This window comes from Burkholderia sp. 572, assembly GCF_040545135.1.
GTDB classification, from domain to species: Bacteria; Pseudomonadota; Gammaproteobacteria; order Burkholderiales; family Burkholderiaceae; genus Burkholderia; species Burkholderia cepacia.
Genome location: NZ_JBEPLH010000002.1, coordinates 169221 through 225573, shown reverse-complemented (window position 1 = coordinate 225573; position 56353 = coordinate 169221). Strand labels below are relative to the sequence as shown.

General features: G+C 67.0%; 48 protein-coding genes and 5 tRNA genes (2 of these 53 only partly in view). 18 read left to right on the top strand and 35 right to left on the bottom strand.

From position 1 onward, the window contains the following. The 13 genes from lpxA to rpsB all read right to left on the bottom strand — a co-directional run. A protein-coding gene (gene lpxA, locus ABIC51_RS04675) for an acyl-ACP--UDP-N-acetylglucosamine O-acyltransferase (RefSeq protein ID WP_021159113.1) crosses the window boundary here: on the bottom strand, positions 1 to 463 show its 5' portion. Its footprint begins 326 nt before the window's first position; 463 of the gene's 789 nt are visible here — the first part of the coding sequence; the start codon lies at positions 461 to 463; the stop codon falls past the left edge of the window. Between the two features lie 58 nt (positions 464 to 521). Next, the gene (fabZ, locus tag ABIC51_RS04670; RefSeq protein WP_021159112.1) at positions 522 to 989 is read right to left on the bottom strand and encodes a 3-hydroxyacyl-ACP dehydratase FabZ; all 468 of its coding nucleotides are present in this window, start codon (positions 987 to 989) and stop codon (positions 522 to 524) included. A 129-nt stretch (positions 990 to 1118) separates the two neighbouring features. Continuing rightward, positions 1119 to 2198, bottom strand: a complete 1080-nt coding sequence (gene lpxD / locus ABIC51_RS04665; RefSeq protein WP_146252830.1) for a UDP-3-O-(3-hydroxymyristoyl)glucosamine N-acyltransferase — start codon at positions 2196 to 2198, stop codon at positions 1119 to 1121. Positions 2199 to 2214: 16 nt separating this feature from the next. After that, the gene (locus ABIC51_RS04660; RefSeq protein WP_011549544.1) at positions 2215 to 2712 is read right to left on the bottom strand and encodes an OmpH/Skp family outer membrane protein; all 498 of its coding nucleotides are present in this window, start codon (positions 2710 to 2712) and stop codon (positions 2215 to 2217) included. Between the two features lie 64 nt (positions 2713 to 2776). Continuing rightward, positions 2777 to 5086, bottom strand: coding sequence for an outer membrane protein assembly factor BamA (gene bamA, locus ABIC51_RS04655; RefSeq protein ID WP_057056463.1), 2310 nt, complete (start codon positions 5084 to 5086; stop codon positions 2777 to 2779). A gap of 61 nt (positions 5087 to 5147) precedes the next feature. Next, a complete protein-coding gene (gene rseP / locus ABIC51_RS04650) occupies positions 5148 to 6533 on the bottom strand; it encodes an RIP metalloprotease RseP (RefSeq protein WP_175899040.1) in 1386 nt (461 codons plus the stop codon). Positions 6534 to 6544: 11 nt separating this feature from the next. Next, on the bottom strand, positions 6545 to 7741 hold the full coding sequence (locus ABIC51_RS04645) for a 1-deoxy-D-xylulose-5-phosphate reductoisomerase (protein WP_027787091.1): 1197 nt from the start codon (positions 7739 to 7741) through the stop codon (positions 6545 to 6547). A 15-nt stretch (positions 7742 to 7756) separates the two neighbouring features. Further along, complete coding sequence (locus tag ABIC51_RS04640) at positions 7757 to 8578, bottom strand: phosphatidate cytidylyltransferase (RefSeq protein ID WP_027787090.1); 822 nt, start codon at positions 8576 to 8578, stop codon at positions 7757 to 7759. Then, positions 8572 to 9354 (bottom strand): polyprenyl diphosphate synthase, encoded by a 783-nt coding sequence (gene uppS, locus ABIC51_RS04635; RefSeq protein ID WP_006478494.1) that lies wholly within the window; start codon positions 9352 to 9354, stop codon positions 8572 to 8574. The genes ABIC51_RS04640 and uppS overlap by 7 nt, the downstream gene beginning before the upstream one ends. 47 nt (positions 9355 to 9401) lie before the next feature. After that, the gene (frr, locus tag ABIC51_RS04630) at positions 9402 to 9962 is read right to left on the bottom strand and encodes a ribosome recycling factor (RefSeq protein ID WP_027787089.1); all 561 of its coding nucleotides are present in this window, start codon (positions 9960 to 9962) and stop codon (positions 9402 to 9404) included. Positions 9963 to 10053: 91 nt separating this feature from the next. Next, positions 10054 to 10767: a UMP kinase gene (gene pyrH, locus ABIC51_RS04625; protein ID WP_011352459.1), complete on the bottom strand. Its 714-nt coding sequence runs from the start codon at positions 10765 to 10767 to the stop codon at positions 10054 to 10056. Positions 10768 to 10930: 163 nt separating this feature from the next. After that, complete coding sequence (gene tsf, locus ABIC51_RS04620; RefSeq protein ID WP_021159104.1) at positions 10931 to 11812, bottom strand: translation elongation factor Ts; 882 nt, start codon at positions 11810 to 11812, stop codon at positions 10931 to 10933. A 162-nt stretch (positions 11813 to 11974) separates the two neighbouring features. Further along, positions 11975 to 12715, bottom strand: a complete 741-nt coding sequence (rpsB, locus tag ABIC51_RS04615) for a 30S ribosomal protein S2 (protein ID WP_006483818.1) — start codon at positions 12713 to 12715, stop codon at positions 11975 to 11977. 377 nt (positions 12716 to 13092) lie between these two features. On the opposite strand from rpsB, the gene map reads away from it, so the two are divergent. The 3 genes from map to ABIC51_RS04600 are packed head-to-tail and all read left to right on the top strand — an operon-like array spanning position 13093 to position 18553. Next, positions 13093 to 13908: a type I methionyl aminopeptidase gene (map, locus tag ABIC51_RS04610; protein ID WP_021159103.1), complete on the top strand. Its 816-nt coding sequence runs from the start codon at positions 13093 to 13095 to the stop codon at positions 13906 to 13908. Positions 13909 to 13962: 54 nt separating this feature from the next. After that, a complete protein-coding gene (locus ABIC51_RS04605; protein ID WP_027787088.1) occupies positions 13963 to 16539 on the top strand; it encodes a [protein-PII] uridylyltransferase in 2577 nt (858 codons plus the stop codon). Between the two features lie 16 nt (positions 16540 to 16555). After that, a complete protein-coding gene (locus ABIC51_RS04600) occupies positions 16556 to 18553 on the top strand; it encodes a pseudouridine synthase (RefSeq protein ID WP_354006378.1) in 1998 nt (665 codons plus the stop codon). Between the two features lie 90 nt (positions 18554 to 18643). Here ABIC51_RS04600 and def read toward each other — a convergent pair whose 3' ends face one another. The 5 genes from def to ABIC51_RS04575 all read right to left on the bottom strand — a co-directional run bounded on the left by def (position 18644) and on the right by ABIC51_RS04575 (position 27369). Next, entirely contained in the window at positions 18644 to 19177 is a 534-nt protein-coding gene (gene def / locus ABIC51_RS04595; protein WP_059532269.1) for a peptide deformylase, read from the bottom strand. Continuing rightward, positions 19174 to 21249 carry an NAD-dependent DNA ligase LigA gene (gene ligA, locus ABIC51_RS04590; protein WP_027787085.1) on the bottom strand — a complete coding sequence of 692 codons (2076 nt, stop codon included), beginning with the start codon at positions 21247 to 21249 and terminating at the stop codon, positions 19174 to 19176. The genes def and ligA overlap by 4 nt, the downstream gene beginning before the upstream one ends. Positions 21250 to 21415: 166 nt before the next feature. After that, complete coding sequence (locus tag ABIC51_RS04585; protein ID WP_027787084.1) at positions 21416 to 22690, bottom strand: cell division protein ZipA C-terminal FtsZ-binding domain-containing protein; 1275 nt, start codon at positions 22688 to 22690, stop codon at positions 21416 to 21418. Between the two features lie 85 nt (positions 22691 to 22775). Next, on the bottom strand, positions 22776 to 26288 hold the full coding sequence (smc, locus tag ABIC51_RS04580) for a chromosome segregation protein SMC (protein WP_027787083.1): 3513 nt from the start codon (positions 26286 to 26288) through the stop codon (positions 22776 to 22778). Between the two features lie 139 nt (positions 26289 to 26427). Continuing rightward, positions 26428 to 27369 carry a DMT family transporter gene (locus ABIC51_RS04575; protein WP_027787082.1) on the bottom strand — a complete coding sequence of 314 codons (942 nt, stop codon included), beginning with the start codon at positions 27367 to 27369 and terminating at the stop codon, positions 26428 to 26430. A gap of 159 nt (positions 27370 to 27528) precedes the next feature. Between ABIC51_RS04575 and dapC the strand changes: the two genes are divergently transcribed. From dapC to cls, 6 genes are all read left to right on the top strand, one after another. After that, the gene (dapC, locus tag ABIC51_RS04570) at positions 27529 to 28761 is read left to right on the top strand and encodes a succinyldiaminopimelate transaminase (RefSeq protein ID WP_175899035.1); all 1233 of its coding nucleotides are present in this window, start codon (positions 27529 to 27531) and stop codon (positions 28759 to 28761) included. A 44-nt stretch (positions 28762 to 28805) separates the two neighbouring features. Continuing rightward, positions 28806 to 29633 (top strand): 2,3,4,5-tetrahydropyridine-2,6-dicarboxylate N-succinyltransferase, encoded by an 828-nt coding sequence (gene dapD, locus ABIC51_RS04565; RefSeq protein ID WP_014896723.1) that lies wholly within the window; start codon positions 28806 to 28808, stop codon positions 29631 to 29633. Next, positions 29633 to 30001 carry an ArsC family reductase gene (locus ABIC51_RS04560; protein WP_006478478.1) on the top strand — a complete coding sequence of 123 codons (369 nt, stop codon included), beginning with the start codon at positions 29633 to 29635 and terminating at the stop codon, positions 29999 to 30001. Before dapD ends, ABIC51_RS04560 begins: the two co-directional genes overlap by 1 nt. Before the next feature lie 90 nt (positions 30002 to 30091). Next, positions 30092 to 31231: a succinyl-diaminopimelate desuccinylase gene (dapE, locus tag ABIC51_RS04555; RefSeq protein ID WP_060084331.1), complete on the top strand. Its 1140-nt coding sequence runs from the start codon at positions 30092 to 30094 to the stop codon at positions 31229 to 31231. Positions 31232 to 31242: 11 nt separating this feature from the next. Next, a complete protein-coding gene (gene prmB / locus ABIC51_RS04550; protein ID WP_175861550.1) occupies positions 31243 to 32151 on the top strand; it encodes a 50S ribosomal protein L3 N(5)-glutamine methyltransferase in 909 nt (302 codons plus the stop codon). Between the two features lie 108 nt (positions 32152 to 32259). Continuing rightward, positions 32260 to 33699: a cardiolipin synthase gene (gene cls / locus ABIC51_RS04545; protein WP_059694711.1), complete on the top strand. Its 1440-nt coding sequence runs from the start codon at positions 32260 to 32262 to the stop codon at positions 33697 to 33699. 63 nt (positions 33700 to 33762) lie between these two features. Here the strand turns inward: cls and ABIC51_RS04540 are convergent, their stop codons facing one another. Continuing rightward, positions 33763 to 34242, bottom strand: coding sequence for a glutathione peroxidase (locus ABIC51_RS04540; RefSeq protein WP_027787077.1), 480 nt, complete (start codon positions 34240 to 34242; stop codon positions 33763 to 33765). Positions 34243 to 34378: 136 nt separating this feature from the next. Between ABIC51_RS04540 and ABIC51_RS04535 the strand changes: the two genes are divergently transcribed. Further along, positions 34379 to 36310, top strand: a complete 1932-nt coding sequence (locus ABIC51_RS04535; protein ID WP_042974800.1) for an ATP-binding cassette domain-containing protein — start codon at positions 34379 to 34381, stop codon at positions 36308 to 36310. 202 nt (positions 36311 to 36512) lie between these two features. Here the strand turns inward: ABIC51_RS04535 and ABIC51_RS04530 are convergent, their stop codons facing one another. The 3 genes from ABIC51_RS04530 to alr form a co-directional block, all read right to left on the bottom strand. Then, positions 36513 to 36779, bottom strand: a complete 267-nt coding sequence (locus ABIC51_RS04530) for a DUF2866 domain-containing protein (RefSeq protein ID WP_021159088.1) — start codon at positions 36777 to 36779, stop codon at positions 36513 to 36515. Between the two features lie 146 nt (positions 36780 to 36925). After that, on the bottom strand, positions 36926 to 38302 hold the full coding sequence (gene radA / locus ABIC51_RS04525; protein WP_027787075.1) for a DNA repair protein RadA: 1377 nt from the start codon (positions 38300 to 38302) through the stop codon (positions 36926 to 36928). An 11-nt stretch (positions 38303 to 38313) separates the two neighbouring features. Then, the gene (gene alr, locus ABIC51_RS04520; protein WP_021159086.1) at positions 38314 to 39384 is read right to left on the bottom strand and encodes an alanine racemase; all 1071 of its coding nucleotides are present in this window, start codon (positions 39382 to 39384) and stop codon (positions 38314 to 38316) included. A 218-nt stretch (positions 39385 to 39602) separates the two neighbouring features. Here alr and lplT point away from each other — a divergent pair, with 218 nt between their 5' ends. Both lplT and thiD read left to right on the top strand, forming a co-directional pair. Further along, positions 39603 to 40910 carry a lysophospholipid transporter LplT gene (lplT, locus tag ABIC51_RS04515; RefSeq protein ID WP_059687314.1) on the top strand — a complete coding sequence of 436 codons (1308 nt, stop codon included), beginning with the start codon at positions 39603 to 39605 and terminating at the stop codon, positions 40908 to 40910. A 58-nt stretch (positions 40911 to 40968) separates the two neighbouring features. After that, entirely contained in the window at positions 40969 to 41778 is an 810-nt protein-coding gene (gene thiD / locus ABIC51_RS04510; protein ID WP_027787073.1) for a bifunctional hydroxymethylpyrimidine kinase/phosphomethylpyrimidine kinase, read from the top strand. Positions 41779 to 41796: 18 nt separating this feature from the next. Here thiD and ABIC51_RS04505 read toward each other — a convergent pair whose 3' ends face one another. The 4 genes from ABIC51_RS04505 to tsaB are packed head-to-tail and all read right to left on the bottom strand — an operon-like array spanning position 41797 to position 45047. Then, on the bottom strand, positions 41797 to 42762 hold the full coding sequence (locus ABIC51_RS04505; protein WP_027787072.1) for a DUF1853 family protein: 966 nt from the start codon (positions 42760 to 42762) through the stop codon (positions 41797 to 41799). Next, complete coding sequence (locus tag ABIC51_RS04500; RefSeq protein ID WP_175899033.1) at positions 42759 to 43796, bottom strand: uracil-DNA glycosylase; 1038 nt, start codon at positions 43794 to 43796, stop codon at positions 42759 to 42761. The genes ABIC51_RS04505 and ABIC51_RS04500 overlap by 4 nt, the downstream gene beginning before the upstream one ends. Further along, a complete protein-coding gene (rimI, locus tag ABIC51_RS04495) occupies positions 43783 to 44283 on the bottom strand; it encodes a ribosomal protein S18-alanine N-acetyltransferase (protein WP_021159081.1) in 501 nt (166 codons plus the stop codon). Before rimI ends, ABIC51_RS04500 begins: the two co-directional genes overlap by 14 nt. Further along, positions 44280 to 45047 carry a tRNA (adenosine(37)-N6)-threonylcarbamoyltransferase complex dimerization subunit type 1 TsaB gene (gene tsaB, locus ABIC51_RS04490; RefSeq protein ID WP_027787070.1) on the bottom strand — a complete coding sequence of 256 codons (768 nt, stop codon included), beginning with the start codon at positions 45045 to 45047 and terminating at the stop codon, positions 44280 to 44282. The genes rimI and tsaB overlap by 4 nt, the downstream gene beginning before the upstream one ends. 147 nt (positions 45048 to 45194) lie before the next feature. On the opposite strand from tsaB, the gene ABIC51_RS04485 reads away from it, so the two are divergent. From ABIC51_RS04485 to aceA, 3 genes are all read left to right on the top strand, one after another. Continuing rightward, positions 45195 to 45464: an acyl-CoA-binding protein gene (locus ABIC51_RS04485; RefSeq protein ID WP_011352486.1), complete on the top strand. Its 270-nt coding sequence runs from the start codon at positions 45195 to 45197 to the stop codon at positions 45462 to 45464. 370 nt (positions 45465 to 45834) lie between these two features. After that, positions 45835 to 47376 carry a DEAD/DEAH box helicase gene (locus tag ABIC51_RS04480; protein ID WP_021159078.1) on the top strand — a complete coding sequence of 514 codons (1542 nt, stop codon included), beginning with the start codon at positions 45835 to 45837 and terminating at the stop codon, positions 47374 to 47376. Between the two features lie 395 nt (positions 47377 to 47771). Beyond that, a complete protein-coding gene (gene aceA / locus ABIC51_RS04475; RefSeq protein WP_027787068.1) occupies positions 47772 to 49079 on the top strand; it encodes an isocitrate lyase in 1308 nt (435 codons plus the stop codon). A gap of 189 nt (positions 49080 to 49268) precedes the next feature. On the opposite strand, the gene ABIC51_RS04470 is transcribed toward aceA, so the two are convergent. Then, on the bottom strand, positions 49269 to 49703 hold the full coding sequence (locus ABIC51_RS04470; RefSeq protein WP_175899031.1) for a universal stress protein: 435 nt from the start codon (positions 49701 to 49703) through the stop codon (positions 49269 to 49271). Positions 49704 to 49874: 171 nt separating this feature from the next. Continuing rightward, positions 49875 to 50780: a LysR family transcriptional regulator gene (locus ABIC51_RS04465; protein ID WP_021159074.1), complete on the bottom strand. Its 906-nt coding sequence runs from the start codon at positions 50778 to 50780 to the stop codon at positions 49875 to 49877. A 154-nt stretch (positions 50781 to 50934) separates the two neighbouring features. Here ABIC51_RS04465 and ABIC51_RS04460 point away from each other — a divergent pair, with 154 nt between their 5' ends. Both ABIC51_RS04460 and aceB read left to right on the top strand, forming a co-directional pair. Further along, entirely contained in the window at positions 50935 to 51696 is a 762-nt protein-coding gene (locus tag ABIC51_RS04460) for a haloacid dehalogenase type II (protein WP_021159073.1), read from the top strand. 65 nt (positions 51697 to 51761) lie between these two features. After that, a complete protein-coding gene (aceB, locus tag ABIC51_RS04455) occupies positions 51762 to 53354 on the top strand; it encodes a malate synthase A (RefSeq protein WP_027787067.1) in 1593 nt (530 codons plus the stop codon). 127 nt (positions 53355 to 53481) lie between these two features. Here the strand turns inward: aceB and ABIC51_RS04450 are convergent, their stop codons facing one another. Next, entirely contained in the window at positions 53482 to 53895 is a 414-nt protein-coding gene (locus ABIC51_RS04450) for a gamma-glutamylcyclotransferase family protein (protein WP_175899028.1), read from the bottom strand. 268 nt (positions 53896 to 54163) lie between these two features. On the opposite strand from ABIC51_RS04450, the gene ABIC51_RS04445 reads away from it, so the two are divergent. After that, entirely contained in the window at positions 54164 to 55039 is an 876-nt protein-coding gene (locus ABIC51_RS04445; RefSeq protein ID WP_059585839.1) for an AraC family transcriptional regulator, read from the top strand. 26 nt (positions 55040 to 55065) lie between these two features. Here the strand turns inward: ABIC51_RS04445 and ABIC51_RS04440 are convergent, their stop codons facing one another. The 6 genes from ABIC51_RS04440 to ABIC51_RS04415 all read right to left on the bottom strand — a co-directional run. Continuing rightward, positions 55066 to 55530 (bottom strand): GNAT family N-acetyltransferase, encoded by a 465-nt coding sequence (locus ABIC51_RS04440; RefSeq protein ID WP_027787064.1) that lies wholly within the window; start codon positions 55528 to 55530, stop codon positions 55066 to 55068. Between the two features lie 169 nt (positions 55531 to 55699). Beyond that, a tRNA-Asp gene (locus ABIC51_RS04435) sits at positions 55700 to 55776 on the bottom strand. A 73-nt stretch (positions 55777 to 55849) separates the two neighbouring features. Next, positions 55850 to 55925, bottom strand: a tRNA-Glu gene (locus tag ABIC51_RS04430). Between the two features lie 66 nt (positions 55926 to 55991). Further along, positions 55992 to 56068 (bottom strand) — tRNA-Asp (locus ABIC51_RS04425). Between the two features lie 80 nt (positions 56069 to 56148). Continuing rightward, positions 56149 to 56224 (bottom strand) — tRNA-Glu (locus ABIC51_RS04420). 63 nt (positions 56225 to 56287) lie between these two features. Next, positions 56288 to 56353 (bottom strand) — tRNA-Asp (locus ABIC51_RS04415) (it continues 11 nt past the right edge of the window).

The window sequence follows — 56353 nt, the reverse complement described above, 5'->3', positions numbered from 1 at the left end:
CGCCCGACATCCCGCCGACGATCGCCCAGTCGCCGATCTCGACGTGGCCGGCCATCTGCGCGTTGCTCGACAGGATCACGTGGCTGCCGACGGTGCAGTCGTGACCGATGTGCACATAGGCCATGATCCAGTTGTCGTCGCCGAGCGTCGTCACGCCGCCGTCCTGCACGGTGCCCGTGTGGATCGTCGTGAATTCGCGGATCGTGTTGCGGCTGCCGATCACGAGCTTCGTCGGCTCGTCCTTGTACTTCATGTCCTGCGGACGGCCGCCGACCGACGCGTAATGGCCGATGCGGTTGTCTTCGCCGAGCGTCGTATGGCCTTCGATCACGCTGTGCGAGCCGATCGTCGTGCGCGCGCCGATCGTGACGTGCGGGCCGACGATCGCGTACGGGCCGATCTCTACCGATTCGTCGATCTGCGCGCCCGGTTCGACAATCGCGGTGGGATGAATCCTGGTCATGCGCCGTTGCCTCTCGATGTGATGTGTCGCGTTGCGTTGCCTGTGCGTGCCGCGTCGCTCAGGGCGCCACGTCGGTCGTCTTGACCGTGCACATCAGTTCGGCTTCCGCCGCCACCTTGCCGTCCACTTCCGCCACCGCCTTGAACTTCCAGATGCCGCGGATGTAGCGTTCGAACGTCACGTTCAGAATCAGTTGGTCGCCCGGTTCGACCGGACGCTTGAAGCGCGCGCCGTCGATCCCGACGAAGTAGTACAGCGTGTTCTCCGGATCCTTCGGCTGCTCTTCCGAGAAGGTCAGCAGCGCCGCGGCCTGCGCGAGCGCCTCGAGGATCAGCACGCCCGGCATCACCGGCCGCTTCGGGAAATGCCCCTGGAAGAACGGCTCGTTGATCGACACGTTCTTCAGCGCTTTGATTCCCTTGTGCGGTTCGAGTTCGAGCACGCGATCGACGAGCAGAATCGGGTAGCGATGCGGCAGCAGCGTGAGGATCTTGTGGATGTCGAGATTGATTTTTTCAGTGCTCATGATGGTTCGTCTCACGCAGAGGCTGCGCGGTGGTGATGCAAAGGCTGAAGCGGGCCGCCGTGCGGCCCAGTCTGGCAAACCGGGCCGGTTGCGCTGGCCGTGCCCGGTTCGAGGTCTCGCATGATGCGCTCAGGCGCCCGTGCCGCCCTGGGCGGCGAGCGCGGCCTCGAGCGCCTTGATGCGCTCGCGCAGCTTGTCGAGGTTGCGCACGAGCGCGGCGCTCTTGTTCCATTCGCCGTGGTCGACGGCCGGGAACGCGCTGGTATAGATGCCGGCCTTCGGCAGCGACTTCGATACGCCCGAATTCGCGGTGATGATGACATAGTCGCCGAGCGTCACGTGGCCGGCGATCCCGGCCGCGCCGCCGATCATGCAGTGGCGGCCGATCGTCGTGCTGCCCGCGATGCCCGCCTTGCCGGCGATCACCGTGTAGGCGCCGATCCGGCAGTTGTGGGCGATCTGCACCTGGTTGTCGATCTTCACGCATTCGTCGATGACGGTATCCGCCATCGCGCCGCGGTCGATCGTCGTGTTCGCGCCGATCTCGACGTCCGGGCCGATCGATACGCCGCCGACCTGCGGGATCTTGACCCAGCTGCCGGTGCGCGCGTCACCGTCGCCGACGAAATCCGGCGCGAAGCCGAAACCGTCGGAGCCGATCACGGCACCCGAATGGATGATCGCGCGCGGGCCGACCTTGCAGCCGTGGTACACCGACGCGTTCGGATAGATGTGCGAGCCCGCGCCGATCGTCGTGCCGCGGCCGATGAAGACGTTCGCGTCGAGCTGCACGCCGTCCTCGATCACCGCGCCGGCCTCGACCGTCACGTGCGGGCCGATCACCGCGCTCGCGGCGACCTGCGCGGCCGGATCGATCGTCGCGCTCGGATGCACGCCGGCGGCACGCTGCGGCGTGGCCAGATCGATGAACATCTGCGCGACGCGCGCGAAGTACGCGTACGGATTCGGCGTGACAATGAAATTGCGACCCGTCGCGGCCGCGCCCAGCTTTTCCAGATCCTTCGGCGCGATCAGCACCGCGCCGGCGCGGGTCGACTCGACCTGCGACAGGTACTTCGGATTCGCGAGGAACGCGAGTTGCTGCGGGCCTGCCTGGTCGAGCGGTGCGAGCCCGCTCACCTTGCACTGTGCGTCGCCGGCGATCTCGCCGCCGAACCGCTTTACGAGTTCCTCAAGCGTCAATGCCATTCGTCGTCTGCTCCGTTCAGTTCGTCGAGCCGGACGCGAGCGCCTTGAGCACCTTGTCGGTGATGTCGATGCGCGGGCTGACGTACACGGCTTCCTGCACGATCAGGTCGTAATTCTGCTGCTCGGCGATCTGCTTGATGACCTTGTTCGCCTTCTCGAGCACGGCCGCCAGCTCCTCGTTGCGGCGCTGGTTCAGGTCTTCGCGGAACTCGCGCTGCTTGCGCTGGAAGTCGGTATCGAGCTGGGCGAGATCGCGCTGCTTCTGCGCGCGATCGGCCGCCGACAGCGACGCACCGTTCTTGTCCAGCGAATCGGACATCGACTTCAGGCGTGCCGCCAGATCCTGCAGATCCTTGTCACGCTTCGCGAACTCGGCTTCGAGCTTCGTCTGCGCCGCCTTCGCGGGCGCCGACTCGCGCAGGATCCGATCCGAATTGACCGCCGCGATGCGGGCGACGTCCTGTGCGTGCACCGTCGCAGCGCCCAAGGCCAGCGCAACGGTCAGCGCGCACATCACTCGTTTCGAAAACTTACCGGTTAGCAAAATTACCCTCTCGTTGCTGTTGTCATGCGTTCGGTCAGAACGCCGTCCCGATCTGGAACTGGAATTTCTGGTACTGGTCGCCTTCGTGCTTCTGCAGCGGGAAGCCGAGGCTCAGCTTCAGCGGGCCGATCGGCGAGATCCACGCGAGACCCACGCCGTAGCCGTAACGCAGGCCGTTGGCGCCCGTACTCGTGCCGCCCGGCGCGTTGCCCCACACGTTACCGCCGTCGAGGAACGTGAACACGCGCAGCGTGCGGTCGTAGCCCGTGCCCGGCAGCGGGAACGTCAGCTCGATGTTGCCGACGAGCATCTTCGAACCGCCGATCGGGTCGTTCGTCTTCGTGTCGCGCGGGCCCAGCGAGCTCGGCTCGTAGCCACGCACGGAGCCGATACCGCCCGCGTAGTAGTTCTTGAAGATCGGGTACGGGTTGCCGATACCGTTACCGTAGCCGCCTTGCAGGTTCAGGCCCAGGATGAAGCCGCGCGAGAACGAATAGTAGTACTGGGCCTGCAGGTCGGCCTTGTAGTACTGGATCTTGCCGACCGGTACGCCGTACTCCATGTTCGCCTGCGTGAAGTAGCCGCGGCTCGGAATCAGCGCGCTGTCACGCGCGTCGCGCGACCACGCGACCGTCAGCGGCACCGTGTTCGACACGCGGCCGAACTCGTTCACGTAATCCTGGTAGCTCTGCGGCGTGTTCGAATCGACGTCGAGACGGTTCTGCTCGAAGCCGGCGCCGAAGTAGACGGTGTCGACTTCCGAGAACGGAATGCCGAACTTCAGGTTGCCGCCCGCGCTGATGATCCGGAAGCTGGAGCTCGTCGAATAGTAGAGCGGCTGGTACGTGCGGTAGTAGACGTCCGTGATCCGCTTGATGCCGTCGACCGTGAAATACGGGTCGACCTGCGTGACGGTCAGCGTGCGGTAGCTCTTCGCGGTGTTGACGTTCACCGACAGGCTGGTACCCGAGCCGAACACGTTGTCCTGCGACACGCCCGCCGACAGCACGACCTTGTCCGTCGACGAGAAGCCGGCGCCCAGCGTGATCGCGCCGGTCGGCTTTTCATCGACCTTCACGTTCACGTCGACCTGGTCGTTCGTGCCGTCGACCGGCACCGTCGTCACGTCGACGTTGGTGAAGTAGCCGAGACGGTTCACGCGATCCTTCGACAGCGCGAGGCGGTTCGAATCGAACCACGAGCTTTCGAGCTGGCGCATTTCGCGGCGCACGACTTCGTCGCGCGTGCGCGTGTTGCCGACGACGTTGATCCGGCGCACGTACACGCGGCGGCTCGGATCGACGACGAGGTTCAGGTTCACCTTGTGGTTCGCCTGGTCGATGTCCGGCTGCGCGTTGACGGTCGCGAATGCATAGCCGTATTCACCGAGCTTGTCGACGATCGACTTGGTGGTCTGCTGCAGCTTTTCGGCCGAGAAGCGGTCGCCCGGCTTGATCTTGATCAGCTTGCTGAGTTCGGCCTCGCGATCGAGCAGGTTGCCCGACAGCTTGATGCCCGACACCGTGTACGGCTCGCCTTCGTGCAGCGTGACCGTCAGGTACATGTCCTTCTTGTCGGGCGAGATCGACACCTGGGTCGAATCGATGTTGAACTCGAGATAGCCGCGGTTCAGGTAGTACGAGCGCACCGCTTCGAGGTCGCCCGTCAGCTTTTCCTTCGAGTACAGGTCGTTCTTCGTGTACCAGGAGAACCAGTTCGGCGTGGACAGCTGCATCTCGTCGCGCAGCGTGCTGGTGCTGAATGCCTTGTTGCCGATGAAGTTGATCTGGCGGATCTTCGCGCTCGGGCCTTCGGCCACCGCGAACAGGATCGACACACGGTTCGCGTCGACCGGCGTGACCGTCGTCTTGACCTCGGCCGCGTAAAAGCCGCGCGTGAGGTACTGGCGCTTGAGCTCCTGCTCCGCCTTGTCGACGAGCGCCTTGTCGTAATAACGGCCGTCGGCAAGGCCGACCGCGCGCAGCGCCTTCGTCAGGTTGTCCTTGTCGAATTCCTTCGTGCCGGTGAAGTCGATCGACGCGATGGCCGGACGCTCCTGCACCTGCACGATCACGACGTTGCCCTGCGTGGCGATGCGTACGTCGTTGAAAAAGCCCGTCGCGTACAGCGCGCGGATTGCTTCGGATGCCTTGTCGTCCGTGAAGGTATCGCCCTGCTTGATCGGCAGGTAGGCGAACACCGAACCCGCTTCGACGCGCTGCAGCCCCTCGATCTTGATGTCTTGCACCACGAACGGTGCCGCTGCATGCGCCGCGAGGCCGTGCGCGGCGAGCGCGGCCGCTGCAACTGTCTTAGGTACAAAACGATGAGGTTTGAACAACATGCATCCCCAATATTTAGCTGCATCAAATCAGGCGGCTGCCCAGCGGCCGCCGCCTGACGCTTCAGAAATGGATTAACCGAGCCAGATCGTTGAACAGCGCGATCGCCGACAACGCGACGATGCAGATCAACCCGGCTCTTTGCAGAATCAGCTGCCAGCGCTCCGAGACGGCTTTCCCGGTCGCGGCTTCAACCGCATAATATAACAGATGCCCCCCGTCCAAAACGGGAATCGGCAACAAGTTCAGGACGCCAAGGCTAATGCTGACAAGGGCGAGGAACGACAGGAACGCCGACGGACCGAGCCGCGCACTCTTGCCCGCGTAGTCGGCAATCGTCACGGGGCCGGACAGGTTCTTCAGCGACGCGTTGCCCGTGATCATGCGCCCGAACATCCGCAGCGAATACACGGAAATGTCCCACGTGCGATGCGCGCCGAGCCGCAGGCTCTCGATCGGCCCGTAACGCACGTCGACGGACGGCGCATGCATCGACAGCGCCGCACCGATACGGCCGACCTGCTGCCCCGATTCGTCGTCGCGCTGCATCTGCGGCACGATCGACACCGTCTGCGCGGCGCCGTCGCGCTCGATCTGCAGCTCGAGCGACTTGCCCGCATGGTGTTTCACGAAATCGATGAAGCGCGTCGCGCCGCCGATCGGCTTGCCGTCGAGCGCGACCAGCTTGTCGCCGGACTTCAGGCCCGCCTGCTCCGCCGCGCTGCCGGGCTGCACCGACGCGACCGACAGCGTGCCGCCGCCGGTCTCGAAGCCCAGATGGGCCATGAAATCGTCGTCGAGCTGACTTTCGGGAACGTTGCGCAGGTCGACGCGGAAATCGAACGTCGTGTTGCCGTCGCGCGCGCCGAGCACGATCTCGCGGTGATCGAACGCGGCCGCGAGCAGCTTCCAGCGCAGGTCCGACCACGACCTTACCGGCTCGGACTCGCCGCCTTGCGCGTCGCCCGTGCGCACGTTGCGGATCGACACGATCGCCTCACCACCGTCGAAGCCCGCGCGCGCCGCCGCCGTACCGGCGGCCGGCGGCGCGACGATCGCGGCCGGCTCGGTCACACCGGTGGCAAATACGACGGAAAACAGGATAATTGCCAACAGGAAGTTGGCAATCGGCCCGGCCGCGACGATCGCGATGCGCTTGTAGACCGATTGCCGGTTGAACGCCTGGCCGAGCTCCTCGGGCGGGATGCCGGAGCCGGGATCACGTTCGTCGAGCATCTTCACGTAGCCGCCGAGCGGCAACGCGGACAGCGTCCACTCGGTGCCCGTCCGGCGGCTGACCCAGCGCGCGACGGGCTGGCCGAAGCCGATCGAGAAACGCAGCACCTTCACGCCGCACCAGCGCGCGACGCGATAATGTCCGTACTCATGCACGACGACCAGCACCCCGATCGCCACCGCAAACGCGATCAGTTCGACCAGCACGTTCATGAGCACCCCATTCAGACAGTGCGCTCCACGCGTGGCGCAGGCGCTTTGGCAATGATCTCGGCGGCGAGGCGGCGTGCCTCTGCATCCGCCGCCAGGACGTCGTCGAGCCCGTCGGGCGCGCGGTTCGGCAGCGTGTTGAGCACGGCGTCGACCGTCGCCGCAATCGCCATGAAGCCGATGCGGCGCGCGAGAAACGCTTCGACCGCCACTTCGTTCGCCGCGTTCAATGCGGCGCTCGCGATACCGCCTTCCTCGAGTGCCTTCAGCGCGAGCGCGAGGCACGGGAAGCGCGCGTAATCGGGCTTCTCGAACGACAGCTGGGCGATCTGCGCGAGGTCGAGCTGATCGACGCCCGCATCGACGCGCTCGGGGAACGCGAGTGCGTGCGCGATCGGCGTGCGCATGTCGGGGTTGCCGAGCTGGGCGAGCACCGAGCCGTCGCGGTACGACACGAGCGAATGGATCACGCTCTGCGGATGGATCAGCACGTCGATCCGGTCGCCCGGCAGCCCGAAGATCCAGTGCGCCTCGATCACCTCGAGGCCCTTGTTCATCATCGTCGCGGAGTCGACCGAGATCTTGCGGCCCATCACCCAGTTCGGATGCTTGCACGCTTCGTCCGGCGTCACGTCGACGAGCGTGGCCGGTTCGCGCGTGCGGAACGGGCCGCCCGACGCGGTCAGGATGATCTTCGAGATCCCGCCGTGCTCGTTCTCGTCGCGCGGCATGCACTGGAAGATCGCGTTGTGTTCGCTGTCGACCGGCAGCAGGATCGCGCCATGGTCGCGCACGGCGTCCATGAAGATCGCGCCCGACATCACCAGCGATTCCTTGTTCGCGAGCAGGATGCGCTTGCCGGCGCGCGCGGCCGCGAGGCTCGGCGCGAGGCCGGCCGCACCGACGATCGCCGCGACCACCGTGTCGCAGCCGTCGCTCTTCGACACGTCGACGAGCGCCTGCGGCCCGTGCAGCACGGTCGTCTTGCTGCCCGCCGCACGCAGCTTCGCTTCGACGTGCGCGGCGGTCGCGGCATCGCCGACCACCGCCACTTCAGGTGCGAAGCGCAGGCATTGCTCGACCAGCTTGTCGCCGTTGCGGTGTGCGGTCAGCGCGTAGACCGAGAAGCGCTCGGGATGGCGCGCGACCACGTCGAGCGTGCTGTCTCCGATCGAGCCCGTGGAACCGAGCAATGTCAGACGTTTTTGCATAACAGAAATAGTGGTTTAACCAAGCAGCAGCATCGCGAGCGGCAGCACCGGAAGCAGCGCGTCGACACGGTCGAGCACGCCGCCATGGCCAGGCAGCAGTCCGCTCGAATCCTTCACGCCCGCCTGCCGCTTCAGCAGCGACTCGAACAGGTCGCCGATCACGCTGTACGCGACCAGCAGCGTCAGTGCGGCCCACGCGCCGGGCATTCCGTAACGCACGGCGAACGCGGAAAACAGGGTCGGCTCGAACGCGTGCACGACCATCGCGACACCGGCGACGACCATCACGGCGAGCCAGCCGCCGATCGCGCCTTCCCAGCTCTTGCCGGGGCTGATCGTGATGGCCAGTTTACGCTTTCCGAAGGCCTTGCCCGCGAAGTATGCGCCGATATCGGCCAGCCAGACGACCAGAAGCAGCGACAACACGAACGGCACGCCCAGCGCGCGCGCCGCGACGAGCGCATGCCAGCAGGCCGCAAAGACCACGAGGCCGGCCGCCAGCAGGAACGGCCGCCAGACGCCGCCCGCGAGTTCGGGCTTGCGCCGCAGCGCGAACGGGCCGACCAGCAGCCAGAACACGCCGGCTGCCATGAAAAGGGGACGGGACGAAGCCGCATCGACGCCGAGCGGCACCGTTGCCGCGAGCGCAAGCGCCGCGACGACTGCATAGACGACCGGGCCGGCGCCGCCGAGCTTGAGCAGGCGCGCCCATTCCCACGCGGCGAACACGAGCACGACGCCGATCAGCGCGCCGAACGCGGTGAGCGGCGCGAACAGCGTCACCGGCAGCAGCACCGCCAGCATCACGATCGCCGTGATCACACGGGTTTTCAGCATGAAAGGGAGTCGGCGTTCTGCGATTGCGGTTCGAGCTGTGCGCTCGTGCGGCCGAAACGACGTTCGCGCTCCGTATACGACGCCATGGCGTCGGCCAGTGCCGCGCCGTCGAAATCCGGCCAGTATTTGTCGGTGAAATAGAATTCGGCGTACGCGAGCTGCCACAGCAGGAAGTTGCTGACACGCTGCTCGCCACCGGTACGGATGAAGAGATCGGGCTCCGGCGCATAGGCCATCGCCAGGTGCGGCGCGAACGCGTCCTCGGTCACTTCGACCTCGCGCCCTTCGCGCACGGCCTGCTCGACGAGCTTCTTCGTCGCCTGCAGGATGTCCCACCGGCCGCCGTAATTGGCCGCGATGGTGAGCGTAAGACGGGTGTTGCGCGCCGTCTTGGTTTCGGCGCGGCGAATCAGTTCGCGGATGCGCGGCTCGAAACGGTCGAGATCGCCGACGACACGCAGGCGGATCCCGTTCGCATGGAGCTTGCCGACCTCGCGCTCGAGCGCGGTGATGAAGAGCCGCATCAGGAACGACACTTCGTCGTTCGGCCGGCGCCAGTTTTCCGAACTGAACGCGAACAGCGTCAGGTATTCGACGCCGGCGCGCGCGCAGCCTTCGACCACCGCCCGCACGGCATCGACGCCGCGGGTATGCCCCGCGACGCGCGGCAAGCGGCGTTCGGTCGCCCAACGGCCGTTGCCGTCCATGATGATCGCGATGTGACGCGGCACGACACCGACGTCAGGCACGCGAACGGTAGAGCTGGTATAGGTCATGGCCGTTGAGACAGTTGCGGGAAGAAGGCGGCGCGCGAGGACGGTCGTCAGACCGTCATGATCTCGGCTTCCTTGGTCTGCACGAGCTTGTCGATTTCGGCAACGTGCTTGTCGGTCAGCTTCTGCACGTCGTCGCTCGCACGGCGCTCGTCGTCTTCCGAGATTTCCTTGTCCTTCACGAGCTTCTTGAGCGCTTCGTTCGCGTCGCGGCGCAGGTTGCGGATCGCGACCTTGGCCGTTTCGCCTTCGCCCTTGACGACCTTGGTCAGTTCGCGGCGGCGCTCTTCCGTCAGCGCGGGCATCGGCACGCGGATCAGGTCACCGGCCGTAGCCGGGTTCAGGCCCAGGTCGGCTTCGCGAATGGCCTTCTCGACCTTCGCGACCATGTTCTTTTCCCACGGCTGCACGCCGATCGTGCGCGCATCGACGAGCGTCAGGTTAGCGACCTGCGAGATCGGCACCATCGACCCGTAGTAGTCGACCTGCACGTGATCGAGCAGACCGGTGTGTGCACGGCCCGTACGGATCTTTGCCAGATCGTTCTTGAACGCTTCGATCGAGCGCTGCATCTTTTGCTCGACGCCCTTCTTGGTATCAGCGACACTCATTTCAACCTCCGAACCTTCTAACCTTCAAAGAACGCGGGCCCTGCCCGGCGCGTCCGGCGCGCCGCGGCCGATGGCCCGCATCCGCGGGAGTTTACACGTGGACGAGCGTACCTTCGTCCTCGCCCAGCACGATGCGCTTGAGCGCGCCCGGCTTGTTGATCGAAAACACGCGAATCGGCAGCTTCTGGTCGCGGCACAGCGCGAAGGCCGTCGCGTCCATCACCTGCAGGTTGCGGCTGATCGCCTCGTCGAACGTGATCGTCGTGTAGCGCGTGGCCGACGGATCCTTCTTCGGATCGGCAGAATATACGCCATCGACCTTGGTCGCCTTCAGCACGACCTCGGCGCCCACTTCCGAACCGCGCAGCGCGGCGGCCGTGTCCGTCGTGAAGAACGGGTTGCCCGTACCGGCCGCGAAGATCACGACGCGGCCTTCCTCGAGCTGGCGAATCGCGCGGGGCCGGATGTACGGCTCGACAACCTGGTCCATGCGCAGCGCGGACTGCACGCGCGCCTCGATGCCGGCGTGGCGCATCGCGTCCTGCAGCGCCAGCGCGTTCATCATCGTCGCGAGCATCCCCATGTAGTCCGCCGTCGCGCGATCCATGCCGGCCGCGCCACCCGCGACACCGCGGAAAATATTACCGCCACCGATCACGACCGCGAGCTGCGTACCGAGACGCACGACTTCGGCGATATCGGCCACCATCCGTTCGATCGTCGCGCGATTGATGCCGAAGGCATCGTCGCCCATCAGCGCTTCGCCGGAGAGTTTGAGGAGGACGCGTTTATAGGCATTGGACATAGGGGCTTCCGAGCGACGAGAGGATGACAACCACGAACTGTAGGGGCGAAATACTGATTCGGGCAAGCGCCGACGGTCGAACCGGGTTTCCCGGCCGGCCGGCGGCGGCGCCGACCGCGGCGGAGCGGACGCCCGCCGCGGATACTGCCTGACTGCTTACGGCTTACTGCTGCTTTGCTGCTGCGACTTGCGCGGCCACTTCGGCGGCGAAGTCGTCCTGGCGCTTCTCGATGCCTTCGCCGACGACGAACAGCGCGAACTTCTGCACTGCCGCATTCGCTGCCTTCAGCATCTGCTCGATCGTCTGCTTGTCGTTCTTCACGAACGTCTGGTTCAGCAGCGACACTTCCTTCAGGTACTTCTGGACGCTACCGTCGACCATCTTCGCGACGATCTCGGCCGGCTTGCCCGATTCCGCAGCCTTCTGCTCGGCCACGCGGCGTTCCGTCTCGATCAGTTCCGCCGGCACGTCAGCCGACGACAGCGCGACCGGCTTCATTGCCGCGATGTGCATCGCGACGTCCTTGCCGACCTGCTCTTCCGCGCCCGTGTACTCGACGATCACGCCGATACGCGCGCCGTGCAGGTACGTTGCGATCTTGTTCGCGGTTTCGAATCGGACGAAACGGCGGATCGAGACGTTCTCGCCGATCTTGCCGATCAGGGCCAGACGCACTGCGTCGACCGTCGAGCCTTCGAGCGGCAGTGCCGACAGCGCTGCCACGTCGGCCGGGTTCTGCGTCGCGACGAGTTCTGCAACCGTCTTCGAGAATGCGAGGAAGTCGTCGTTCTTCGCGACGAAGTCGGTTTCGCAGTTCAGCTCGACCAGCGCGCCTGCGTTGCCGCCGACGAACGATGCGACGACGCCTTCTGCCGTCACGCGCGATGCCGCCTTGCTCGCCTTGTTGCCGAGCTTGACGCGCAGCAGCTCTTCAGCCTTGGCCAGATCGCCGTCGGCTTCCGTCAGCGCCTTCTTGCACTCCATCATCGGTGCGTCGGTCTTCGCGCGCAGTTCTGCCACCATGCTTGCGGTAATTGCCGCCATCATTCGCTCCTTGAGTCTGTATTCACAACGCCGCCCGCTTGGACGCGAACGGCCGAAAATCGTTTCCGGACCCGCGCCGATTCGGCGCGATCAGGTCCGGCGCACAAGCTTAAAAAAAGGGGGCCTGTTGAGAGCCCCCTTTTTGCGCCGGCTCGGGGCCAGTTACGCGTTTTCCTCGACGTACTCATCGTCGCCGCGTGCGGCCTGGACCACTTCGTTGACCGCGTTCGCACGGCCTTCGAGGATCGCGTCGGCCACGCCTTCGGCGTACAGCGCGACTGCCTTGCTCGAGTCGTCGTTACCCGGGATCACGTAATCCACACCTTCCGGCGAGTGGTTCGTATCGACCACGGCGATGACCGGCACGCCCAGCTTGTTCGCTTCCGTGACGGCAATCTTGTGGTAGCCGACGTCGACGACGAAGATTGCGTCCGGAATGCCGCCCATGTCCTTCACGCCGCCGATCGACTTCTGCAGCTTCGCGATTTCGCGTTCGAACAGCAGCGCTTCCTTCTTGCTCATCTTCTCGAGCTCGCCTGCCTCGACTGCCGCTTCCATGTCCTTCAGGCGCTTGATCGATACCTTCAGCGTCTTGAAGTTGGTCATCATGCCGCCGAGCCAGCGTGCGTTGACGTACGGCATGCCCGCGCGTTGCGCTTCCTGGGCGATCGTGTCACGCGATTGACGCTTCGTGCCGACGAACAGGATCGTGCCGCGGTTCGCTGCCAGCTGGCGCACGTACTTCTGTGCGTCCGTGAACATCGGCAGCGTCTTTTCGAGGTTGATGATGTGAATCTTGTTGCGGTGACCGAAAATGAACGGAGCCATCTTCGGGTTCCAGAAGCGCGTCTGGTGACCGAAGTGGACACCCGCTTCCAGCATTTGGCGCATCGTAACTGCCATGTAAATTCTCCACGAGGGTTGGGTCTTAAGCCGGCCGCCGTACCGCCGCACGAACCTGCCCCGAAAGGCACGATTTCCGCGCGGCCGGCACCCTGGTTGCGCCGGCTTGCGATTCGGCACGTGCAAAACGCCCGTGCCGTAAGCCTTTCACCGCGATGCCGCCCCGGAATGGGGCACTACGGCATTTGGATGTCGACTTAGCCAAAGAGTATAGCACGCCGATTTGTCCGCTCTCAAGTCGCTCACCACTTTCGCTTGCCGCGCGGCAGCCGGCCGGACAATCCGCGAAAACCCGCACCCGCACCGCCGGCAGGGGCTGCGACGCCTGCCAGAAGGTGCGATAATCCGTCAATTCACCGCATTCCAGGCATACCTCGATGGCTATTACGCTCAAAAACGAACACGATATCGCCGAGATGCGCGTCGCCTGCCGTCTCGCGAGCGAAGTGCTCGACTTCATCACGCCGCACGTCGTCGCGGGCATCACGACCGCCGAACTCGACCGCCTCTGCCACGAGTTCATGCTCAACGAACAGGGCACGATCCCGGCACCGCTGAACTACCAGCCGCCCGGCTACCCCCCGTACCCGAAGGCCACCTGCATTTCGGTCAACGACGTGATCTGCCACGGCATTCCCGGCGAGAAGGTGATCAAGAACGGCGACGCGCTGAACATCGACATCACCGTGATCAAGAACGGCTACTTCGGCGACACCAGCCGGATGTTCATCGTCGGCGAGGGCTCGATCCTCGCGAAGCGCCTCGTGCAGACCACCTACGAATGCATGTGGCTCGGCATCGACCAGGTCAAGCCCGGCGCGCACCTCGGCGACATCGGCTACGCGATCCAGAAGCATGCTGAAGCGCAAGGCTACAGCGTCGTGCGCGAATACTGCGGCCACGGCATCGGCACGGTGTTCCACGAGGATCCGCAGGTCGTCCACTACGGCCGTCCGGGCACCGGCATCGAACTGAAGGCCGGGATGATCTTCACGATCGAGCCGATGATCAACGCCGGCAAGCGCGACATCCGCACGATGCCCGACCAGTGGACGGTCAAGACGCGCGACCGCAGCCTGTCGGCGCAGTGGGAGCACACGGTGCTCGTCACCGAAACCGGCTACGAGGTGCTGACCGTGTCGGCCGGCACGCCGGCACGCCCCGTGTTCGCGCAACCGGCCGCCGCGGTCTGAGCGCCGTCGCGCCAGCCCGCCCTATCCGCACCACCTGCACCTGACCGGCCGCCCATGAGCGCTCACGCCGCCCCCTCGCCCGACGCGCTGTCGCGGCGCGCCGAATTCAAGGCCGCCAAGACGGAGATGCTCGAGCGCTTTCGCCGCGCGACGAACGTCGCGTCCCTGATGCACGCGCTGTCGAAACTCACCGACGATGCGCTCAAGCGCGTGTGGGACGACTGCGGGCTGCCCGCGACGCTGGCACTCGTCGCCGTCGGCGGCTACGGGCGCGGCGAGCTCGCACCCTATTCCGACGTCGACATCCTCGTGCTGCTGCCCGATGCGCACGACCCCGCGCTCGACGCACGCATCGAACGCTTCATCGGGATGGCGTGGGATCTCGGCCTCGAGATCGGCAGCAGCGTGCGCACGGTCGCGCAGTGCATCGAGGAGGCGTCGCAGGACGTCACGGTGCAAACGTCCCTGCTGGAAGCGCGCCGCATCGTCGGCAGCACCGCGCTGTTCGAGCGCTTCACGGTGCGCTACCACGAGGCGCTCGACGCCCGCGCGTTCTTCACCGCGAAGGTGCTCGAGATGCGCCAGCGCCACGCGAAGTTCCAGGACACGCCGTACAGCCTCGAGCCGAACGTGAAGGAAAGCCCCGGCGGGCTGCGCGACCTGCAGACGATCCTGTGGATCGCGCGCGCGGCGGGCTTCGGCAGCAGCTGGCGCGAACTCGACACGCGCGGCCTCATCACCGATCGCGAAGCGCGCGAGCTGCGCCGCAACGAAGGCTTCCTGAAGACGCTGCGCGCGCGGCTGCACGTGATCGCCGGCCGCCGCCAGGACATGCTCGTGTTCGACCTGCAAACGCAGGCGGCCGAGAGCTTCGGCTACCAGCCGACGCAGACCAAGCGCGCGAGCGAGCAGCTGATGCGCCGCTATTACTGGGCCGCGAAAGCCGTCACGCAGCTCGCGACGATCCTGATCCAGAACATCGAGGCGCAGCTCTTTCCCGCGACGAGCGGCATCACGCGCGTGCTGTCGCCCGACCGCTTCGTCGAGAAGCAGGGGATGCTCGAGATCGTCGACGACGGCGTGTTCGAGCGCCATCCCGACGCGATCCTCGAAGCGTTCCTGCTGTACGAGACGACCCGCGGCGTGAAGGGCCTGTCCGCCCGCACGCTGCGCGCGCTATACAACTCGCGCGAGATCATGAACAACGCGTGGCGCCGCGATCCGCAGAACCGCGACACGTTCATGCGGATCCTGCAGCAGCCCGAAGGCATCACGCACGCGTTCCGGCTGATGAACCAGACGAGCGTGCTCGGCCGCTATCTGCTGAACTTCCGCCGCATCGTCGGCCAGATGCAGCACGACCTGTACCACGTGTACACGGTCGACCAGCACATCCTGATGGTGTTGCGCAACATCCGCCGCTTCGCGGTGGCCGAGCACGCGCACGAATATCCGTTCTGCAGCCAGTTGATCGGCAACTTCGAGCGCCCGTGGGTGCTGTATGTCGCCGCGCTGTTCCACGACATCGCGAAGGGCCGCGGCGGCGATCACTCGACGCTCGGGATGGCCGATGCGCGGCGCTTCTGCCGCGAGCACGGCATCGCCGGCGACGACGCGTCGTTGATCGTGTGGCTCGTCCAGCATCACCTGACGATGAGCCAGGTCGCGCAGAAGCAGGACACGAGCGACCCCGAAGTCATCAAGCGCTTTGCCGAAGTCGTCGGCAACGAACGCTACCTCACCGCGCTGTACCTGCTGACCGTCGCCGATATCCGCGGCACGAGCCCGAAGGTGTGGAACACGTGGAAAGGCAAGCTGCTCGAGGACCTGTACCGCATCACGCTCGCGGTGCTCGGCGGCGCCAACCCCGACGCGCATTCGGAGCTGAAGTCGCGGCAGGAGCAGGCGCTCGCGCTGCTGCGCCTCGAGACCGTGCCCGAGGACGCCCATCGCGCGCTGTGGGACCAGCTCGACGTCGGCTTCTTCCTGCGTCACGACGCAGCCGACATCGCGTGGCAGACACGCGTGCTGTACCGGCACGTGAACGCCGAAACCGCGATCGTCCGCGCGCGGCCGTCGCCGATCGGCGACGCGCTGCAGGTGCTCGTGTACGTGAAGGATCGCCCGGACCTGTTCGCGGGCATCTGCGCGTATTTCGACCGCAACGGGCTGTCGGTGCTCGACGCGCGCGTCAGCACGACGCGGCACGGCTATGCGCTCGACAACTTCATCGTCACGCAGACCGAACGCGACGTGCGCTACCGCGACATCGCGAATCTCGTCGAACAACAGCTCGCGTCGCGGCTCACCGAAACCGCACCGCTGCCGGAGCCGTCCAAAGGCCGCCTGTCGAGGCTGTCCCGGACGTTTCCGATCACGCCGCGCGTCGACCTGCGGGCCGACGAGCGCGGCCAGTACTACATCCTGTCCGTGTCGGCCAACGACCGGCCGGGCCTTCTCTATTCGATCGCGCGCGTACTCGCCGAGCATCGGATCGGCGTCCACGCGGCGCGGATCAATACGCTCGGCGAACGCGTCGAGGACATCTTCCTGCTCGCGGGTGCCGGCCTGTCCGACAACCGCCTGCAGATCCAGCTTGAAACCGAGTTGCTGCGTGCGATCGCAGTCTGAATGAATTCCAGCGTTTATGCGCACCAAACTAACCGTCAAGAATCCGAAGCCGGCGTCGCCGACCCGCGCCCCTGTCCGCTCCGGCAGCCTCGTCGCCCGCAAGGCGGTGCGTCCCGCTGCGCCGCCCGCAGGGGACAAGCCGGCCCGCCCGAAGAAGGCCGCCCCGGCCGCCGCCGGCGAACGCTCGTTCAAGCCGCGCGGCGCGCCAGGCGCCGAGCGCCCGGGCGCGGATCGCGCACCGGCCAAGCGTGCGCCGCGTGACGGCGGTGCCGAACGCGGCACGCGCGCGCCGTATCGCGACAACGCGGCCGGCGAAGGGGCGAAGCGCAGCTTCGGCGATCGCCGCCCGTCGTCCGATCGTCCGCCGCGCCGTGATGACGATGCCCGCCCGCGTCGCGCAGGTGGCGACGACGACAAACGCTCGTCGTATCGCGACAAGGCAGCTGGTGAAGGTGCAAAGCGCAGCTTCGGCGATCGCCGCCCGTCGTCCGATCGTCCGCCCCGCCGTGATGACGACGCCCGTCCGCGTCGCGCGGGTGGCGACGACGACAAACGCTCGTCCTATCGCGACAAGGCAGCCGGTGAAGGTGCAAAGCGCAACTTCGGCGACCGCCGCCCGTCGTCCGATCGTCCGCCGCGCCGTGATGACGACGCCCGTCCGCGTCGCGCAGGTGGCGACGACGACAAACGCTCGTCCTATCGCGACAAGGCAGCCGGTGAAGGTGCAAAGCGCAACTTCGGCGACCGCCGCCCGTCGTCCGATCGTCCGCCGCGCCGTGATGACGACGCCCGTCCGCGTCGCGCAGGTGGCGACGACGACAAACGCTCGTCCTATCGCGACAAGGCAGCCGGTGAAGGTGCAAAGCGCAACTTCGGCGACCGCCGCCCGTCGTCCGATCGCCCGCCCCGCCGCGATGACGATGCCCGTCCGCGTCGCGCAGGCGCCGACGACGGCAAGCGCCCGTCCTATCGCGACAAGACGGCCGGCGAAGGCGCGAAGCGCAGCTTCGGCGACCGCCGCCCGTCGTCCGATCGTCCGCCGCGCCGCGATGACGATGCCCGTCCGCGCCGCGCTGGCGCCGACGACGGCAAGCGCCCGTCCTATCGCGACAAGACGGCCGGCGAAGGCGCGAAGCGCAGCTTCGGCGACCGCCCGGCTCGCCCCGCGCGCGACGGCGAACGCCGCTCGTTCGGTGCGGTCAAGACCGCGCAGCCGGTCAAGCGCGCGGCGGCCGACGTCGACTACGGCGACGAAACGGGCCTGATGCGCCTGTCGAAGCGGATGTCCGAGCTCGGCATGTGCTCGCGCCGCGAAGCCGACGAATGGATCGAAAAGGGTTGGGTGCTCGTCGACGGCGAACGCATCGACACGCTCGGCACCAAGGTCCGCGCCGACCAGAAGATCGAGATCGACGAGCGCGCGAGCGCCGCGCAGGCCGCGCAAGTGACGATCCTGCTGCACAAGCCCGTCGGTTATGTGTCGGGCCAGGCGGAAGACGGCTACGAGCCGGCAGCCGTGCTGATCACGCGCGCGAACCGCTGGAGCGGCGACCATTCGCCGGTACGCTTCTCGCCGCAGCACCTGCACGCGCTCGCACCGGCCGGCCGCCTGGACATCGATTCGACCGGCCTGCTCGTGCTGACGCAGAACGGCGTGATCGCGAAGCAGCTGATCGGCGAGCAGTCGGATATCGACAAGGAATACCTGGTGCGCGTGCGCTTCGGCGAACGGCTGATCGACATCGACCAGCACTTCCCGGCGGAATCGCTCGCGAAGCTGCGCCACGGCCTCGAGCTCGACGGCGTCGCGCTGAAGCCCGCGATGGTGAGCTGGCAGAACGGCGAGCAGTTGCGCTTCGTGCTGCGCGAAGGCAAGAAGCGCCAGATCCGTCGCATGTGCGAACTGGTGGGTCTCGACGTGATCGGCCTGAAGCGCGTCCGGATGGGCCGCGTGACGCTCGGCGCACTGCCGCAGGGGCAATGGCGCTATCTGTCGGCCGACGAGACGTTCTGACCGCCGGCGCGCCACACGTGCGCCATGCAATGAAAAAGCCCGCGCAAGCGGGCTTTTTCTTGTCTGCGAGAAACCGGGAAAGCAGAGGGATCAGTCGTCGGAAGCCGGATCGAGCCCCGGGAACAGCACTTCCGTGAAGCCGAAGCGCGTGAAATCGGTGATCCGCATCGGATACAGCTTGCCGATCAGGTGGTCGTATTCGTGCTGGACGACACGTGCGTGAAAACCGTCGGCGACACGATCGATCTTCTCGCCGAACTGGTCGAAGCCGCTGTAGCGCACCTTCGCGTAGCGGCTGACGACGCCGCGCATGCCCGGCACCGACAGGCAGCCTTCCCAGCCCTCCTCCATGTCCGGCGGCATGTATTCGACCTTCGGGTTGATCAGCACGGTCTCGGGCACCGGCGGCGCTTCCGGGTAGCGGTTGTTGTTGCCGAAGCCGAAGATGATGATCTGCAGCCCGACGCCGATCTGCGGCGCGGCCAGGCCGGCGCCGTTCGCATGGTGCATCGTCTCGAACATGTCCGCGACGATCTCGTGCAGCTCGGGTGTATCGAACCGCTCGACCGGCTTGGCGACTTCGAGCAGGCGCGGATCGCCCATCTTCAGGATCTCGCGAATCATGGCGTATTGCCCTCCAGGAGTTGGTGCAGGCCGTCTTCGTCCAGCACGGGGATGCCGAGTTCCTCGGCCTTCGCGAGCTTGCTGCCGGCTTCGGCGCCCGCGACCACGTAATCCGTCTTCTTCGATACCGAACCGGCCACTTTCGCGCCCGCCGCTTCGAGCATTTCCTTCGCGGCATCGCGCGTGAGCGTCGGGAGCGTGCCCGTCAGCACGACGGTCTTGCCGGCCAGCACGCCCTGCGGCGCCTTCGGCGCGGGCGGCCCTTCCGGCCACGTCACCTTGCCCGGTGCGCGCAACTGCTCGATCACGGTCCGGTTGTGCTCTTCCGCGAAGAACTGATGAATCGACTCGGCGACGATCGGCCCGACGTCGTTGACTTCGAGCAGCTCTTCGATCGACGCGTCCATGATCGGCGTGAGCGAGCCGAAATGCTTCGCGAGATCCTTCGCGGTCGATTCGCCCACGTGGCGGATACCGAGCCCGTAGATGAAGCGCGCGAGCGTCGTGTGCTTCGCCTTCTCAAGCGAGTCGAGCAGGTTCTGTGCGGACTTCTCGGCAAACCGGTCGAGCTCGGCGAGCGTCGCAAAGCCGAGATTGAACAGGTCGGCCGGCGTGCGCACGAGATTCAGTTCGACGAGCTGGTCGATGATCTTCTCGCCGAGACCGTCGATGTCGAGCGCGCGGCGCTGCGCGAAGTGCCACAGCGCCTGCTTGCGCTGCGCCGGGCAGAACAGGCCGCCCGTGCAGCGCGCGATCGCCTCGTCCGGCAGGCGCTCGATCTTCGAGCCGCACACCGGGCATTCGGTCGGCATCACGAATTCGGCCGCATCGGCCGGGCGCCGGTCGAGCAGCGCACCGACCACCTCGGGGATCACGTCGCCGGCGCGGCGCACGATCACGGTATCGCCAATCCGGATGTCCTTTCGGCGCACCTCGTCCTCGTTGTGCAGCGTCGCGTTGGTCACCGTCGCCCCGCCGACAAACACCGGCTCGAGGCGCGCGACCGGTGTGATCGCGCCGGTGCGCCCGACCTGCACGTCGATCGCGACGAGCTTCGTCAGCGCTTCCTGCGCGGGGAACTTGTGAGCAAGCGCGAAGCGCGGCGCACGCGACACGAAGCCGAGGCGCTCCTGCTCGTCACGCCGGTTGACCTTGTAGACGACACCGTCGATGTCGTAGGGCAGCGACTCGCGCTTCTCGCCGACCTTGCGGAAGAAGTCGAGCAAGCCCTCGGCGCCCTGCACGACCGCGCGCTCGCGGTTCACGGGCAGGCCGAGCGACTCGTACCAGTCGAGCAGCGCGCTGTGCGTATCGGGCATCGGCATCCCGTCGAGCACGCCGATCCCGTACGCGAAGAACGAAAGCGGACGCTGCGCGGTGATCTTCGAGTCGAGCTGGCGCAGGCTGCCGGCCGCGGCGTTGCGCGGGTTCGCGAATTCGCGCTGCTCGGCCGCGCGCTGGCGTTCGTTCAGGCGTGCGAAATCGCGCTTGAACATCAGCACCTCGCCGCGCACGTCGAGTACGGCCGGCACGTTCTTGCCCTTCAGCTTCAGCGGAATCGAGCGGATCGTGCGCACGTTCTCGGTCACGTCCTCGCCGGTCGTGCCGTCGCCGCGCGTCGACGCCTGCACGAATACGCCCTGCTCGTAACGCAGCGAGATCGCGAGACCGTCGAACTTCAGTTCGCACGCGTAGTCGACCGGCTCCGTCACCGAACCGGCGAGATCGGTCGCCTTGTCGAGCGCATCGGCGACGCGCTTGTCGAACGCGACGATGTCCTCGTCGGCAAAGCCGTTGTTCAGCGACAGCATCGGCGCATCGTGGACGACCGGCGTGAAGCCGCCGGCCGCCTCGCCGCCCACGCGCTGCGTCGGCGAATCGGGCGTCACGAGTTCGGGATGATCGGTTTCGAGCTGCTGCAACTCGCGAAACAGTCGGTCGTACTCGGCGTCGGGCAGATCCGGCTGATCGAGCACGTAGTAGGCGTAGTTCGCCCGCTCGAGTTGGTCGCGCAGCCACGCGGCGCGCGCGTCGGGCTGGCTGGCTGGCGGTTCGGCTTGGGTTCGGGCCATGCTGGCGGCAGATTCGTTCTGAGAAAATCGGATGCCCGATTATCTCAGTTTGCCGCCGTGGCGGGGCGCGCAAAACGCGCCCGATGCGCGTGCTGCAGCGCAAACAGCGAGGTGTGCGCCGCAGCGACGAACGGCGGCCCCGAGGCCCGCCGCCCGTGCGTTCGCGTTACTGGCTGAAGAGGCGGCGCGTGACCGGCGAACCGGCCGGGATGCCGGCTTCCTCGAGCTTCGCGTACAGCTTCATCAGTTGCTGGTCGATCGCGACGAGCGTCGATTCCGGCAGCGGCCGGCGCGAATCGTCGACGACCCGCGCACCGATCCGTTCGGACAGCGACTTCGCGTAGTCGCACATCAGCCGGAACGGCAGGATGTCCTCTTCGGCGACCGGCACGTCGAGCACCAGCGTGATCATGTTGCCGCCCTTGTACGTGAGGTCGTCACGCAGGAAGTTCGTGTCGCCGAACTGCAGCATGAACACCGGGTTCTGCTTCGCGTCGAGCTTCACGAAACGCGTGCCGTCGCGCGACAGCAGCAGCCCGTCCTGCGACGCGACCGCCTGCACGTAGTTCGCCGACCACGGCGCGCCGTCCGACATCACGTTGATCGACAACTGGGCGTCGCATTGCGCGGCAAACGCGTCGAGCTCGCGCGCCATCGCGACCGTTTCCATCATGTCCGGGAATTCCGGCGCGCCGTCGATCGCGTCGGCGAACTGCTGGACGCCCGTCACGAATTCGGAGAACTCGAGCTCGTTCAGCGCGCCGCTGCGGTTCGCGAGCTGCGCGGCCGCGCGCAGTTCCTCGTAGCGCACGCCGTTCTGCAGCAGCTCCCACTGGCCGCCTTCGGGCTTGCCTTCGATATGCACGGGCTTGCTGCCCGCGCGGCGCAGCCGCTGCGCGGCCGGCAGGATCTTGTCGCCCGGCAGCAAACCGGTGAGGCGGATCGGCACGATGCAGTCGATCCGGCGGTCGACGATCGCCGGCGGTGCCGACGAGATCGTCGTCGCGGCCGGCAGCACGGGTTCGACCGGCTCGGCCGCTTCAGCGTGCGTGTCGTGCGCGGTGGCCGGCACGGTGTCTTCGCCGGCAACCGCGTCGACCGGCTCGGCCGGCGACTCGACGCCGGTCGCCTCGGCCTGCAGATCGGCCGGCATGTCGGCAGGCGCCGCACCGCCGAAGGTCGGCTCGACGCGCGCGACTTCCGCCGACGCGGCAGCCGCAGCAGCCGGCGCCGCAGGCTCGCGCCGCACCGGCTGACGCACCGGCTCGATGAACGGCAACTCTTCGTCGCGCTCGGGGCGGTTCATCGCCTCGGCCGCTTCCTCCGGCATCGGGCGCGGCATCCTGCGCCGCACCTTCGCGCCCTGCCATGCGTTGTAGACCACGACGCCGCCCACCACGACGGCGCCCGCGCCGATCAAACCGAGTGTCAACTCGTCCATGCACGCTCCATCAGCAATTCTTGTTCGTCGGAACCGCGAACGGGCGCCCATGCGCCGCGCGAACGCGGTCCGGTTTCGTCAAACGTCAATTCTGGGCAAAACCCGCGGCGGTTTCCATGTCCACCGCGACGATCCGCGACACGCCCTGCTCCTGCATCGTCACGCCGATCAGCTGCTGCGCCATCTCCATCGCGATCTTGTTGTGCGAGATGAACAGGAACTGCGTCTTGTCGGACATCGCGCGCACGAGATTCGCGAAACGCTCGGTGTTCGCGTCGTCGAGCGGCGCGTCGACCTCGTCGAGCAGACAGAACGGCGCCGGATTGAGCTGGAACATCGCGAACACCAGTGCGGTCGCGGTCAGCGCCTTCTCGCCGCCCGACAGCAGGTGAATCGTCGCGTTCTTCTTGCCCGGCGGCTGCGCCATCACCTGCACGCCGGCATCGAGGATCTCGTCGCCCGTCATGATCAGCTTCGCCTGGCCGCCGCCGAACAGGCGCGGGAAAAGGTCGCTGAAGTGACGGTTGACCTCGTCGAAGGTGCCTTGCAGCAGCGTGCGGGTTTCCTGGTCGATCTTGTGGATCGCGTCCTCGAGCGTCGTGATCGCGTCGATCAGGTCGGCCGATTGCGCATCGAGAAACACCTTGCGCTCGCTCGCGGCCTTCAGCTCGTCGAGCGCGGCCATGTTCACCGGGCCGAGCGCGTTGATCGCGTTGTTCAGGCGCGTGACCTCGCCTTGCAGGTACGACGGCTTCAGATCCGGCGTGAGCTTCTCGCGCAGCGCTTCCTCGTCGACCTCGGCCGCCGTCAGTTGCTCGGCGAACTGCTCGACCGCCAGGCGCGCGGCCTGCTCCTTCAACTGCAATTCGGTGATGCGATCGCGCAGCGGCTGCAGCGAGCGCTCGGCGACGAGCCGCTGCTCGTCCGACGCGCGCAGCTTCGCGGTCAGGTCGTCGAGTTCGATCCGCGCGGCCTGCAGCGCCTCTTCCTTCACCGCACGAACTTCGAGCGCGTCCTGCAGGCCCGTGTGCGCGGTCTGCTCGTTGATCGTCTCGAGTTCGGCGCGTGCGTCTTCCAGCGATCCGGCAACACGTTCGCTCTGCTCGTGCGCGACCTGGATGCTGCGCTTGAGTTCGTCGATCCGCGTCACCGCGTTGCGCGCGGCGAAGCGCGCGTCGTTCGCGCCGCGCTCCAGGTCACGCGCTTCCTGACGCGCCTGCGTCAGCGATTCGTCGAGTGCTTCGAATGCGAGCTGGTTGTCCTCGAAGCGCGCCTGCAGCTCCGCGAGTTCGCCGTCGAAACGTTCGAAATTCGCTTCCGATTCGGCGCGCATCGCGCGCTGCTCTTCGATCTGCGCGCCGATTTCCTCGAGTTCCTCGCGGATCTGCGTGCTGCGCTGCGTGTAACGTTCGTGCGCCTGCGCGAGCTTCAGCACGTCCATCTGCAGCGCGTGCACGCGTTGCGTCGCACGCTCGGCCTGTGCGCGCACGTCGCCGAGCGCCTGCGTGGCCTGCGTGTGCGCGGCTTCCGCGCGCACGGCGGCCGTGCGCGCCTCGTCGGCGAGCAGCGCCTGCGCACGCACCTGGCGCGTCAGGTTTTCGATTTCCTGCTGGCGGGCCAGCATCCCGGCCTGCTCCGAATCAGCGGCGTAGAGCTGCACGCCGACGCGCGTGACGACATGGCCGGCCTTGACGACGAACGCGCCGCCTGCCGGCAGCTGCGTGCGCGTCGCGAGCGCCTGTGCGACGTCGTCGGCGACATACACGTTGCCGAGCCAGTCGTTCAGCACCGCACGGATGCCCGCATCGTCGATGCGCACGAGCGACAGCACCGGACGCAGGCCCGCCACGGCCGCGGGCGGTTCGCCGGCCGCGGGCGGCGCATAGAACGCGAGCTTTGCCGGCGGCGCATCGGTCGCGAATGCCTTCACCCAGTCGAGATTCGACACTTCGAGCGCGGCGAGGCGCTCGCGCAGCACGGCCTCGAGCGCCGCTTCCCAGCCGGCCTCGACGTGCAGCTTCTTCCACAGGCGCGGCAGCGCGCCGAGCTCGTGCTTGTCGAGCCACGGCTGCACCTTGCCTTCGGTCTGCACGTTTTCCTGCAGTTGCTTCAACGCGGCGAGACGCGCCTCGAGCTGGTGGATCTGCGCGGCCTCGGCCTGCACGCGCTCCTGCGCGGCACGGCGTTCGCCATCGAGGCGCGGCACCGTTTCCTGCGCGTCGGCGAGGCGCGCCTGCGCTTCGGCAAGGATCTCTTCCTGCTCGGCCAGTTGCATGCGCAGCTCTTCGAGCTGGGCCTCGTCCGGCGCGTCGAGCCCGCCCGCTTCGCTCTTCAGGCGCTCATGGCGCTGCTGAAGCTGCTGAAGCTGCTGGTCGGCGTTGCGCTGGTGCGCGGCCTCGAGTTTCAGCGACTGTTCGGTCTGCGCGATCCGCGCGCGCTCGTCGTTGAGCTGCGCCTGCGCATCGCGCCATTTCGCTTCGAGCGCCGGCAGCGCGTCGTGCTTCGCGGCGGCGTTGTCTTCGGCGAGCGCGGCCTTCTCGTCGGCCATCGCGCGCGCTTCCTCGGCTTCCTCGAGCTCGTCCTGCGCCTTCTCGGCCTGCGCGCGCCATTGCTCGCGCTGCGCGTTCAGCGCGGCGATCTGCGCCTGCACGCGATTGCGCGATTCGACGATGAACTTGATCTCGGCTTCGAGGCGGCTCACCTCGGCATTCGCCTCGTAGAGCGAACCCTGCGCGCCCTGCATCGCGTCGCTCGCCGAGTAATGCGCGACACGCAGTGTCTCGAGCTGCGCCTCGACCTCGCGCAGCTTCGCCGTCTGCGCCTCGAGGTCGATCTGCGCCTGTTCGATCGCGCGCTGCTGCTTCTGCTGCTCGCCCGCGGCCTCGTTCTTGCGCAGCAGCCACAGCAGGCGCTGCTTCTCCTCGCCGTCGGCGACGAGTTCCTTGTACTTGGTCGCGACGACGGCCTGCGCCTCGAGCTTCTCGAGGTTCGCACCGAGTTCGCGGACGATGTCCTCGACGCGCGTCAGGTTCTCGCGCGTGTCGTGCAGGCGGTTCTCGGTTTCGCGGCGGCGCTCCTTGTACTTCGAGACGCCCGCGGCTTCCTCGAGGAACACGCGCAGCTCTTCCGGCTTCGCCTCGATGATCCGCGCGATCATGCCCTGCCCGATGATCGCGTACGCACGCGGCCCGAGGCCCGTGCCGAGGAAGATGTCCTGGATGTCGCGGCGACGCGCCGGCAGGTTGTTGATGTAGTAACTCGACGTGCCGTCGCGCGTGAGCACGCGCTTCACGGCGATCTCGCCGTACTGGCCCCACTGGCCGGCCGCGCGGCCGTCGGAGTTGTCGAAGATCAGTTCGACGCTGGCCCGGCTGCCGGGCTTGCGGGCGGTCGAGCCGTTGAAGATCACGTCCTGCATCGACTCGCCGCGCAGCTCGGAAGCGCGCGACTCGCCGAGCACCCAGCGCACGGCGTCGATGATGTTGGACTTGCCGCACCCGTTCGGGCCCACCACGCCGACAAGCTGGCCCGGAACCTGGAAATGCGTGGGATCGACAAAGGATTTGAAGCCAGCGAGTTTGATCGAGCTCAGACGCACGGCGGTATCGGATGTGAAGAAGGTGTGAAACGGACGGAGCCGCACTGCGCGAGGCCGGACGGCCCATGCGCGCGACGCGCCCCGGAATTCAAAAGCGGGGCCGCGCGCATCCAGCGTTGGGCCCCGCAAACGGCTTCCATCATACCATCGCGCGTGCACCGTCCCGACCGTCGCCGGGTTTGTCCGGTGCCGGCGCGGCACGATGGACCCGGCTCGACAGCAGCGTGGCCAGCACGATGCACGCGCCGCCCGCCCACTCGCGCGCGGTCGGCAGCTCGTTCGCGAACACCCACGCCGACAGCGCGGTGATCACGATCTCGAACAGCATGATGATCGACGCACGGTTCGCCGGCACACGCGCGAGCCCGTACTGCACGAGCAGGTTGTTCGACGCCATCGTCACGCCGATCGCGACGATGATCAGCGCGGCGACACCGAGCTGGCCGCCCGCCGGCGCAGCCGGCAGCCCCTCGAACAGCGACGCGATCGCGCCGAACACGGCCGCGCCGCCGAACAGCGTCGCAGTGCGCATCTCCGCGCGCATCTCCGGCAGCTCGCGGCTCGCCTTGATCACGAGCACGTTGCTCATCGCGAAACTCAGCCCGGCAGCGAGGCCGGCCCATTCGGCCGGGCTGGCCGGCAGCGGCAGGCCGAGCGCCGGCGACCACAGCATCAGCATCGCGCCGCCGATCGACAGCGCCGCGAGCCCCGCGCCGGCCCAGGTCAGCCGCTCGCGCAGCAGGAAGTGCGCGTAGATCGCGGTCCACGCGGGGGTCAGGTAGAACAGCAGCATCACGCGCAGCACTTCGCCGTGGATCGTGCCCCACACGAACCCGAGGTTCGTCACGCCGGCCGTCACCGCGATGCCGGCCAGCACCCAGTGCCAGCGCAGCGTCGCGATCGTGCGGTGCCGCGCGACGATCACGAACAGGAACGCGACGAGGCTCGTCAGCGCGCTCGCGAGCGTGCCCGTCACGCCGAGCGACGCAAGGATCCGCAGCGGATACCAGATCAGGCCCCATACCGATGCGCCGATCAGGATGGCCAGCGTCGGCAGGCTGCCGCGTACCGCGTTATTCATTTGGTTCGATACCCTTTATTCGACCGGTCCGGCCGCCGTTCCGGCAGGCCGTGACCGCGTTCCGTCACGCTATAATCGTCCGTTGCGACCCGTGCGCCCGCGGCGCCCGTTCGCAGCCGCGCGGCGCGCCCGCCGCTTCTTTCGCTCCAACCGGCCGCGATGGCCGCTTCGCCCGTGAACCCTCGACTCGACTCGCTCCAGCCCTATCCCTTCGAAAAGCTGCGCGCCCTGTTCAAGGACGTGACGCCTTCCGGCGCCCTCAAACCGATCAGCTTCGGCATCGGCGAGCCCAAACATGCGACCCCGGCGCTGATCCGCGACGCCGTGGTGGCCGCGCTCGACGGTCTCGCGTCGTACCCGGCCACCGCCGGCTCGGACGCGCTGCGTACGTCGATCGCGCACTGGCTCGAGCGCCGCTACGGGCTGCCGGCCATCGATCCGGCCACGCAGGTGCTGCCCGTGTCGGGCTCGCGCGAGGCGCTGTTCTCGCTTGCCCAGACGGTGATCGACGCACGCCCGTCCGAAACGGGCGAGAAGGCGATCGTACTCTGTCCGAATCCTTTCTATCAAATTTACGAAGGCGCGGCGCTGCTGGCCGGTGCCGAACCCTATTTCGCGAACAGCGACCCGGCCCGCAACTTCGCTTGCGACTACGCGTCGGTGCCCGACGCGGTCTGGGCGCGCACGCAGCTGCTGTACGTCTGCTCGCCGGGCAACCCGACGGGCGCCGTGCTGACGCTCGACGACTGGCGCGAGCTGTTCGCGCTGTCCGACCGCCACGGTTTCGTGATCGCGTCCGACGAGTGCTATTCGGAGATCTATTTCGACGAAGCGGCACCGCCGCTCGGCGGCCTCGAGGCCGCGCACCGCCTCGGCCGCGGCTTCGAGCGGCTCGTGATGCTGTCGAGCCTGTCGAAACGCTCGAACGTGCCGGGCATGCGCTCGGGTTTCATCGCCGGCGACGCGGCGCTGCTGAAGAAATTCCTGCTGTACCGCACGTACCACGGCGCGGCGCTGTCGCCGGTCTGGCAGCACGCGAGCATCGCCGCGTGGAACGACGAGGCGCACGTGCGCGAGAACCGCGCGCTGTACCTGCAGAAGTTCAACACGGTCACGCCGATGCTCGCCGACGTGATCGACGTGAAACTGCCCGACGCGGCGTTCTACCTGTGGGCCAACGTGTCGCGCACCGGCCTGTCGGACACCGAGTTCGCCCGTCGCCTGTACGCCGACTATAATGTGACGGTTCTGCCCGGCTCGTACCTGGCGCGCGATGCGCACGGCACGAATCCGGGCCGCGATTTCATCCGGATCGCGCTCGTCGCGGGCACCCCCGAATGCGTCGAGGGCGCGCAACGCATCGTCGATTTCTGCCGGTCTCTCGCGCGGTAATCGTCCATCCGATCAATTCCATCCAATCTCCTGCGAAAACGAACATGTCGCAACAACTTCAGCAAATCATCGATACCGCCTGGGACAACCGCGCCGAGCTGTCGCCGAAGGCCGCACCGGCCGACGTCCGCGAAGCCGTCGCGCACGCGATCGAGCAGCTCGACAAAGGCGCGCTGCGCGTTGCCGAGAAGATCGACGGCAACTGGACCGTGCACCAGTGGCTGAAGAAGGCCGTGCTGCTGTCGTTCCGCCTGGAGGACAACGCGCCGATGCCCGCCGGCGGCTACTCGCAGTTCTACGACAAGGTGCCGTCGAAGTTCGCGAACTACACGGCAGAGGATTTCGCAGCAGGCGGCTTCCGCGTCGTCCCGCCGGCCATCGCGCGCCGCGGCTCGTTCATCGCGAAGAACGTCGTGCTGATGCCGTCGTACACCAACATCGGCGCATACGTCGACGAAGGCACGATGGTCGACACGTGGGCAACGGTCGGTTCGTGCGCGCAGATCGGCAAGAACGTGCACCTGTCGGGCGGCGTCGGCATCGGCGGCGTGCTCGAGCCGCTGCAGGCGAACCCGGTCATCATCGAAGACAACTGCTTCATCGGCGCCCGCTCGGAAGTCGTCGAAGGCGTGATCGTCGAGGAAAACTCGGTGATCTCGATGGGCGTGTACCTCGGCCAGAGCACGAAGATCTACGATCGCGAGACGGGCGAAGTCAGCTACGGCCGCATCCCGGCCGGTTCGGTCGTCGTCGCCGGCAACCTGCCGTCGAAGGACGGCTCGCACAGCCTGTATTGCGCGGTGATCGTCAAGAAGGTCGACGCGAAGACGCGCGCGAAGGTCGGCCTGAACGAGCTGCTGCGAGGCGACTGATGGCGAAGCCGCACACCGTGGTCGTCTACGGCATTCCGAACTGCGACACCGTGAAGAAGGCCCGCGTGTGGCTCGACGATCACGGCGTCGAATTCGAGTTCCACGACTTCAAGAAGCTCGGCGTCAGCGCGCCGCTGATCGAAGACTGGCTGAAGGACGTGTCGCTCGACGCACTCGTCAACAAGCGCGGCACCACGTGGCGCGGCCTCGACGACGCAATGAAGGCGGCCGCCGAAACGAAGACCGGCGCGGTCGCGCTGATGATCCACAAGCCGTCGGTCATCAAGCGTCCCGTGCTGGTGGTCAACGGCCGCGTGAAATCGCTCGGCTTCGTGGCCGATCAATACGCGGCGCTGTTTGCCGCATAGGGCTGCCCGCGCTGCGCCTGTCGGCGCAGCCCGACGTCTTGTCGCTGCCGGCCACCGCGCCGGCATTTTTTATCGAAAGTGGTCCGAACCATGTCCGCCACCCTAGCCCTTACCGAACAGCTGATCGCCCGCGCGTCCGTCACGCCCGACGACCAGCATTGCCAGCAGATCCTGACCGAGCGCCTCGCCGCGCTCGGCTTCGAATGCGAGACCATCGCGTCGCACGGCGTGACCAACCTGTGGGCCGTCAAGCGCGGCGCCGACGGCCGCGACGGCAAGCTGCTCGCCTTCGCGGGCCACACCGACGTCGTACCGACCGGCCCGCTCGAGCAATGGAGCTCGCCGCCGTTCATCCCCGCCCATCGGGACGGCAAGCTGTACGGCCGCGGCGCGGCCGACATGAAGACGTCGCTCGCGGCGTTCGTCGTCGCATCCGAGGAATTCGTCGCGGCACACCCCGGCCACCGCGGCGCGATCGCGTTCCTGATCACGAGCGACGAGGAAGGCCCCGCCACCGATGGCACCGTGAAGGTCGTCGAGCTGCTCGAAGCGCGCGGCGAACGCATGGACTACTGCATCGTCGGCGAACCGACGTCGACCAACGAACTCGGCGACGTCGTCAAGAACGGCCGCCGCGGCTCGATGTCGGGCGAACTGGTCGTCAAGGGCGTACAGGGCCACATCGCCTATCCGCACCTCGCGAAGAACCCGATCCACCTGCTCGCGCCGGCGCTCGCCGAGCTCGCCGCCGAGCAGTGGGACGAAGGCAACGAATACTTCCCGCCGACGACCTGGCAGGTATCGAACCTGCACGCCGGCACCGGCGCGACCAACGTGATCCCCGGCCACGCCGACCTGCTGTTCAACTTCCGCTTCTCGACCGCGAGCACGGTCGAGGGCCTGCAGGCGCGCGTGCACGCGATTCTCGACAAGCACGGCCTCGAATACACGCTGAAGTGGTCGGTGAGCGGCCTGCCGTTCCTCACGCCGCGCGGCGAGCTGTCGGGCGCACTGGAAAACGCGATCCGCACCGAAACGGGCATCACGACCGAGCTGTCGACCACGGGCGGCACGTCGGACGGCCGTTTCATCGCGCGCATCTGCCCGCAGGTGATCGAGTTCGGCCCGCCGAACGGCAGCATCCACAAGATCGACGAGCACATCGAAGTGCGCTTCATCGATCCGCTGAAGAACGTGTACCGCCGCGTGCTCGAACAACTGATCGCCTGATGGAGCCTCGCATGACGACACCTTTTGCCACTGTTCGCGACCTGCTGCGCTACGCGGTCACGCGCTTCTCGAAGGCGAAGCTCGCGTTCGGCCACGGCTCCGACAATGCGTACGACGAAGCGGCCTACCTCGTGCTGCGCACGCTCGAACTGCCGCTCGACACGCTCGAGCCGTTCCTCGACGCACGGCTCCTGCCCGAAGAAATCGCGGCCGTGCTCGCGGTGATCGAACGGCGCGCGACCGACCGCGTGCCGGCCGCGTACCTCACGCATGAAGCCTGGATGCATGGCCACCGCTTCTACGTCGACGAACGCGTGATCGTGCCGCGCTCGTTCATCGGCGAACTGCTCGACGACGGGCTGCAGCCGTACGTCGCCGATCCCGAACAGGTCGGCGCCGTGCTCGAGCTGTGCACGGGCTCGGGCTGCCTCGCGATCCTCGCGGCGAGCGCGTTCCCGAATGCCGAGATCGACGCGGTCGACCTGTCCGACAAGGCCCTCGAAGTCGCCGAGATCAACGTGCGCGACTACGGCCTCGAAGACCGCGTCGCACTGCACCGCGGCGACCTCTACGCGCCGCTGCCCGCGTTCCGCACCGACCCGGGCACGCGTTACGACGTGATCCTGACGAACCCGCCGTACGTGAATGCGTCGTCGATGGCCGCACTGCCGCCCGAGTACCGTCACGAGCCGGAGATGGCGCTCGCGGGCGGCGATGACGGGATGGACATCGTGCGACGCATCGTCGCCGAAGCCCATCGCTGGCTGCACGACGACGGCGTGCTCGTCGTCGAGATCGGCAACGAGCGCGAGAACGTCGAAGCCGCGTTCGGCGGCCTCGAACTCACGTGGCTGCCCACCAGCGCGGGCGACGACGCCGTCTTCCTGATCCAGGCGTCCGACCTGCCGCGCAAGGCCTGAGCCTTTCCGGCTCGCCCGCCGTGCGGCGCACCATTGCGCCGCACGGTTGGGTAAGATGCGCGTAGGCGGCCGCCCGGCCGCGCGACCTCAGGAGTCCGTCACGCGCCCATGACCCTCGACTGGCTACATCTCGGCACCCTGATCCTGACCATCCATGTGCTCGGGATCGTCGCGGCGTGCCACGCGATCATGAACACGCGCACGTCGCAAGGCGCGATCGCATGGGCCGTCTCGCTTGCGGCCATGCCGTACCTGACGCTCGTTCCGTACCTGTTCCTCGGTCGCAGCAAGTTCTCCGGCTACGTCGACGCCAGGCGCCACGAGCTGGAAATGTTGCGCATGCACACACCCCGCTCGCCCTGGCTCAGCACCGATGCGACCGACGGGCCGGCCGCCGACGCGATCGGCCAGGCCGCGGTGCTCGCGCTCACGCGGCTCGGCGGCATGCCGTTCCTCGGCGGCAATTCGGTGCGCACGCTCGTGAACGGCGATGCGACGTTCTCGGCGATCCTGGCCGCAATCGACGCCGCACGCGATTACGTGGTGGTGCAGTTCTTCATCGTGCGCGACGATGCGCTCGGCCGGATGCTGCGCGACTCGCTGCTCGCGCGTGCGGCAGCCGGCGTGCGCTGCTGCCTCCTGTATGACAGCATCGGCAGCTTCGACTTGCCGCACAGCTACGTCGACACATTGCGCCGGGGCGGCGTCGAGGTGCATCCGTTCGCGACCAACCGGAAGTTCGTCAACCGTTTCCAGCTCAATTTCCGCAACCACCGCAAGATCGTCGTCGTCGACGGCAATCGCGCGTTCGTCGGCGGCCACAACGTCGGCGTCGAATATCTCGGTGCGAAGCCGCGCCTGTCGCCGTGGCGCGACACGCACATCGAGATACGCGGCCCCGTGGTCGCGAGCATCCAGTACGTGTTCGCCGAAGACTGGCACTGGGCGACGCAGAAGCTGCCGCCGCTCGCGATGCCGCCGCCCGCGCAGCCGGGCGACAACATGCATTGCCTCGCCGTGCCGATGGGGCCGGCCGACAAGCAGGAGACGGGCTCGCTGTTCTTCGTCGAGGCGATCAACGCCGCGCGCGAACGGGTCTGGATCACCACGCCGTACCTCGTTCCCGACGAAGCCGTGATCTCCGCGCTGAAGCTCGCCGTCATGCGCGGCGTCGACGTGCGCATCCTGATTCCGAGCCGGCGCGATCACTACGTGGTATTCGAGGCGTCGAAGCTGTACGCGCGCGATCTGATCGATGCAGGCGTGAAGGTATTCCGCTACCGGCCCGGCTTCCTGCACCAGAAGGTCGTGCTGATCGACCGCATCGCAGCGGCGATCGGCAGCGCGAATCTCGACAACCGCTCGTTCCGCCTCAATTTCGAGATCATGGTGCTGACCGTCGACCGCGCATTCGCCGACGAGGTCGAGACGATGCTCGTTGCCGACTTCGCACAGGCGTACGAGGTCGATGCGAACGAATACCGCCGCTCGCCTGCCTGGCGACGCATCGCGATGCACGTCGCGCGGCTGTTCGCACCGATCCTCTGACGGCCGGGACCGCGGCGGCGGGCGGGCGACCCGCACCGGCGCCGCGAACGCCGCCGGCAGCCGTCACAGCAGCTTGTCGATATCCGCGGCGATTTCGTCCGGCTTGGTGGACGGCGCATAGCGCTTGACGATGCGCCCTTCGCGATCGATCAGGAATTTCGTGAAATTCCACTTGATCGCCTTGAGGCCGAGAATGCCGGGCGCCTCATCGGTCAGGTAGCGGTACAGCGGATGCGCATGGTCGCCCTTCACGTCGATCTTCGCGAACATCGGGAACGTGACGCCGTAATTGCGCTCGCAGAACGCGCCGATCTGCGCGGCGTCGCCGGGCTCCTGCTTGCCGAACTGGTTGCACGGAAAGCCGAGCACATAGAAGCCGCGCGCCGCGTACTGGTCGTACAGCTTCTGCAGGCCCGCGTACTGCGGCGTGAAACCACACTCGCTCGCGGTGTTGACGATCAGCAGCACCTTGCCGCGATACGCGTCGAGCGAGGCCGGCGCGCCGGCAAGCGTCTCTGCGCTGAACGAATACAGGGTGGACATCGGGCACTCCTTTTACGAAACCGGATCGACGTGGAGTCTAGGCGAAATTGCGCCATTGCGGCATCCGCCGAACGGCCAATGCCCGGCGCAGGCGGCGCGCAGTCTAGAATAGCGGTTTTGGCCAGTCATTTCCGCCGTGATCCGTTTCAATCAGTTCAGCCTTGCGCGCGGCACCAAGCCGCTGTTCGAGTCGACCTCCTTCGTACTCAATCCCGGCGAGAAAGCCGGCCTGATCGGCGCGAACGGCGCCGGCAAGTCGACGCTGTTCTCGGTCCTGCGCGGCGAGCTGCACTCCGACGGCGGCGATTTCTCGATGCCGCCGTCGTGGCGGATCGCCCACGTGTCGCAGGAAACGCCCGCCGTCGACCGCTCGGCGCTCGACTACACGCTCGACGGCGACGCCGCGCTGCGCGAGATCGAGGCGCGCATCGCCGCCGCGTCCGCCGCGCATGACGGCGCCGCCGAAGCCGACGCGCACGCGGCGTTCGCCGACGCCGACGGCTACACCGCGCCGGCCCGTGCCGAGGCGCTGCTGCTCGGTCTCGGCTTCACGCTCGCGCAGACGCGCGAATCCGTCGCCAGCTTCTCCGGCGGCTGGCGCATGCGCCTGAATCTCGCGCAGGCGCTGATGTGTCGCTCCGACCTGCTGCTGCTCGACGAACCGACGAACCACCTCGACCTCGACGCGATCGTCTGGCTCGAAGACTGGCTGCACCGCTACCCCGGCACGCTCGTCGTGATCTCGCACGACCGCGAATTCCTCGATTCGATCTGCAATGTCACGCTGCACCTGGAAAACCGCCAGGTGAAGCGCTACGGCGGCAACTACTCGCAGTTCGAAGTGCTGCGCGCGCAGCAACTGGCGCTGCAGCAAAGCGCCTACGAAAAGCAGCAGAAGACGATCGAGCACCTGCAGAGCTTCGTCGACCGCTTCAAGGCCAAGGCGACCAAGGCCAAGCAGGCGCAGAGCCGGATGAAGGCGCTCGAGAAGATGGAGCTGATCGCGCCCGCACACATCGCGTCGCCGTTCACGTTCGAATTCCGCACACCCGATGCCGCGCCGAACCCGATGATGGTGATGGAAGACGTCCGCTGCGGCTACCACGCCGACGGCGGAGCGGAGATCCCGATCGTCGAGCGCGTCGCGCTGTCGATCCAGAACGGCCAGCGCATCGGCCTGCTCGGCGCGAACGGCCAGGGCAAGTCGACGCTGATCAAGACGCTGGCCGGCACGCTCGCGCCGCTGTCGGGGCACGTCCGCGACGGCAAGGGGCTGACGATCGGCTATTTCGCGCAGCACCAGCTCGAAACGCTGCGTGAGGACGATTCGCCGCTGGCGCATCTGGCGCGGCTCGCGCCCGACACGCGCGAGCAGGAACTGCGCGACTTCCTCGGCGGCTTCAACTTCTCGGGCGACATGGCCACCAGCCCCGTCGGGCCGTTTTCGGGCGGCGAAAAGGCACGCCTCGCGCTCGCGCTGATCATCTGGCAGAAACCGAACCTGCTGCTGCTCGACGAACCGACCAACCACCTCGACCTCGAAACGCGCCATGCGCTGACGATGGCGCTCGCGCAGTTCGAGGGCACGCTGATCCTCGTCTCGCACGACCGCCACCTGCTGCGCGCGACGACCGACCAGTTCATGCTGGTCGCGAAGCACCGGCTGCAGCCGTTCGACGGCGACCTCGACGACTACCGCGACTGGCTGCTGCAGCACGCGGCCGAGCAACGCGCCGCCGCGAAGGCGGACAGCGCGGCTTCGTCGGGCGCGGGTGCCGCGGCCAACCGCAAGGACCAGAAGCGTCAGGCCGCCGAGGAACGCCAGCGCCTGTCGGTGCTGAAGAAGCCGCTGCAAACGCGTATCACGAAGCTCGAAAAGGAAATGGAGACGCTGCACGCGGAGAAGGCACGCCTCGACGCATTCGTCGCCGATCCGGCGAGCTACGAAGCCGAGCGCAAGACGGAGCTGACCGATGCGATCCGCAAGCTCGGGGACGTCAACACGCGTCTCGAGACGGTCGAGGCCGACTGGCTTGCCGCGCAGGAAGAGCTCGAGCAGATCGGCTGACCGCTGTCGCGGTACAACCGGCCGGTACGCCAGCCCGGCGTGCCGGCTGCCTCGGCACCGCAGCACCTTGATATCGCGACACCTCGACAGGCCCATCCGTCCTTCTTCGGGCCCGGATGCGACAAGGCCGGGCGCACGGTCCCGGCCTGTTCATTCACTACCGTCGTCACCCGGTTCGCCGGCCATCCGCCAGGCTGCCGGCTCAGCGGCGCGGCAGCGTATCGCGCGGCATCTGCTCGTCGTCGCCCATCAGGTACCGGCGCCCTTCGGTCGGCCGCCGGATCGCGGCAGCGACTTCCGCTTCCGTCACGTCCTCGGACACGACCTTGCGCGCGAGACGCCCCTCTTCGTCGATCCATTCGACGATCCGGCATCCACCGCCCCAGGGTTGCCGAATCGGCTCCGACACGCGGCAGCCGCGCAGGTTGTAAAGGCGTCCGCCCGGCGCTTCCCCATAGGATTTCAACATAGGTTCCCTTCGCATTGCGCGGTTCGACAATCCGGCAAAGGATAGGGAAAAGCGATGTCCGGCGGGTTACAGAAGCCTACATATTCTTTACAACGAATTACGCGCCAGATCGCCGGCAGGCCCGGCCCGCGTGCCCGTGCAGCCGGTCACTCGAGATCGCGCACGCGGTCGATCGCCTGCTCGAGCCGATCGACGGCCATCACGTTCAGCCCTTCGATCGGCTGCTTCGGCGCGTTCGCCTTCGGGATCAACGCGGACGTGAAACCGAGCTTCGCGGCCTCGCGCAGCCGCTCCTGCCCGCGCGGCGACGGCCGGATCTCGCCCGCCAGCCCCACTTCGCCGAACACGATCAGCCCCTTCGGCAGCGCCTTGTTGCGCATCGACGAATGGATCGCGAGCAGCACCGCGAGGTCGGCGGCCGGCTCTGTGATCTTCACGCCGCCCACCGCATTGAGGAACACGTCCTGGTCGAAGCACGCGATGCCCGCATGACGGTGCAGCACCGCGAGCAGCATCGCGAGCCGGTTCTGTTCGAGGCCGACCGCGAGCCGGCGCGGGTTCGGCACGTGCGCGGTGTCGACGAGCGCCTGGACTTCGACGAGCAGCGGGCGCGTGCCCTCCTGTGTAACGAGCACGCACGAGCCGGGCACGACCTGCTCGTGCTGCGACAGGAACAGTGCGGACGGATTCGCGACGCCGCGCAGCCCGCGCTCCGTCATCGCGAACACACCGAGTTCGTTGACCGCGCCGAAGCGGTTCTTGAACGCGCGCACGAGCCGGAACGACGAGTGCGTGTCGCCTTCGAAGTACAGGACCGTGTCGACGATGTGCTCGAGCACGCGCGGGCCGGCCAGATTGCCTTCCTTCGTCACGTGCCCGACCATGATGATCGCGGTGCCCGACTGCTTCGCGATGCGCGTGAGCTGCGCCGCGCATTCGCGCACCTGCGCGACGGAGCCGGGGGCCGACGTGAGCGCTTCCGAATAGACGGTCTGGATCGAGTCGATCACGGCCACATCCGGCCGTTCCGTGTCGATCGCGGCCTGGATCTTCTCGAGCTGGATCTCGGCGAGCAGCTTCAGTTCGTCTGCCGGCGCACCGCCGTCAAGCAGCGCAAGCCGTTGCGCGCGCAACGCGATCTGCGCGGCCGATTCCTCGCCGCTGATATAGAGCGCGCGCCGCTCGCTCGCGATGTCCGCGAGCGACTGCAGCAGCAGCGTCGATTTGCCGATACCCGGATCGCCGCCGATCAGTACGACGCCGCCCGGCACGAGCCCGCCGCCGAGCACGCGGTCGAATTCGCCGATGCCGGTGGAGAAGCGCGGCACGTCGGCTGCTTCGATGTCGACGAGACGCTGCACGGGCGCACGCTTCGCGAGCGACTGGAAACGATGGGCCGACGGCGTTTCAGGAACCGATTCGACGAGCGTATTCCAGGCCTGGCATGACGGGCATTGCCCTTGCCACTTCGGGGTCTGTCCACCGCACTCGCTGCAGACGTATACAGTTTTCTGTTTGGCCACGCGCGATGCCCTTATTCCGCGCGCACGGGCACACGGCCGGCGACTGCACACATCAGCTCGTAACCGATCGTGCCGCAATGGCGGGCGACGTCGTCGATCGGCAATGCATTGCCCCACAGCTCGACACGCGCGCCGACGCCGGCTTGCGGGCACGGGGTCAGGTCGACGGTAATCATGTCCATCGACACGCGACCGACGATCCGCGTGCGGATGCCGTCGACGATCACGGGCGTGCCTTCGGGCGCGACCCGCGGATAACCGTCCGCATAACCGCATGCGACCACGCCGATCCGCATCGGCGCCTGCGCGGAAAACGTCGAGCCGTAGCCGATCGCCTGGCCCTTCGCGATCGTCTGCACCGCGATCAGTTCGGACGCGAGCGTCATCGCCGGCTTCAGCCCCGTGTCGGCGATGTCGGACGACAGCCCCGACGGCGACGCGCCGTACAGCACGATCCCCGGGCGCACCCAGTCGAAATGCGTGTCCGGATGCCACAGCACGGCGGCCGAGTTCGCGAGACTGCGCGCGCCGGCGATGTTTTCCGCGCCGCGCTCGAACGTCGCGAGCTGCTCGGCGACGCCGCGCTCGTTGTCCGCATCCGAAAAATGGGTCATCAACGTGATCTGGCCGATGCCGGGGCACGCGCGGGCGCGCTCCCACGCGGCGCGGTATTTCTCCGGCAGGTAGCCGAGCCGGTTCATCCCGCTGTTCATCTTCAGCTGCACGTTGACGGGTTTCGACAGCCGCGCCGTTTCCAGCATCCGCATCTGCTCGTCGTTGTGGACGGTCGTCGTCAGGCTGTAGCGGTCGATCACGTCGATGTCGGTCGAGCGGAAGAACCCCTCCAGCAGCAGGATCGGGCCGGCCCAGCCGAGCTCGCGCAGCTTGACTGCCTCGTCGAGGTCGAGCAGGCCGAAGCCGTCGGTGCCGCGCAGGCCCGGAAACGCGCGGGCGAGACCGTGCCCGTACGCGTTCGCCTTGACGACCGCCCAGACCTTGGACGGGCCGGCAAAGCGGCGGACGACGGAGAGATTGTTCGCGAGAGCGGCGGTGTGGATGGTGGCGGAGATCGGGCGCGGCATGGGAAATTTACGTAAAGACGCTTGCGAATCATCAGCTTACCGCGCCTTTTGAGCACTGAAGCCGACAACTTGCGGAACGATCGGGGAATCTTGCTAGTCCGAACTGGCGTATTTTCATGTTATAAAGCCGTGCGCACAACCCATTTCGAACGGAATAAGCCGATCGCATACCAGGCGGCCTACGCGGCCCTGCCGCAGCGACGAAAGCATCGCATCAGATGAAAAAAGGTTTTTACACCATCATGGCCGCGCAGTTTTTCTCGTCGCTGGCCGACAATGCGCTCCTCATCGCCGCCATCGCTCTGCTGAAAGACCTTCACGCCCCCAACTGGATGACACCGCTGTTGAAGCTGTTCTTCGTGTTGTCCTATGTGGTGCTGGCGGCGTATGTCGGTGCGTTCGCGGATTCGCGACCGAAGGGCCGCGTGATGTTCATCACCAACTCGATCAAGGTGGTCGGCTGCATGATCATGCTGCTCGGCGCCCACCCGTTGATCGCGTACGGAATCGTCGGCTTCGGCGCGGCAGCCTACTCGCCCGCGAAATACGGCATTCTCACCGAGCTGCTACCGGCCGACCGGCTGGTCGCCGCCAACGGCTGGATCGAAGGCACGACCGTCAGCTCGATCATCCTCGGCACCGTGCTCGGCGGTGCGCTGATCAGCCCGCACATCGCGTCGCACGTGATCGCGCATACCCCCGCCTGGATCGGCACGCCCGCCGAAGCGGCGATGGCGATCATCATGGCGATCTACGTGGTCGCCGCGCTGTTCAACCTGCGCATTCCCGATACCGGCGCCCGCTACCCGAAGCAGGAACGCGGCCCGGTCAAGCTCCTCACCGATTTCGCCGACTGCTTCATGGTGCTGTGGCGCGACAAGCTCGGCCAGATCTCGCTGGCGGTCACGACGCTGTTCTGGGGTGCGGGTGCGACGCTGCAGTTCATCGTGCTGAAGTGGGCTGAAGTCTCGCTCGGCATGTCGCTGTCCGAAGGCGCGATCCTCCAGGCCGTGGTCGCGGTCGGCGTCGCGGCCGGCGCAATCGCCGCCGCGGCCCGGATCCCGTTGAAGAAGTCGCTGACCGTGCTGCCCGTCGGCATCGTCATGGGCATCGCGGTGATGCTGATGGCGTTCTACACGCGCGACCTGTTCCCGCCGCACTGGGCCGTGCACTTCGGCCACCTGCGCATGCCTGTGTACCTGATCATCGCGTACATCTTCCTGATGTGCGTCGGCGCGCTGTCCGGTTACTTCGTGGTTCCGATGAACGCGCTGCTGCAGCATCGCGGCCACGTGCTCCTGTCGGCCGGCCACTCGATCGCGGTGCAGAACTTCAACGAGAACCTGTCGGTGCTCGTGATGCTGTGCCTGTATGCGGTGCTCGTGTGGCTCGACGTGCCGGTCGGCGTCGTGATCGTCCTGTTCGGTACGTTCGTCTGCCTGACGATGTGGCTCGTGATGCGCCGCCACCAGGCGAACCAGCGCCAGTTCGACTCGGTCGCGCTGATCGGCGAATCGCGGCACTGACGCTACACTTCCCGTTTCCGTCCGCCGGCGCCGGTCTCCGAACCGGCGCATTGCCCCGATGACGCACCCGATACCCAACATCCTGACGATCGCCGGCTCCGATTCGGGCGGCGGCGCAGGCATCCAGGCCGACCTGAAGACGTTCTCCGCGCTGGGCGCCTACGGCGCCAGCGCGATCACCGCGTTGACCGCCCAGAACACCCGCGGCGTAACGGGCGTGCATGCGCCGGACGCGGCGTTCGTGGCCGCACAGCTCGACGCGGTGTTCAGCGACATCCGCATCGATGCGGTCAAGATCGGGATGCTCGCGAATGCGGCGATCGTGCACGCGGTCGCCGACGCGCTGCGGCGTTATGCGCCGCGCTTCGTCGTACTCGACACGGTCATGATCTCGAAGAGCTCGCACGCGCTGCTGGCGCCCGACGCCGTCGACGCGTTGCGCGATGCGCTGCTGCCGCTCGCGACGGTCGTGACGCCGAACCTGCCCGAAGCGGCCGCGCTGCTGAACGACGTGCCCGCCACCACGGAAGACGACATGGTCCGGCAAGGCCGGGCCCTGCTACAGACGGGCGCGCGTGCCGTACTGATGAAAGGCGGCCACCTGCCGGACGCGTCCGCGAGCCCCGACTGGCTCGTCGAAGCGGCGCGCACCGTGCGGCTCGACGGTGCACGCGTACCGGTCAGCAACACGCACGGCACCGGCTGCACGCTGTCGTCGGCGATCGCCGCGCTGCTTCCGCAACAGCCCGACCTCGAAAGCGCAGTGCGCGAAGCCAAGACCTACCTGACCGGCGCGATCGCCGCGAGCGGCCACCTCGACGTCGGCCACGGCGTCGGCCCCGTCCATCACTTCCATCGCTGGTGGTAAGCGCCGGCTGACGCGGCGTCAGTGATCCTGCGCCGCGAACGCCTGCGCGCGCACCGGCCAGTCGTCCGGCACGACGAACCCGCGCGCCCGTTCGCGCCAGGTGCCGTCACCGCCCTGTTCATGAATACCGATCAGCGCGGGGGCCTCGCGCGTCGTCAACACGGGCGGCAGTTCCAGAGCGGCCGCCAACGGTTCCGGCTCGAATCCGGTATCGGCGGCGGCACGCCGCGGCGCCAGCCACGCCAGCCTCGGCAACACACTCCATGCGGCGCCGGCGGGCTGCGCGGCCGCCCACGCCGGCCACTGCGCGTGCGTCAGCCAGAATCCGCGCGGGTGATCCGGCGCGATTTCGGCGGACACCGGCGGCAACGGCTCGCCGTGCGGATAGAACAACCAGCCCTTGATGAACATCTGCGCGTCGGACGGCGCGCCGTAGCCGAGCCGCGCGAACCCGTCGTGTTCGCCGAGGCGCAACTGGTGATCGAGCAGCCGGCTGCGCTTGCGGTCGAACCGGTCGACGAGATTGGGGCCGACGAAGTCGGCAAGCGATGCACCGTCGCGTACCGGCGCGCACAAATAGCACTTCACCGCGAGTTCCCAATGCAGGCGCTGACCGCCCGGCGCGTCGACGAGAAAATCGACTTCGCCGAGCGTCTTGCCGTTGCTGCGCAGCGGGAGATTGGCCGCGACGAGCCGCAGCGACGGGCCATGCGTCAGGAAATACTCGAGCAGGCATTCCGCGTAGCGGCCGAGCCGGGTGGGCCGGAACCCGTCGAGCGCGCGATGCAGCGGCCCGGGTTGCGCATCGAGCGCGGCGAGCCACGCGTGGACGGCCGACTGCCCGGCCGCATCCGGCCACGGGCGCGCAAGCGGCGCTCCCGGTACCGCGGTGAGGAGGCTCGGGCTGGCAAGCAACCAGCCCAGATCGCGAACCGCGGCGTCATGCAGCGTATCGACGAATGCGCACGCCGCGCCCGTCGTCATTGCCCGGCCGGCTCGTTCACGTCGGCGCCTTCCGCGCGCCGGAACGTGTCGCGTGCGAGGCACAGGTCGGCCCATGCCTTCGACTTGTCCTGCAGGCTGCGCAACAGGTATGCCGGGTGGTAGGTCACGATCACCGGCACGCCCTCGTACGCATGCACGCGGCCGCGCAGCGACGCGATGCTCGCATCCGTCTTCAGCAAGGTCTGCGCGGCGAAACGGCCGAGCGCGACGATCAGCTTCGGCTTCACGAGCGCGACCTGACGCTGCAGATAAGGCTCGCAGCGCGCGACCTCGTCCGGCTCCGGGTTGCGGTTGCCGGGCGGCCGGCACTTGATCACGTTCGCGATGTACACGTTGTCGCCGCGCTGGAGCGACAGCGACTGCAGCATGTTGTCGAGCAGCTTGCCGGCCTGGCCGACGAACGGCTCGCCCTGCTTGTCCTCGTTCTCGCCCGGCGCTTCGCCGATCAGCATCCAGTCCGCTTCGCGGTCGCCGACCCCGAACACGGTGTTCGTTCGCTTCTCGCACAGCCGGCAGAGCGTGCAGTCGGCCACGCGCGCAGCCAGCGCGTCCCAGTCGAGTGTCGCAACCGGGGTTTCGGCGCGTCGCAATGGGGCCGCCGGCGCGGGATCGCCCGGCGGCGCCGCGTCGAACCACGCAAAATCGTCGGCTCCGGCAGGCGGCGCATCGTCCATCGGCGGCATCGTGTCGGTCGATGCGACCGGCGCGGCGCGCGCGGGCACGCGATCGCCGTCGTCGACGCGGTGCGCCGGGGCGGCAGGCTCGCGAACCGGCGGAACATCGACGCTCCGCGCCACTGCCGGCGTCGCCTCGTCTTGCGCCGGCGTACGCGCGGTGCGCGCAGGTCGCTCGGTCGCAACGACGGCAGGTGCGGCGTTCTCCGCCCCCGTTTGCGCCGCGGCGGGCGCTTCGACTGCCGCACCCGCGTCCGCGCCTTCATTCGCGCCCTGCCCGCGCCGCACCCAGATCTGCGCGAGGCCCATTTCCTCGAGCGCCGCTTCAGCCCATGCCATGCGCGTCCCCCTCATCCTTGTTCAGCGTCAGACGCATCACGATCGCGTCTTCCCGGCTGTGATGCTTCGCCGGGTAGTAATTCTTGCGCCGGCCGATCGTCACGAAGCCGAAGCGCTCGTACAGATGGATCGCGCGCGGATTGGACGGCCGCACCTCGAGCAGCACGCCGTCGAGCCGCTCCGCGCGCGAAATGCGCACGGCCTCGCGCAGCAGCGCAAGGCCCGCACCCGCGCGCTGCGCGGCCGGCGCGACGCACAGGTTCAGCAGGTGCATCTCGTCGACCACGGGCATCAGCACGCAATAGCCGACGAGCGAACCCGTCACGTGCCGCAGGCACACGCCCAGGTAGCCGTTGCGCAACGAATCCTCGAAGTTGCCGCGGCTCCACGGGAACTCGTACGCGACATGCTCGATCGCGACGACCTCGTCGAGATCGGCATCCGTCATCGGCGCCAGGTAGCGGTCGCTCAGCAGTACGCCCGTCATCCCTTCGCTCCGCCTGCCTGAGCGGCGCGTGCCGCGACGCGCTCGGCGGTCGTCTGTGCCACCTTGTCGCGCACGTACTCCGGTGCGGCCTGGTCGGCCGGCACCGTACGGCCGGCGCGGAACGCGCGCAGCGCGGCATGGGCGACCGCCAGCGCGTGCGGCATCGCGTCGCCGTCGATCACGGCCGCGTGCGCCGCGGCCGGCAACTGCGCGCCGAACGCGGCAGCCGCGTTACCCGCGAGCGTGAACGGCGTGTCGGGCACGCCGACCGCACCCGGTACATCGAGCGAAGCCGGATGCAGCGTGAGCCAGTCGCCGGCGCTTTCGTCCCACGCGAAGTCCGCCCAGTAGGCTTCGTCCATCCGCGCATCCAGCGCGGCGAGGACGCGGGTCGTACCGGGGGCGCGCAGCCGCGCGTGCTCGGCGCACGCGAGCAGCGTGCCGATCGGCACGACCGGCAGCCCGCGCCCGAACGCGAGCCCCTGGGTAATGCCCGTCGCGGTGCGCAGGCCCGTGAACGAGCCGGGGCCCGCGCCGAACGCGATCGCGTCGCAATCGGCGAGCGTCAGCCCCGATTCGGCGAAGAGCGCCTGGATTGCCGGCAGCACGCGCGTGCTCGACACGGCGCCCGTCAGCTCGTGGCGGACCCAGGTTTGCGGGATGGAAACGGCGTCATCGGCGTGGGCCGAGCGCAGCAGCGCGACCGAGCAGTATTCGGTCGACGTATCGATGGCGAGGAGCACTGTTTGCGTCATGGGCGACATTGTAATGCGGCACCCCGCTCCCACGGGCGATCGGGCCCGATCCGTGCGCACGCGCACGCCCGGCGGCGGTTTGGAAGGATCGCTCGACCCCGCGCGGCGGTCCGCTTGTTAAGATCGCCCGACCTGAAACCCTTACGGAGACACCCGATGAGCGAACTCACCGCCCAATTCGACCAGGCCCAGATCGACGTCAAGCAACTGACGGAACGGCCGGGCAACCTGACCCTGCTGCGCCTGTACGCGCTCTTCAAGCAGGCGACCGACGGCGACGCCCATGGCGACAAGCCGGGCTTCACCGACATCGTCGGCAAATACAAGTACGACGCATGGGATGCGCTGAAGGGCACGTCGCAGGATGCGGCAAAGCAGCAGTACATCGAACTCGTCGAATCGCTGAAGAACGGCACGGCATCCTGACCGAATAGCCTTCGGCCGCCCCCGGTCGCAATAGGCAATCAAATCAGTGGCGCAGCGCAGCAAATCTCTTTATAATGCTGGCTGCGTCATCTCCGCGCTCGGCTCGCAAGCCGTTCCGGCCCGACGCCTCGTAGCGTTAAGCTCCAATCCGGTTTAGAACCTGTCCCCTCCTGCTTCGACCTTCGCGGTCGTCACTTATCAGGCTGGCGGCCCCGCTCCTGAAGCGCGCCGCACCCAAAACAGCTTCTAATGCCTCATCCGCCGACGGTTCGGCGGATTGCACCCGTTTCCCGATTTGCTCGCTGAATCCGACGACTTGGGTATGCGCGATTGGCGCCGACGTTTCACCCACTGTGTTTCAAGGATTGTTATGACTTCGAGCATCAACTCCAGCCCGCTCAACGCGATCGCCGACCAGGCGCTCGGTCTCGACGACGCCGCCGCACCGGCCGCGGTCGAACCGGCGTCGGACGAGCCGAGCTTCGCGTCGCTCGGGTTGTCGCCGGAGATCGTCTCCGCGCTGCAGGCCGCCGGCTATGTGAAGCCGACGCCGGTCCAGCAGCGCGCGATTCCGGCCGGCATCGCCGGCCGTGACCTGCTGGTCTCGAGCCCGACCGGTTCGGGCAAGACCGCTGCATTCATGCTGCCCGCGATCGAACGTTTCGCGCAGCTCCAGAAGGCACAGGCGCAGCAACCGCGCGCGCCGCGTGAACCGAACCAGGGCGACCGCCGTGCGCGCCGCCCGCAACCCGTCGCGCGCCCGGGCCTGCTCGTGCTGACGCCGACCCGCGAACTCGCGATGCAGGTCACCACCGCCGCGTCGACCTACGGCAAGCACCTGAAGCGTCTGCGCACGGTCAGCATCCTCGGCGGCGTCGCCTACGGCCAGCAGCTGATGCTGCTCGCGAAGAACCCCGAAATCCTGGTCGCCACGCCGGGCCGTCTGCTCGATCACCTCGAACGCGGCCGTATCGACCTGTCCGAGCTGAAGATGCTCGTGCTCGACGAAGCCGACCGCATGCTCGACATGGGCTTCATCGACGACATCGAAACGATCGTCGCCGCGACGCCCGCGACGCGCCAGACGATGCTGTTCTCGGCCACGCTCGACGGCAAGATCGGTTCGCTGACGAGCCGCCTGCTGAAGGATCCGGAGCGTATCGAGATCCAGCAGCGCCTCGAGTCGCGCGCGAACATCGCGCAGACCGTCCACTACGTAGACGACCGCGATCACAAGGATCGCCTGCTCGATCACCTGCTGCGCGACGACGCGCTCGACCAGGCGATCATCTTCACGGCGACGAAGATCGACGCCGACCAGCTCGCCGGCCGTCTCGCCGACGCAGGCTTCGAATCGGCCGCGCTGCACGGCGACCTGCCGCAGGGCGCGCGTAACCGCACGATCCGTGCGCTGCGCGAGCGCCGTGTGCGCGTGCTGGTCGCGACCGACGTCGCGGCGCGCGGCATCGACATCCCGGGCATCACGCACGTGTTCAACTACGACCTGCCGAAGTTCGCGGAAGACTACGTGCACCGTATCGGCCGTACGGGCCGTGCGGGCCGGTCGGGCACCGCGGTGAGCCTCGTGCACCACGCCGAACAGGGCGCGCTCAAGCGCATCGAACGCTTCGTGCGCTCGCCGCTGCCGGTCAACGTGATCGAAGGTTTCGAGCCGCGCAAGGCACCCCCGCGCAACGGCGGCACCGGCGGCCGCGGCCGTCCGGGCGGCGGTAACGGCGGCGGTCGACGTTTCGGCGGCAAGCCGGGCGGCGGTCATGGCGGCAACGGCCGCAGCTACGGCGGCGGCAATGGCGGCGGCTGGAGCGGCAAGCCGGGCGGCAGCCGTGACGGCGGCCCGCGCCGCGACGGCCAACGCAGCGGCGGCCCGCGTCGCAGCAACTCCGCGTCGTAAGCACGCACGGGCGGCCACACCGGCCGCCCCACGGATGGCACTGCCCATTCAGCCAACCGGCGCATCTGCGCCGGTTTTTTTTCGCCCCGCCCCGAATTTCACGATGCGGAAAATTTTTTTGTGTCGTAAAAAATCATGTTGCGTGGCACAACTCGACTGATTGCGGGATGGGAAAAGGCGTTTCTTATCTCGAAATTACAACTTCAAGTCACTGATTCAAAACAACTAAAAATTTGACTGCCGCCCCACAAAGCCCCCTGTCCCGCCTCGGTCGATTTGCCTAGACTCTTATACAAGACCTCACGAACCGGAACACAACGCCCCCGGCTTCGAGAACAGCCTCACCACCGTCAGATTCAACCCATCAGGCATCGCACCGCATCAAGGAGCTCATCATGTCGCGTCAGCAACAGGCACAGGAACTGCAAAAGCAATGGGAAACCGATCCGCGCTGGAAAGGCATCAAGCGCAGCTATTCGGCTGAGGACGTGGTCCGCCTGCGCGGTTCGGTTCCGATCGAGCACACGCTCGCCAAGCGCGGCGCGGAAAAGCTGTGGAGCCTCGTCAACAACGAGCCGTTCGTCAACGCACTCGGCGCGCTGACCGGCAACCAGGCGATGCAGCAGGTGAAGGCCGGCCTGAAGGCCATCTACCTGTCCGGCTGGCAAGTGGCCGGCGACGCGAACGTCGCGGGCGAAATGTACCCGGACCAGTCGCTGTACCCGGCAAACTCGGTGCCGCTCGTCGTGAAGCGCATCAACAACACGCTGACGCGCGCCGACCAGATCCAGTGGTCGGAGGGCAAGAATCCGGGCGACGAAGGTTATGTCGATTTCTTCGCACCGATCGTCGCCGACGCGGAAGCCGGTTTCGGCGGCGTGCTGAACGCGTTCGAGCTGATGAAGGCGATGATCGAAGCCGGCGCATCGGGCGTCCACTTCGAGGACCAGCTCGCGTCGGTGAAGAAGTGCGGCCACATGGGTGGCAAGGTGCTCGTGCCGACCCGCGAAGCCGTCGCGAAGCTGTCGGCAGCGCGTCTCGCGGCCGACGTGATGGGCACGCCGACCGTGCTGGTCGCCCGCACCGACGCGGAAGCCGCCGACCTGATCACGTCCGACGTCGACGACAACGACAAGCCGTTCCTCACGGGCGAGCGCACGGTGGAAGGCTTCTTCCGCACGAAGCCGGGCATCGGGCAGGCGATCTCGCGCGGTCTTGCCTATGCGCCGTACGCCGACCTGGTCTGGTGCGAAACCGGCAAGCCGGATCTCGAGTACGCGAAGAAGTTCGCGGAAGCGATCCACAAGCAGTTCCCGGGCAAGCTGCTGTCGTACAACTGCTCGCCGTCGTTCAACTGGAAGAAGAACCTCGACGACGCGACGATCGCGAAGTTCCAGAAGGAGCTCGGCGCGATGGGCTACAAGTTCCAGTTCATCACGCTGGCCGGCTTCCATGCGCTGAACTACTCGATGTTCAACCTCGCGCACGGCTATGCCCGCACGCAGATGAGCGCCTTCGTCGAACTGCAGCAGGCCGAGTTCGCGGCCGCGGACAAGGGCTTCACGGCCGTCAAGCACCAGCGCGAAGTCGGCACCGGCTACTTCGACGCCGTGACGCAGACGGTCGAACGCGAAGCGTCGACGACCGCACTGCACGGCTCGACCGAGGACGAGCAGTTCTTCGACGGCAAGAAGGTCGCGTAACACGCGCCAGGCGTGTCATGCCGATGCCCGCCCCGTCTCGCGACGGTGCGGTATCGGCCACCGAACAAGAATCAGGGAGGAGACGGCAGGCGCGCGATACCGATCGCGCGACCGGCCGCGCGGCCTGCATGCCGCCAGCAACGACGCGCGCCGGCTTCGTCCGGCGCGCCCTTTTTCCAGGGCACCGCCCTACCGATAGACGATCACCGGAATTTTCGTATGGGTCAGCACGCGCTGCGTCTCGCTGCCGATCAGCAAGCTGCCGAGCCCGCGGCGTCCGTGGGACGCCATGAAGATCACGTCGCAACCGCCGTGTTCTGCCGCCTCGATGATGCCGAGATACGGCGACGGATGGACGCTCGTCCAGGTGTCGCAGTCGACGCCGGCCGCCTTCGCGGCCGATTCGACCTCGTCGAGATGCGTGCGCGCCTCGCGCTCGCTGCGCGCCCGGAAATCGGCGGGCGGCTCGATGATCACTTCGGAAAACGGCGAGTACGGATACTGCGGCAGGCACGCGTACGCCGTGACGCGCGCACCGACCGCCCGGGCCAGGTCGATCGCGCCGTCGATCGCCTTCTGCGACAGTTCGGAACCGTCGGTTGGAACGAGGATGTGCCGGAACATCGCGCCCTCCTTCGTCAAGTACACGCCGCAAGCCGCGATCCCATCCGGGGCGGCCGTGGCGCGTCGGACATGCCTCCTACGAGTGTAGTGCGCGAAACCGTCCAACCGGCCCCGGCAGCGGGTTCGCCCTCATATCGGAAACACGCGGGCGAACGCGACCGGCTCCCGCTGCTACTCGCCCCAATATCCGGGCCGCTCGTAAGTGTGCTTCAAGTAGTCGAGAAACAGCCGCACACGCAGCGGCAGGTGCCGGCGTTGCGGGAACACCGCGTGGATGCCGATCGGCGGGGCGGCAAATGCGTCGAGCACGCTGACCAGCCGGCCGGCCGCGATGTCCTCGCCGACCTCCCACCACGAGCGCCACGCCAGGCCATGTCCGGCGAGGCACCACTCGTGCAGCACCGCGCCGTCCGAGCACTCCATCGTGCCGTTCACGCGGATCGACACGACCTTGCCGTCCTCCTGGAACGCCCAGCCGCGCTGCTGGTTCGCGTTTGCCGCGAGCGCGAGGCAGTTGTGCCGCGCCAGTTCCGCGAGCGTCGCGGGCGTGCCGCGCCGTACGAGATACGCGGGAGCCGCGACGCACACGCGGCGGTTCTCGCCGAGCTTCAGCGACACGAGCGACGAGTCGGGCAGCTCGCCGAGCCGCACCGCGCAATCGAACCCCTCGTTGACGAGGTCGACCATGCGGTCGGACAGGTCGAGCGTGACGGATACGTCGGGATGCCCGACGCTGAATTCGGGCACGAGCGGCGCGACGTGCCGCCGGCCGAAGCCGGCCGGCGCGGAAATACGCAGGTGGCCGCTCGCCTTGACGCCGCCGGCGGACACGCTCGCCTCGGCGTTCTGCATGTCGTTGATGATCCGCTGGCAATCCTCGAGAAACGCCGAGCCCTCGAACGTCAGCGTGAGCTTGCGCGTCGTGCGCACCAGCAGCTTGACGCCGAGCCGCTCCTCGAGCGCGTCGAGGCGTCGGCCGATGATCGCCGGGGCGACGCCTTCCGCATGCGCGGCCGCCGACAGGCTGCCCTTCGCCGCGACCGCAGCGAACGTTTCGATCTGCTTGAACCGGTCCATGACTCGCCGGGGCGGTGCCGCCGCCCTTCAAATAGCTTAAACGGCTCAAGATTAGGTATATGAAAGTAAAAGATCAAGTGATGAATAGCGTCTTTTTTAGCGCATACGATCACGAATAGAATTTACCTGACCTCTGAAACCGGAGCGCAAGGCTATGTCGGCCACAACGACACTCTCCTCTCCCGACGCAATCCTCTTCGACGCATTCGGCACGTTGTTCGACGTGCGTGCGGTGCTGGCCGCGGCGGAGCAGATGTTTCCGGGTCACGGGGAACGGTTGTCGCAGCTGTGGCGACGCAAGCAAATCGAATACTCGCAGCTGCGCACGCTCGCGGATCCGGCCGGCGCCCGCTATCGCCCGTTCCGGGACATCACGCTCGATGCGCTGCGGTTCGCCGCGCGCCGGCTCGGGCTCGCGCTGAACAGCGCGGCCGAGAAGCGACTGATGGACGAATACGCGTGCCTGTCCACCTATCCCGATACGGTACCCGCGCTGCGCAAGCTGCGCGCGCTCGACCCGCGCCCGCCGCTCGCGATCCTGTCGAACGGCACGCCGCAGATGCTCGACATCGCGATCAAGAGCGCCGGCATGTCCGGGCTGTTCGATCGCGTGCTGTCGGCCGACACCGTGCGCGCATACAAGCCGAGTCCGGCGGCCTATGCGCTCGGCACCGCCGCGTTCGGACCGAACCGGCGCGGCATCGTGTTCGTGTCGTCGAACGCGTGGGACGTCGCCGGCGCCGTCTGGTTCGGCTACACCACGTTCTGGCTCAACCGCACGGGCGCGCCCGCCGAGGAACTCGGCGCGCCGCCGGACGGTACGGGCACCGGCATGGCCGACCTGCTCGCATTCCTCGCCACCCCGGCTCCGTCCGGCAGACCCGCAAACCGCACGCGCCCCGGCCCGGGTGCATGACGTTTGCAGCTGCCGCCTTCCCCCTTTACCGAAACCGCAACTGACCGACCAAGGAGATGAGACTCATGAGCACCCCGATCACGCTGCCGCAAGGCATGGCGATCACCGGCGAAATCAAGCCGGGTTACGAAGCAATCCTGACGCCCGAAGCACTCGCACTCGTCGCGGCGCTGCACCGCACGTTCGAACCGCGCCGCCAGGCGCTGCTGCAGGCGCGCGTCGAGCGCACGAAACGCCTGGACGCGGGCGAGCGCCCCGACTTCCTGGCCGAGACGAAGGCGATCCGCGAAGGCGACTGGAAGGTCGCGCCGCTGCCGGCCGACCTGCAATGCCGCCGCGTCGAGATCACGGGCCCCGTCGAGCGCAAGATGATCATCAACGCGCTGAACTCGGGCGCCGATTCGTACATGACGGACTTCGAGGATTCGAACGCACCGAGCTGGACGAACCAGATCGACGGCCAGATCAACCTGAAGGACGCGGTGCGCCGGACGATCTCGCTCGAGCAGAACGGCAAGTCCTACCAGTTGAACGACAAGGTCGCGACGCTGATCGTGCGTCCGCGCGGCTGGCACCTCGACGAGAAGCACGTGACGGTCGACGGCCAGCGCGTGTCCGGCGGCATCTTCGATTTCGCGCTGTTCCTGTTCCACAACGCGAAGGAACTGCTTGCGCGTGGCTCGGGCCCGTACTTCTACCTGCCGAAGATGGAAAGCCATCTCGAGGCACGGCTGTGGAACGACATCTTCGTCGCGGCGCAGGAAGCCGTCGGCGTGCCGCGCGGCACGATCCGCGCGACCGTGCTGATCGAGACGATCCTCGCCGCGTTCGAGATGGACGAGATCCTGTACGAACTGCGCGAACACAGCTCGGGCCTGAACGCGGGCCGCTGGGACTACATCTTCTCGGCGATCAAGAAGTTCAAGAACGACCGCGACTTCTGCCTGGCCGAGCGTTCGAAGATCACGATGACAGTGCCGTTCATGCGCGCGTACGCGCTGCTGCTGCTGAAGACCTGCCACAAGCGCAACGCGCCGGCGATCGGCGGGATGAGCGCGCTGATCCCGATCAAGAACGATCCGGAAGCGAACGACAAGGCCATGGGCGGCGTGCGTTCGGACAAGCAGCGCGACGCGACCGACGGCTACGACGGCGGCTGGGTCGCGCACCCGGGCCTCGTGCCGATCGCGATGGAAGAGTTCGTCAAGGTGCTCGGCGACAAGCCGAACCAGATCGCGAAGCAGCGCGACGACGTGCAGGTCGAAGGCAGGAACCTGCTCGACTTCCAGCCCGAAGCGCCGATCACCGAAGCCGGCCTGCGCAACAACATCAACGTCGGCATCCATTACCTCGGCGCCTGGCTCGACGGCAACGGCTGCGTACCGATCCACAACCTGATGGAAGATGCGGCCACGGCCGAGATTTCCCGTTCGCAGGTGTGGCAATGGATCCGCTCGCCGAAGGGCGTGCTCGACGACGGCCGCAAGGTCACGGCCGAACTCGTGCGGGAATTCTCGAAGGCCGAGCTCGACAACGTGAAGCGTTCGGTCGGCGGCAACACGCAGCCGTACGAGCGCGCCGCCGCGATCTTCGAGCAGATGTCGACGTCGGAAGGCTTCACCGAATTCCTGACGCTGCCGCTGTACGAGGAAATCTGACGAAGCCGCCCGTCCCGATCGGGGCCGCCCCTGCGTCGGCGCCGGTCGCACGCGAATGACGGCACAAACGAAAGCGCCCCTCGGGGCGCTTTTTCCTTTGCGGCTGAAGCGGCTGCCGCGCGACCGGTCAGACGGCTTCCCGCTCGCGCCGGTGCTGAACCCAGTCGCCCGACGCAATGCGCGGACGCCCGGCGGCCGCGTGCGCGGCGACCGGATAGTAAAGGCACGCGTACTGCCGGCCGCCGAGTTCGACGGTCACGTCTTCCGGCTTGAACAGCGTGTCGACACCCGGATAGACGCGCTCGATCTCGTCGAGCACGGGAACGAGCCGGTCGTCGACTTCGTAGACGTCGCCCCAGACCAGCGACTTGCCGGCCGACCCGGCAACCATCCCCGGATAAGTGCCGAAATCGTACAGTTCTCCCGGCAGCGCGGCGGCGCCGAGCAGCGTCGGCGCGGCAATTCCGTGCCTGGCGGCTGCGTGGCCGATGTCGTTGGCCTCCCCGTTTCTCAAGGTGCCGTAGACGAATACGTAACGCATCGTGGTTCTCCTCTTTGATTCGTGTGTTGCCGTGTTCATGCGCGATCCGTGCGCAATTCTTGCGCAATCCCCCGCGCATCGATAGACCACGATACCGGCCCGATGGTTCGGGCCCGCAAGCGCGTCTGGTTCCGGGCGGCCCTGAAATCTCCGGCGCTCCCACACAAAGTTCATTTGAGCGCGGCATGATCGCCCGACAAACCGTCGCATGCGCTTTCGCGGCGCCTTCTACAATAACGGCATCGCCGCAGCGTTGCCCGAATCGTCCATGAATCCGCCCGCCCAAGCCGACGTACCGAACCTGTACGTCATCGACATTCCGCCCGAATTCGCGCCGACCGCCGTCCATCCGATGCGCGTGCGCGCACGGCAGCTCGACGCCGGACGCCGCATCCCGCTGCATACGCATGCATGGGCACAGCTCGCGTACGCATCGCGCGGCGTGCTGCGCGTCGCGACGACCGGCACGACATGGATGGTGCCGCCGTCCCGTGCGATCTGGGTACCGCCGCACGTGACGCACGAAGTCGTGATCGTCGAAGAGGCGTTCTTGCGCACGCTGTACATCGACGAGTCGATCGTGCCGGAAGGGCTTGACGCGTGCCGCGTCGTCGAAGTGACGGGGCTCCTGCGCGAACTGATCGTCGCGCTCGACGCGCGCGACCTGAGCACCGCGCGCGAGCGCCTGCTGTGCGGGCTCGTGCTCGACGAGCTGAGTCGCGCCGAACCGCTGCCGCTCGCGGTGCCGATGCCCGACGAAAAACGGCTGCGCATGCTGTGCGAATCGGTACTCGCGCATCCGGCGCATGCGGAGTCGCTCGAGCACTGGGCAAGCGAGGTCGGCGCGAGCACGCGCACGATTTCGCGGCTCTTCAAGCAGGAACTGGGCGTGAGTTTTTCGCAGTGGCGTCAGCAGGCACTGCTGGCACGGGCCATTCCGCTGCTGAACCAGGGGCGCCCGCTGTCGCATATCGCGCGCGAGCTCGGCTACCAGAGCCAGAGCGCCTTTTCGGCGATGTTCCGGCGTGCATTCGGCGAAAGCCCCCGCGCATTCATGCTGCGCGGCTACGAACACCGCGGCCCGGAAGGCAGCCTCGCGGACGACGAAACCCCGGACGACGACGCCATCGGCGCTGTCCGCTGAACGCGTCATTCGGAGTCGTCAGCGCGTCAGACCGGCCGCACCATGTGGCGGATCGAGCCAAGTTGCGCGAGCCGCGACCCGGCAACCTGATAGCCCATGCGCAAATAAAGACGCGCGGCAGGATTGTCGACGAACACGCGCAATTGAAGTTCGTGCAGCCCGCGCGCACGCGCCCAGCGGTGCGACATGTCGAGCATGTAGGTGCCGGCGCCCTGCCCGCGATGACCGGCCGCGATCTGTACGTCGCGGATGTGCAGCGAGTCGCCCTCCTCGGTCACGCGCAGCACGCCGATGCGCTCGCCGTCGGCCTCGAGGATGAAGTTCTCGGATTCGCGCCAGCTCGCGTAGAACAGGTCGCTGCGCCACACGAGCCCATGGCGCTTGTAATAGCCGCCCATGTTGCCGTGCGTCAGCGCTTCGGCAAAGGGAAAATCGCCGGCCTCTGCAGGCCGGAGCTGATACAGGAGTCGCAGGTCGGTCGGATCGAGCATCGCGCAGGGGTCAAGAACGCATCCCGCCACGATAGCGCAGTCGCGTGCGGATGCAATCGCGGATTTCTCGTAGCGGCTCGACGCGTGATGACCGGTGGTTATGTCCCGCCGGCGGGCGCAACCGGAAACGCAAATAAAAAAGCCCGCACGAGGCGGGCTTCTTCATTTTTGGCGGAGCGGACGGGACTCGAACCCGCGACCCCCGGCGTGACAGGCCGGTATTCTAACCGACTGAACTACCGCTCCAGTCTTGCTGCTTGCCTGGCAGGCGTCGGTTGCTTCCTGCCGGCGCATCGTTTGTTCGAACGACGCCGAAATCTGGCGTCCCCTAGGGGATTCGAACCCCTGTACTCACCGTGAAAGGGTGATGTCCTAGGCCTCTAGACGAAGGGGACAACGTACTGCTTACATCCTTAATGCAAAAGCCCGTTCAAAAAACGTTCTTTGAACGGGCTTCGTTCTGGCGGAGCGGACGGGGCTCGAACCCGCGACCCCCGGCGTGACAGGCCGGTATTCTAACCAACTGAACTACCGCTCCAGCTTTCCTTACCCTCGCCCGCAGGATCTTGTCACGCTCCTGCAAGCGATGCGGCACTTCTACGAAACGCCGCTGAATCCTGGCGTCCCCTAGGGGATTCGAACCCCTGTACTCACCGTGAAAGGGTGATGTCCTAGGCCTCTAGACGAAGGGGACAACGTACTGCTTACATCTTTAATACAAAAGCCCGCTCAAAAACGTCTTGAACGGGCTTCGTTCTGGCGGAGCGGACGGGACTCGAACCCGCGACCCCCGGCGTGACAGGCCGGTATTCTAACCGACTGA

What these genes read in the sequence shown, in the direction of transcription:
- ABIC51_RS04470 (WP_175899031.1), bottom strand. Translation starts at nt 49,703, where the DNA reads ATGTTCCGGCACATCCTCGTTCCAACCGACGGTTCCGAACTGTCGCAG.
- ABIC51_RS04600 (WP_354006378.1), top strand. Translation starts at nt 16,556, where the DNA reads ATGCGCACCAAACTAACCGTCAAGAATCCGAAGCCGGCGTCGCCGACC.
- dapE (WP_060084331.1), top strand. Translation starts at nt 30,092, where the DNA reads ATGTCCGCCACCCTAGCCCTTACCGAACAGCTGATCGCCCGCGCGTCC.
- lplT (WP_059687314.1), top strand. Translation starts at nt 39,603, where the DNA reads ATGAAAAAAGGTTTTTACACCATCATGGCCGCGCAGTTTTTCTCGTCG.
- rseP (WP_175899040.1), bottom strand. Translation starts at nt 6,533, where the DNA reads ATGAACGTGCTGGTCGAACTGATCGCGTTTGCGGTGGCGATCGGGGTG.
- ABIC51_RS04560 (WP_006478478.1), top strand. Translation starts at nt 29,633, where the DNA reads ATGGCGAAGCCGCACACCGTGGTCGTCTACGGCATTCCGAACTGCGAC.
- ABIC51_RS04530 (WP_021159088.1), bottom strand. Translation starts at nt 36,779, where the DNA reads ATGTTGAAATCCTATGGGGAAGCGCCGGGCGGACGCCTTTACAACCTG.
- def (WP_059532269.1), bottom strand. Translation starts at nt 19,177, where the DNA reads ATGATTCGCGAGATCCTGAAGATGGGCGATCCGCGCCTGCTCGAAGTC.
- ABIC51_RS04505 (WP_027787072.1), bottom strand. Translation starts at nt 42,762, where the DNA reads ATGACGACGGGCGCGGCGTGCGCATTCGTCGATACGCTGCATGACGCC.
- ABIC51_RS04450 (WP_175899028.1), bottom strand. Translation starts at nt 53,895, where the DNA reads ATGCGTTACGTATTCGTCTACGGCACCTTGAGAAACGGGGAGGCCAAC.
- aceB (WP_027787067.1), top strand. Translation starts at nt 51,762, where the DNA reads ATGAGCACCCCGATCACGCTGCCGCAAGGCATGGCGATCACCGGCGAA.
- ABIC51_RS04460 (WP_021159073.1), top strand. Translation starts at nt 50,935, where the DNA reads ATGTCGGCCACAACGACACTCTCCTCTCCCGACGCAATCCTCTTCGAC.
- pyrH (WP_011352459.1), bottom strand. Translation starts at nt 10,767, where the DNA reads ATGTCCAATGCCTATAAACGCGTCCTCCTCAAACTCTCCGGCGAAGCG.
- ligA (WP_027787085.1), bottom strand. Translation starts at nt 21,249, where the DNA reads ATGGCCCGAACCCAAGCCGAACCGCCAGCCAGCCAGCCCGACGCGCGC.
- ABIC51_RS04540 (WP_027787077.1), bottom strand. Translation starts at nt 34,242, where the DNA reads ATGTCCACCCTGTATTCGTTCAGCGCAGAGACGCTTGCCGGCGCGCCG.
- aceA (WP_027787068.1), top strand. Translation starts at nt 47,772, where the DNA reads ATGTCGCGTCAGCAACAGGCACAGGAACTGCAAAAGCAATGGGAAACC.
- rimI (WP_021159081.1), bottom strand. Translation starts at nt 44,283, where the DNA reads ATGACGGGCGTACTGCTGAGCGACCGCTACCTGGCGCCGATGACGGAT.
- ABIC51_RS04645 (WP_027787091.1), bottom strand. Translation starts at nt 7,741, where the DNA reads ATGCAAAAACGTCTGACATTGCTCGGTTCCACGGGCTCGATCGGAGAC.
- cls (WP_059694711.1), top strand. Translation starts at nt 32,260, where the DNA reads ATGACCCTCGACTGGCTACATCTCGGCACCCTGATCCTGACCATCCAT.
- tsf (WP_021159104.1), bottom strand. Translation starts at nt 11,812, where the DNA reads ATGGCGGCAATTACCGCAAGCATGGTGGCAGAACTGCGCGCGAAGACC.
- map (WP_021159103.1), top strand. Translation starts at nt 13,093, where the DNA reads ATGGCTATTACGCTCAAAAACGAACACGATATCGCCGAGATGCGCGTC.
- ABIC51_RS04480 (WP_021159078.1), top strand. Translation starts at nt 45,835, where the DNA reads ATGACTTCGAGCATCAACTCCAGCCCGCTCAACGCGATCGCCGACCAG.
- ABIC51_RS04605 (WP_027787088.1), top strand. Translation starts at nt 13,963, where the DNA reads ATGAGCGCTCACGCCGCCCCCTCGCCCGACGCGCTGTCGCGGCGCGCC.
- ABIC51_RS04585 (WP_027787084.1), bottom strand. Translation starts at nt 22,690, where the DNA reads ATGGACGAGTTGACACTCGGTTTGATCGGCGCGGGCGCCGTCGTGGTG.
- bamA (WP_057056463.1), bottom strand. Translation starts at nt 5,086, where the DNA reads ATGTTGTTCAAACCTCATCGTTTTGTACCTAAGACAGTTGCAGCGGCC.
- ABIC51_RS04485 (WP_011352486.1), top strand. Translation starts at nt 45,195, where the DNA reads ATGAGCGAACTCACCGCCCAATTCGACCAGGCCCAGATCGACGTCAAG.
- ABIC51_RS04440 (WP_027787064.1), bottom strand. Translation starts at nt 55,530, where the DNA reads ATGCTCGATCCGACCGACCTGCGACTCCTGTATCAGCTCCGGCCTGCA.
- frr (WP_027787089.1), bottom strand. Translation starts at nt 9,962, where the DNA reads ATGAGTGTCGCTGATACCAAGAAGGGCGTCGAGCAAAAGATGCAGCGC.
- uppS (WP_006478494.1), bottom strand. Translation starts at nt 9,354, where the DNA reads ATGACCTATACCAGCTCTACCGTTCGCGTGCCTGACGTCGGTGTCGTG.
- dapD (WP_014896723.1), top strand. Translation starts at nt 28,806, where the DNA reads ATGTCGCAACAACTTCAGCAAATCATCGATACCGCCTGGGACAACCGC.
- ABIC51_RS04660 (WP_011549544.1), bottom strand. Translation starts at nt 2,712, where the DNA reads ATGTGCGCGCTGACCGTTGCGCTGGCCTTGGGCGCTGCGACGGTGCAC.
- dapC (WP_175899035.1), top strand. Translation starts at nt 27,529, where the DNA reads ATGGCCGCTTCGCCCGTGAACCCTCGACTCGACTCGCTCCAGCCCTAT.
- tsaB (WP_027787070.1), bottom strand. Translation starts at nt 45,047, where the DNA reads ATGTCGCCCATGACGCAAACAGTGCTCCTCGCCATCGATACGTCGACC.
- ABIC51_RS04465 (WP_021159074.1), bottom strand. Translation starts at nt 50,780, where the DNA reads ATGGACCGGTTCAAGCAGATCGAAACGTTCGCTGCGGTCGCGGCGAAG.
- ABIC51_RS04445 (WP_059585839.1), top strand. Translation starts at nt 54,164, where the DNA reads ATGAATCCGCCCGCCCAAGCCGACGTACCGAACCTGTACGTCATCGAC.
- thiD (WP_027787073.1), top strand. Translation starts at nt 40,969, where the DNA reads ATGACGCACCCGATACCCAACATCCTGACGATCGCCGGCTCCGATTCG.
- alr (WP_021159086.1), bottom strand. Translation starts at nt 39,384, where the DNA reads ATGCCGCGCCCGATCTCCGCCACCATCCACACCGCCGCTCTCGCGAAC.
- ABIC51_RS04640 (WP_027787090.1), bottom strand. Translation starts at nt 8,578, where the DNA reads ATGCTGAAAACCCGTGTGATCACGGCGATCGTGATGCTGGCGGTGCTG.
- lpxD (WP_146252830.1), bottom strand. Translation starts at nt 2,198, where the DNA reads ATGGCATTGACGCTTGAGGAACTCGTAAAGCGGTTCGGCGGCGAGATC.
- rpsB (WP_006483818.1), bottom strand. Translation starts at nt 12,715, where the DNA reads ATGGCAGTTACGATGCGCCAAATGCTGGAAGCGGGTGTCCACTTCGGT.
- ABIC51_RS04575 (WP_027787082.1), bottom strand. Translation starts at nt 27,369, where the DNA reads ATGAATAACGCGGTACGCGGCAGCCTGCCGACGCTGGCCATCCTGATC.
- prmB (WP_175861550.1), top strand. Translation starts at nt 31,243, where the DNA reads ATGACGACACCTTTTGCCACTGTTCGCGACCTGCTGCGCTACGCGGTC.
- fabZ (WP_021159112.1), bottom strand. Translation starts at nt 989, where the DNA reads ATGAGCACTGAAAAAATCAATCTCGACATCCACAAGATCCTCACGCTG.
- ABIC51_RS04500 (WP_175899033.1), bottom strand. Translation starts at nt 43,796, where the DNA reads ATGGCATGGGCTGAAGCGGCGCTCGAGGAAATGGGCCTCGCGCAGATC.